Origin of the sequence: Streptomyces sp. NPDC006687 (assembly GCF_040636215.1) — a bacterium.
GTDB lineage: Bacteria > Actinomycetota > Actinomycetes > Streptomycetales > Streptomycetaceae > Streptomyces.
Window position 1 is genome coordinate 111,629 of the sequence record NZ_JBEYJJ010000006.1, and the last position, 57,671, is coordinate 169,299.

General features: G+C 71.0%; 51 protein-coding genes, 4 tRNA genes and 1 pseudogene (2 of these 56 running past the window's edge). 39 read left to right on the forward strand and 17 right to left on the reverse strand.

Going from position 1 to position 57,671, the window contains the following annotated elements:
- The 3 genes from ABZ716_RS09885 to ABZ716_RS09895 form a co-directional block, all read right to left on the reverse strand.
- Positions 1-284: the 5' end (the start) of a response regulator transcription factor gene (locus tag ABZ716_RS09885; RefSeq protein WP_358958127.1), read on the reverse strand. The gene continues 376 nt to the left of window position 1, outside the view; 284 of the gene's 660 nt are visible here — the first part of the coding sequence; it begins with the start codon at positions 282-284; its stop codon lies beyond the left edge, outside the window.
- Between the two features lie 102 nt (positions 285-386).
- Positions 387-1,682, reverse strand: coding sequence for a sensor domain-containing protein (locus ABZ716_RS09890; protein WP_358958129.1), 1,296 nt, complete (start codon positions 1,680-1,682; stop codon positions 387-389).
- 645 nt (positions 1,683-2,327) lie between these two features.
- Positions 2,328-3,503 (reverse strand): sensor domain-containing protein, encoded by a 1,176-nt coding sequence (locus ABZ716_RS09895; RefSeq protein ID WP_358812050.1) that lies wholly within the window; start codon positions 3,501-3,503, stop codon positions 2,328-2,330.
- 192 nt (positions 3,504-3,695) lie between these two features.
- Between ABZ716_RS09895 and ABZ716_RS09900 the strand changes: the two genes are divergently transcribed.
- The 14 genes and pseudogenes from ABZ716_RS09900 (at position 3,696) to ABZ716_RS09965 (ending at position 17,131) form a co-directional block, all read left to right on the forward strand.
- A complete protein-coding gene (locus tag ABZ716_RS09900) occupies positions 3,696-4,121 on the forward strand; it encodes an NADH-quinone oxidoreductase subunit A (RefSeq protein ID WP_358812102.1) in 426 nt (141 codons plus the stop codon).
- Positions 4,112-4,726 (forward strand): NADH-quinone oxidoreductase subunit B family protein, encoded by a 615-nt coding sequence (locus ABZ716_RS09905; RefSeq protein WP_351878507.1) that lies wholly within the window; start codon positions 4,112-4,114, stop codon positions 4,724-4,726. The genes ABZ716_RS09900 and ABZ716_RS09905 overlap by 10 nt, the downstream gene beginning before the upstream one ends.
- Positions 4,723-6,000, forward strand: coding sequence for an NADH-quinone oxidoreductase subunit C (locus ABZ716_RS09910; protein ID WP_358957956.1), 1,278 nt, complete (start codon positions 4,723-4,725; stop codon positions 5,998-6,000). The genes ABZ716_RS09905 and ABZ716_RS09910 overlap by 4 nt, the downstream gene beginning before the upstream one ends.
- Positions 5,997-6,965, forward strand: a complete 969-nt coding sequence (locus ABZ716_RS09915) for a complex I subunit 1 family protein (protein WP_358957959.1) — start codon at positions 5,997-5,999, stop codon at positions 6,963-6,965. The genes ABZ716_RS09910 and ABZ716_RS09915 overlap by 4 nt, the downstream gene beginning before the upstream one ends.
- Positions 6,965-7,495 (forward strand): annotated as a pseudogene (locus ABZ716_RS09920) (NADH-quinone oxidoreductase subunit I); the annotation flags it as partial. The gene ABZ716_RS09915 and the pseudogene ABZ716_RS09920, both read left to right, overlap by 1 nt.
- A 305-nt stretch (positions 7,496-7,800) precedes the next feature.
- Positions 7,801-8,523: an NADH-quinone oxidoreductase subunit J gene (locus ABZ716_RS09925; RefSeq protein ID WP_358957961.1), complete on the forward strand. Its 723-nt coding sequence runs from the start codon at positions 7,801-7,803 to the stop codon at positions 8,521-8,523.
- Positions 8,523-8,882 carry an NADH-quinone oxidoreductase subunit NuoK gene (gene nuoK, locus ABZ716_RS09930; RefSeq protein WP_358812055.1) on the forward strand — a complete coding sequence of 120 codons (360 nt, stop codon included), beginning with the start codon at positions 8,523-8,525 and terminating at the stop codon, positions 8,880-8,882. Before ABZ716_RS09925 ends, nuoK begins: the two co-directional genes overlap by 1 nt.
- Entirely contained in the window at positions 8,879-10,882 is a 2,004-nt protein-coding gene (locus ABZ716_RS09935) for an NADH-quinone oxidoreductase subunit L (protein ID WP_358957963.1), read from the forward strand. The genes nuoK and ABZ716_RS09935 overlap by 4 nt, the downstream gene beginning before the upstream one ends.
- Before the next feature lie 38 nt (positions 10,883-10,920).
- The gene (locus ABZ716_RS09940) at positions 10,921-12,474 is read left to right on the forward strand and encodes an NADH-quinone oxidoreductase subunit M (protein WP_358812103.1); all 1,554 of its coding nucleotides are present in this window, start codon (positions 10,921-10,923) and stop codon (positions 12,472-12,474) included.
- On the forward strand, positions 12,471-14,003 hold the full coding sequence (locus ABZ716_RS09945) for an NADH-quinone oxidoreductase subunit N (protein WP_358957965.1): 1,533 nt from the start codon (positions 12,471-12,473) through the stop codon (positions 14,001-14,003). The genes ABZ716_RS09940 and ABZ716_RS09945 overlap by 4 nt, the downstream gene beginning before the upstream one ends.
- 203 nt (positions 14,004-14,206) lie before the next feature.
- Positions 14,207-15,070 (forward strand): zinc metalloprotease HtpX, encoded by an 864-nt coding sequence (htpX, locus tag ABZ716_RS09950; protein ID WP_358812058.1) that lies wholly within the window; start codon positions 14,207-14,209, stop codon positions 15,068-15,070.
- The gene (locus tag ABZ716_RS09955; RefSeq protein WP_358812059.1) at positions 15,067-15,459 is read left to right on the forward strand and encodes a YccF domain-containing protein; all 393 of its coding nucleotides are present in this window, start codon (positions 15,067-15,069) and stop codon (positions 15,457-15,459) included. The genes htpX and ABZ716_RS09955 overlap by 4 nt, the downstream gene beginning before the upstream one ends.
- Positions 15,456-16,547, forward strand: coding sequence for a hypothetical protein (locus tag ABZ716_RS09960; protein ID WP_358957967.1), 1,092 nt, complete (start codon positions 15,456-15,458; stop codon positions 16,545-16,547). Before ABZ716_RS09955 ends, ABZ716_RS09960 begins: the two co-directional genes overlap by 4 nt.
- Positions 16,548-16,597: 50 nt before the next feature.
- Positions 16,598-17,131: an SMI1/KNR4 family protein gene (locus tag ABZ716_RS09965; RefSeq protein ID WP_358957970.1), complete on the forward strand. Its 534-nt coding sequence runs from the start codon at positions 16,598-16,600 to the stop codon at positions 17,129-17,131.
- Here the strand turns inward: ABZ716_RS09965 and ABZ716_RS09970 are convergent.
- From ABZ716_RS09970 to ABZ716_RS09980, 3 genes are all read right to left on the reverse strand, one after another.
- Positions 17,103-18,341, reverse strand: coding sequence for an APC family permease (locus ABZ716_RS09970; RefSeq protein ID WP_358812062.1), 1,239 nt, complete (start codon positions 18,339-18,341; stop codon positions 17,103-17,105). The two genes, ABZ716_RS09965 and ABZ716_RS09970, sit on opposite strands and share 29 nt — an antisense overlap.
- Before the next feature lie 18 nt (positions 18,342-18,359).
- Positions 18,360-19,787: a SulP family inorganic anion transporter gene (locus ABZ716_RS09975; protein ID WP_358957972.1), complete on the reverse strand. Its 1,428-nt coding sequence runs from the start codon at positions 19,785-19,787 to the stop codon at positions 18,360-18,362.
- Positions 19,788-20,017: 230 nt separating this feature from the next.
- Entirely contained in the window at positions 20,018-20,506 is a 489-nt protein-coding gene (locus tag ABZ716_RS09980; RefSeq protein WP_351878466.1) for a YajQ family cyclic di-GMP-binding protein, read from the reverse strand.
- 205 nt (positions 20,507-20,711) lie between these two features.
- On the opposite strand from ABZ716_RS09980, the gene ABZ716_RS09985 reads away from it, so the two are divergent.
- A tRNA-Tyr gene (locus ABZ716_RS09985) sits at positions 20,712-20,793 on the forward strand.
- A gap of 146 nt (positions 20,794-20,939) precedes the next feature.
- Here ABZ716_RS09985 and ABZ716_RS09990 read toward each other — a convergent pair.
- The 3 genes from ABZ716_RS09990 to ABZ716_RS10000 all read right to left on the reverse strand — a co-directional run bounded on the left by ABZ716_RS09990 (position 20,940) and on the right by ABZ716_RS10000 (position 23,830).
- Complete coding sequence (locus ABZ716_RS09990; protein WP_358957974.1) at positions 20,940-21,344, reverse strand: hypothetical protein; 405 nt, start codon at positions 21,342-21,344, stop codon at positions 20,940-20,942.
- Positions 21,345-21,625: 281 nt separating this feature from the next.
- The gene (locus tag ABZ716_RS09995) at positions 21,626-22,282 is read right to left on the reverse strand and encodes an SDR family oxidoreductase (protein WP_351878460.1); all 657 of its coding nucleotides are present in this window, start codon (positions 22,280-22,282) and stop codon (positions 21,626-21,628) included.
- Positions 22,283-22,336: 54 nt separating this feature from the next.
- Positions 22,337-23,830 (reverse strand): amidohydrolase family protein, encoded by a 1,494-nt coding sequence (locus tag ABZ716_RS10000; RefSeq protein WP_358812065.1) that lies wholly within the window; start codon positions 23,828-23,830, stop codon positions 22,337-22,339.
- 298 nt (positions 23,831-24,128) lie between these two features.
- Here ABZ716_RS10000 and ABZ716_RS10005 point away from each other — a divergent pair.
- The 10 genes from ABZ716_RS10005 (at position 24,129) to ABZ716_RS10050 (ending at position 29,703) form a co-directional block, all read left to right on the forward strand.
- Positions 24,129-24,201 (forward strand) — tRNA-Thr (locus tag ABZ716_RS10005).
- A 48-nt stretch (positions 24,202-24,249) separates the two neighbouring features.
- Positions 24,250-24,325: transfer RNA gene (locus tag ABZ716_RS10010), tRNA-Met, on the forward strand.
- An 89-nt stretch (positions 24,326-24,414) separates the two neighbouring features.
- Entirely contained in the window at positions 24,415-24,579 is a 165-nt protein-coding gene (gene rpmG / locus ABZ716_RS10015; RefSeq protein WP_007265873.1) for a 50S ribosomal protein L33, read from the forward strand.
- Positions 24,580-24,701: 122 nt separating this feature from the next.
- A complete protein-coding gene (locus ABZ716_RS10020; protein WP_358957977.1) occupies positions 24,702-25,154 on the forward strand; it encodes a MaoC family dehydratase N-terminal domain-containing protein in 453 nt (150 codons plus the stop codon).
- Position 25,155: 1 nt separating this feature from the next.
- Positions 25,156-25,584 carry a MaoC family dehydratase gene (locus tag ABZ716_RS10025; protein WP_079429281.1) on the forward strand — a complete coding sequence of 143 codons (429 nt, stop codon included), beginning with the start codon at positions 25,156-25,158 and terminating at the stop codon, positions 25,582-25,584.
- A 76-nt stretch (positions 25,585-25,660) separates the two neighbouring features.
- Positions 25,661-26,239: a helix-turn-helix domain-containing protein gene (locus ABZ716_RS10030; protein ID WP_358957979.1), complete on the forward strand. Its 579-nt coding sequence runs from the start codon at positions 25,661-25,663 to the stop codon at positions 26,237-26,239.
- Positions 26,240-26,328: 89 nt separating this feature from the next.
- A complete protein-coding gene (locus ABZ716_RS10035; RefSeq protein ID WP_358957981.1) occupies positions 26,329-27,762 on the forward strand; it encodes a DHA2 family efflux MFS transporter permease subunit in 1,434 nt (477 codons plus the stop codon).
- A 23-nt stretch (positions 27,763-27,785) separates the two neighbouring features.
- A complete protein-coding gene (locus ABZ716_RS10040; protein WP_358957983.1) occupies positions 27,786-28,184 on the forward strand; it encodes a DUF3291 domain-containing protein in 399 nt (132 codons plus the stop codon).
- On the forward strand, positions 28,185-29,285 hold the full coding sequence (locus ABZ716_RS10045; RefSeq protein ID WP_358812070.1) for a UDP-N-acetylmuramate dehydrogenase: 1,101 nt from the start codon (positions 28,185-28,187) through the stop codon (positions 29,283-29,285).
- A gap of 1 nt (position 29,286) precedes the next feature.
- Positions 29,287-29,703: a hypothetical protein gene (locus tag ABZ716_RS10050; protein WP_351878438.1), complete on the forward strand. Its 417-nt coding sequence runs from the start codon at positions 29,287-29,289 to the stop codon at positions 29,701-29,703.
- On the opposite strand, the gene ABZ716_RS10055 is transcribed toward ABZ716_RS10050, so the two are convergent.
- Positions 29,693-30,712, reverse strand: coding sequence for an adenosine deaminase (locus ABZ716_RS10055; protein ID WP_358957986.1), 1,020 nt, complete (start codon positions 30,710-30,712; stop codon positions 29,693-29,695). The two genes, ABZ716_RS10050 and ABZ716_RS10055, sit on opposite strands and share 11 nt — an antisense overlap.
- A gap of 118 nt (positions 30,713-30,830) precedes the next feature.
- Complete coding sequence (locus ABZ716_RS10060) at positions 30,831-32,057, reverse strand: pyridoxal phosphate-dependent aminotransferase (protein ID WP_351878432.1); 1,227 nt, start codon at positions 32,055-32,057, stop codon at positions 30,831-30,833.
- A gap of 192 nt (positions 32,058-32,249) precedes the next feature.
- Here ABZ716_RS10060 and ABZ716_RS10065 point away from each other — a divergent pair.
- The 10 genes from ABZ716_RS10065 to ABZ716_RS10110 all read left to right on the forward strand — a co-directional run bounded on the left by ABZ716_RS10065 (position 32,250) and on the right by ABZ716_RS10110 (position 45,564).
- Positions 32,250-32,322 (forward strand) — tRNA-Trp (locus tag ABZ716_RS10065).
- A gap of 106 nt (positions 32,323-32,428) precedes the next feature.
- Positions 32,429-32,710 carry a preprotein translocase subunit SecE gene (gene secE, locus ABZ716_RS10070; protein WP_358812072.1) on the forward strand — a complete coding sequence of 94 codons (282 nt, stop codon included), beginning with the start codon at positions 32,429-32,431 and terminating at the stop codon, positions 32,708-32,710.
- Between the two features lie 84 nt (positions 32,711-32,794).
- Complete coding sequence (gene nusG, locus ABZ716_RS10075; protein WP_358957988.1) at positions 32,795-33,733, forward strand: transcription termination/antitermination protein NusG; 939 nt, start codon at positions 32,795-32,797, stop codon at positions 33,731-33,733.
- Positions 33,734-33,904: 171 nt separating this feature from the next.
- Positions 33,905-34,339 (forward strand): 50S ribosomal protein L11, encoded by a 435-nt coding sequence (gene rplK / locus ABZ716_RS10080; protein ID WP_351878424.1) that lies wholly within the window; start codon positions 33,905-33,907, stop codon positions 34,337-34,339.
- Positions 34,340-34,425: 86 nt separating this feature from the next.
- Entirely contained in the window at positions 34,426-35,154 is a 729-nt protein-coding gene (rplA, locus tag ABZ716_RS10085; RefSeq protein ID WP_351878421.1) for a 50S ribosomal protein L1, read from the forward strand.
- A gap of 161 nt (positions 35,155-35,315) precedes the next feature.
- Positions 35,316-36,206 (forward strand): DUF6612 family protein, encoded by an 891-nt coding sequence (locus ABZ716_RS10090; RefSeq protein WP_358957990.1) that lies wholly within the window; start codon positions 35,316-35,318, stop codon positions 36,204-36,206.
- Between the two features lie 261 nt (positions 36,207-36,467).
- On the forward strand, positions 36,468-36,998 hold the full coding sequence (rplJ, locus tag ABZ716_RS10095) for a 50S ribosomal protein L10 (RefSeq protein ID WP_351878415.1): 531 nt from the start codon (positions 36,468-36,470) through the stop codon (positions 36,996-36,998).
- Between the two features lie 110 nt (positions 36,999-37,108).
- A complete protein-coding gene (rplL, locus tag ABZ716_RS10100) occupies positions 37,109-37,495 on the forward strand; it encodes a 50S ribosomal protein L7/L12 (protein WP_351878412.1) in 387 nt (128 codons plus the stop codon).
- A 588-nt stretch (positions 37,496-38,083) separates the two neighbouring features.
- Complete coding sequence (gene rpoB / locus ABZ716_RS10105) at positions 38,084-41,566, forward strand: DNA-directed RNA polymerase subunit beta (RefSeq protein WP_358812074.1); 3,483 nt, start codon at positions 38,084-38,086, stop codon at positions 41,564-41,566.
- A gap of 98 nt (positions 41,567-41,664) precedes the next feature.
- The gene (locus ABZ716_RS10110) at positions 41,665-45,564 is read left to right on the forward strand and encodes a DNA-directed RNA polymerase subunit beta' (protein WP_351878406.1); all 3,900 of its coding nucleotides are present in this window, start codon (positions 41,665-41,667) and stop codon (positions 45,562-45,564) included.
- Between the two features lie 59 nt (positions 45,565-45,623).
- On the opposite strand, the gene ABZ716_RS10115 is transcribed toward ABZ716_RS10110, so the two are convergent.
- The 6 genes from ABZ716_RS10115 to ABZ716_RS10140 form a co-directional block, all read right to left on the reverse strand.
- Positions 45,624-46,664: a M48 family metalloprotease gene (locus ABZ716_RS10115; protein ID WP_358957992.1), complete on the reverse strand. Its 1,041-nt coding sequence runs from the start codon at positions 46,662-46,664 to the stop codon at positions 45,624-45,626.
- Positions 46,661-47,608: a hypothetical protein gene (locus tag ABZ716_RS10120; RefSeq protein ID WP_358957994.1), complete on the reverse strand. Its 948-nt coding sequence runs from the start codon at positions 47,606-47,608 to the stop codon at positions 46,661-46,663. Before ABZ716_RS10120 ends, ABZ716_RS10115 begins: the two co-directional genes overlap by 4 nt.
- A gap of 16 nt (positions 47,609-47,624) precedes the next feature.
- On the reverse strand, positions 47,625-49,757 hold the full coding sequence (locus ABZ716_RS10125) for a hypothetical protein (RefSeq protein WP_358957997.1): 2,133 nt from the start codon (positions 49,755-49,757) through the stop codon (positions 47,625-47,627).
- A complete protein-coding gene (locus ABZ716_RS10130; RefSeq protein ID WP_358957999.1) occupies positions 49,754-50,545 on the reverse strand; it encodes a hypothetical protein in 792 nt (263 codons plus the stop codon). Before ABZ716_RS10130 ends, ABZ716_RS10125 begins: the two co-directional genes overlap by 4 nt.
- A 132-nt stretch (positions 50,546-50,677) precedes the next feature.
- On the reverse strand, positions 50,678-51,391 hold the full coding sequence (locus tag ABZ716_RS10135; protein WP_358958002.1) for a Crp/Fnr family transcriptional regulator: 714 nt from the start codon (positions 51,389-51,391) through the stop codon (positions 50,678-50,680).
- A 61-nt stretch (positions 51,392-51,452) separates the two neighbouring features.
- A complete protein-coding gene (locus ABZ716_RS10140) occupies positions 51,453-53,930 on the reverse strand; it encodes a YfhO family protein (RefSeq protein WP_358958005.1) in 2,478 nt (825 codons plus the stop codon).
- Between the two features lie 423 nt (positions 53,931-54,353).
- On the opposite strand from ABZ716_RS10140, the gene rpsL reads away from it, so the two are divergent.
- The 4 genes from rpsL to tuf form a co-directional block, all read left to right on the forward strand.
- Positions 54,354-54,725, forward strand: coding sequence for a 30S ribosomal protein S12 (rpsL, locus tag ABZ716_RS10145; RefSeq protein WP_007265893.1), 372 nt, complete (start codon positions 54,354-54,356; stop codon positions 54,723-54,725).
- Between the two features lie 2 nt (positions 54,726-54,727).
- Positions 54,728-55,198 (forward strand): 30S ribosomal protein S7, encoded by a 471-nt coding sequence (gene rpsG / locus ABZ716_RS10150; protein ID WP_007265894.1) that lies wholly within the window; start codon positions 54,728-54,730, stop codon positions 55,196-55,198.
- Positions 55,199-55,237: 39 nt separating this feature from the next.
- Complete coding sequence (gene fusA / locus ABZ716_RS10155; RefSeq protein ID WP_351878353.1) at positions 55,238-57,370, forward strand: elongation factor G; 2,133 nt, start codon at positions 55,238-55,240, stop codon at positions 57,368-57,370.
- Between the two features lie 151 nt (positions 57,371-57,521).
- Positions 57,522-57,671 carry the 5' portion of an elongation factor Tu gene (tuf, locus tag ABZ716_RS10160; RefSeq protein WP_042812325.1) on the forward strand. The gene runs 1,044 nt beyond the window's last position, so 150 of the gene's 1,194 nt are visible here — the first part of the coding sequence; the start codon lies at positions 57,522-57,524; its stop codon lies off the right edge, out of view.

A 57,671-nucleotide genomic window follows, 5' to 3' on the forward strand; every position in this document is an offset into this window, starting at 1 on the left:
TACTGCTCCTCCACGTACTGCGACAGCACGAGCACCCCGATCCCCGGGTAGGCGCGGCGCAGCTGGACGGCGGCCCGTACGCCCTCGTCGGTGTGCGTCGGCGGCATCCGTACGTCGGCCACCACCACATCCGGCAGCGCCCCCTCGGCCGCCAGCTCCGCCACCGTCTTGACCAGGGCCTCCGCATCCCCGACGCCCGCCACGACCTCGTGCCCCCGGTCGGTCAGCAGCCGCGTCAGGCCCTCACGGAGCAGCACCGAATCCTCGGCGATGACGACCCGCACCTTGTTGTCCACGTTGTGTAGCTCCCGCCCGTTCGCATACCCGCTGGCATGCCAGCATCCCAGCCGAAGCACCGGTTCCGGTTCGGCTGGGACGGGCGGCGGTCACGCGGGCCGGGCGCGCCAGGGGAGCTCGGCCGTCACCCTCGTGCCACGGCCGTCCACCGAGTCCACGGCCAGGACGCCGTCCACCGCGTCGAGCCGCTCGGCCAGCCCCGCCGGCGCGCCGCTGCCGCAGCCGTCGTCGGCGACCCGGATCCTCAGCCGTCCGCCGGACCGCCATACGTCCACCCGGGCGCTGCGCGCACCGGTGTGGCGGCCGACGTCCTCCAGCAGCTCCGACACCGTGGCGTACGCGATCCCCTCGACGGCCGGCGCGGGCCGGTCCGGCAGGTCCACCTGCACCCGTACGGGGACGGCGCACCGCGCGGCCACCGACGACAGCGCGGCGTCCAGGCCCCGGTCGGTCAGCACCGCGGGATGGATCCCCCGCGCCAGATCCCGCAGCTCCTGGAGGGCGATCTTGACCTCCCCGTGCGCCTCGTCCACCAGGCGGGCGGCGGCCCGCGGGTCCTCGGCCAGCTTCTCCTTCGCCAGGCCCAGGTCCATGGCCAGCGCCGCCAGCCGCGCCTGCGCCCCGTCGTGCAGGTCCCGCTCGATGCGCCGCAGGTCGGCCGCCGCGGTGTCGACGGCGACCCCGCGGCCGGACTCCAGCGCGCTGACCCGCTCGTCCAGCCGGGAGGGGCCGAGCAGCCCGGTGACCATGACCCGGTCGACGGTCACCAGCCCGCGGACGACCCACGGCGTCAGCAGCGTGAACCCGAGCCCGAGCGCACTCGCGGCGCCGATGGCCAGGGGCGAGTCGAGGTAGAAGGTGTAGTCGCCGTTCTGGAACAACTGGAGCCCGGGCCGGTCGGTGAAGGCCGGGAACACCCAGAACCAGAGCGGGTACAGCAACATGCTCCACCCGTAGCTCCACAGCGTGAGGGCGAGGCAGAAGGAGAACACCGCCCAGGGAAAGTGGACCACGGAGTACAACACATGCCGCCAGGCACTCCCGCTCTTCAGCAGGGCCCCGACCACAGCCGCCACGCCGTGCTTCCCCGCCCGTACGGGAGCCGGCTCGCCGGCCGGCAGCGGGCGCTTCGCCGGGCGTACCGGTGCGGGGTCGCCTACCGGAACCCGCAGCAGGCCGCGTACCCGGGCCCGCTCCACGTGCCCGAACCCCCGGCACATCGCGAGCACCCCCGCCAGGACCGGAACCCCGACGAAGGTCAAGAGCAGCCCGGCCCCGGCGGACAGCCCGGCGATAGCGAGCCCGAAGTACAGCGTGCTCAGCGGCAGTCCCACCAGCAGGTACAGCAGCTCCCGCCACACCCGCCCCCGGACGGGCGCCAGCAACACGACCCCAACCCCACGCTTCCCCATGCCCCTGCCCCGCCTTCATCCCGTCCGAGCAACCCCTCCACCCTCCACCGACCCCCCACCCCCGAACCATCCGGCAGGCAGCCGCCGCCGAGGGGGGCTAACCCCACCGAACCCCCTGTGGCGTTCCCACCCGCCCCGGCCACATCAGCCCGGCCGGAGGCGCGGGGGTTCGGGGGCGGAGCCCCCGAGAAACGGAGAAAGGGCGGGGCGGGGAGCAGCTCCGCGCAGCGGCCCACCCGCACCCCACCCCACCCGCACCCCACCCCACCCGCACCCCACCCCACCCGCACCCGCCACCCACCGGCCCCACACCCGGGCACCTCACCCGCGCCCAAAGCCCGGGCCTGCGCCCAAAGCCCGGGCCTGCGCCCAAAGCCCGGGCCTGCGCCCAAAGCCCGGGCCTGCGCCCAAAGCCGGGCCTGCGCCCGAAACGGCTGGGCCTGCGCCCGAAACGGCTGGGCCTGCGCCCGAATGGCCGGGCCTGCGCCCGAATGGCCGGGCCTGCGCCCGAATGGCCGGGCCCCCGCCCCAAAGCCCGGGCCCCAGCCCAACGGACGGCCCCCACCCGGCCAGGGCGCCAAAGCGGCCGGCCCGCCCGGCACCGGGCCGGCCCACCCCCTACGCCCGCCCCCGCCACGGAAGGTCCGCCACCACCACCGTCCCCGCCCCCACGGGCGACTCCACCACGAACCCCCCGTCAACGGCCCGCACCCGCTCCGCAAGCCCCGCGAGGCCACTCCCCCCGCCCCCGGCGGGCCCGGCAACCCGCGCCCCACCCCTCCCGTCATCCGCGACGCGCACCCACAGGCGGGACCCCTCCCGCCACACCCCGACCTCCGCGCCCCGCGCCCCCGCGTGCTTGCTCACGTTCTGCAGCAGCTCCGACACCACGAAGTACGCGATCCCCTCGATCGCCTCCGCCGGCCGCTCCTCCAGCCGCACAGCCACCCGCACCGGCACCACGCACCGCGCCGCCACCGACGACAGCGCCGCGTCCAGCCCCCGGTCGGTCAGCACCGCCGGATGGATCCCCCGCGCCAGATCCCGCAGCTCCTGGAGCGCCAGCTTGACCTCCCCGTGCGCCTCGTCCACCATCGCCGCCGCGCCCTCGGGGTCCTCCGCCAGCTTCTCCTTCGCCAGGCCCAGCCCCATCGCCAGCGCCACCAGCCGCGCCTGCGCCCCGTCGTGCAGGTCCCGCTCGATCCGCCGCAGATCGGCCGCCGCCGTGTCCACGACCACCCCGCGCCCCGACTCCAGCTCGGCGATCCGCCGCTCCAGCCCGTCGGACGGCGACAGCAGACCCCGTACCATCGCCCGGTCGAGGTTCGCCAGCACACGCACGACGTACGGCAGCACCGGCCACAGCACGAACAGCCCCACCAGGGCGATACTGAAGGTCAGCACCCCCCAGGGCAGCCGGACCAGCTCGAACAGCACGGTCCGCCACGCCACCGGGTCCTTGATCCCCGACCACAGCCAGGGCAGGAACCCGCCGGAGCGCCCCGGCCCCGGCAACGGGCTCGGCTCGTCGACCCGCACACCCAGCAGGCCGCGCGCCCGTGCGCGTTCGAGGACCCCCAGCCACCGGGACAGCCGCAGACCGGCCAGCAGCACCGGCAGGCCGACCACCGTCACGGCCAGCCCACCGGCCGTCGCAAGCATGACAACCGTGTAAACAAACCCGATCAGCGCCGCCGGCAGATTGGTCAGCAGATGGGCGATCTCCTTCCACGTGGCCCCGTCGAACGCGGGCCGGACGGGAGGAGGAGCGGAAGCTTGATCGTTCGCGGTCATGCGGCCCAGCCTGCCCGTTCCGCCCCCGCGGGGCCATGGGGTGGCCAGGCGGGAGTGAACGGGGGGTAACCCCACCCCGTGCGGGCCAGGGCCTAGACTCCCGTCCGTACCAGATCATCGAGAACGTCGACAGTGGCCGAGGAGCGAGGAACGGACGTGCCCGAACCAACGGTATCGAGCGTGACCGCGACCGTGACCGGAACCGTGTCTGGGACCGGCGCGGGCACCGGCGCCGGCGGCGTGACCGCCGCGGACTACTTCCAGAGCTATTCGGTGGTCGGCCTGCTCGCGCTCATCGGCGTGCTGTTCGTCGCCGTGGCCTTCGGCGCCGGCCGCCTGCTGCGGCCCGTGGTCCCGACGCCCGAGAAGCTGCTGACGTACGAGTGCGGTGTGGACCCCGTCGGGGAGGGCTGGGCGCACACCCAGGTCCGCTACTACGTCTACGCCTTCCTCTACGTCATCTTCGCCGTCGACTCGATCTTCCTCTTCCCGTGGGCGACGGTGTTCGCCGCCCCTGGCTACGGCGCCACCACCCTCGTGGAGATGTTCGTCTTCCTGGGATTCCTGGCCGTCGGCCTGCTCTACGCGTACAAGAAGGGCGTCCTCGAATGGACGTGACACCGGGCGTGACACCGTCCGCCGTGACACCGGAGCCCGTTTCCCTCCCGGAGCCCAGGCGGCTGGGGGTCCTCTCCCGCCTGGCCCCCGAGCCGATGAAGGTGGTCCTGAACTGGGGCCGCCGCTACAGCCTGTGGGTCTTCAACTTCGGGCTGGCCTGCTGCGCGATCGAGTTCATCGCCGCGTCCATGGCGCGGCACGACTTCATCCGCCTGGGTGTCATCCCCTTCGCCCCCGGACCGCGCCAGGCCGATCTGATGATCGTCTCGGGCACGGTGACGGACAAGATGGCCCCGGCGGTCAAGCGGCTCTACGAGCAGATGCCGGAACCGAAGTACGTCATCTCCTTCGGCGCCTGCTCCAACTGCGGCGGCCCCTACTGGGACTCGTACTCGGTCACGAAGGGCGTCGACCAGATCATCCCCGTCGACGTCTACGTGCCGGGCTGCCCGCCCCGCCCCGAGGCCCTGCTCCAGGGCATCCTCAAGCTCCAGGAGAAGATCGCCCGGGAATCGCTGGCCGAGCGGTACGCGGCCCAGCCGTCCGTCGCGCAGCTCACCAGCGGCCTCGTGACGCCCCCGCCCGCCCCGGGAGCCGGCGCGTGAACCTCTACGACTCCCTCCCCGACGCGGCCGCGACCGTCTTCGGCGCCGAGGCCGTGGCCTCGGTCGCGTATGACGTCCTCACCGTGGACGTCCCGGCCGGCTCCTGGATCCCCTCGCTGGAGATCGCCCGCGACAAGCTGGGCTGCACCTACTTCGACTGGCTGAGCGCGGTCGACGAGCCGGGCACCGGGTTCCGCGTCTGCGCGCACGTCGTCGCCCTGGAGGGCGGCCGCGTACGCCGCCTGCTGCTGCGCACGACCGTCCCGCACAGCGCCCCGACCCTGGCCTCGGCCGTCGCCGTCTACGCGGGGGCGGCCTGGCACGAGCGCGAGACGTACGAGATGTTCGGCGTGGTCTTCACCGACCACCCGCACCTCACGCACCTCCTGCTCCCCGAGAACTTCGAGGGGCACCCGCTGCGCAAGGACTTCGTCCTGGCGGCCCGCGTGGCCAAGGCGTGGCCCGGCGCCAAGGAGCCGGGCGAGGCACACGACCCGGACGCTCCGAAGCGCCGCCAGATGCTCCCGCCCGGCGTACCGGACCCGAACGACTGGGGCCCCCTCAAGGGCCAGCTCCCCCCGGCCCCGGCCCGCCCGGCCCGCACCCCCCGCACCGCCGGCGCGGCCACCCGCGAGGGCGCCCCGCCCCGCCGCCCCCGCCCGACGGCCGCCCCGACCCCGGACGCCGCCACCCCGGCGGAGCCGGCCCCGGACGCCGCCACGCGCCCGGTACGCCGCACCCGCTCGGTGTCGGACGGCTCGGCGAGCCAGTCGGCCCCGACCCCGGACAACGCCACCCCGGCGGCCCCCGCGCCGGAGCCCCCGCGCCCGGTACGCCGTACCCGCTCGGCCTCCGAAGGCTCGGCGAGCCAGTCGGCCCCGGACGCCGCCACTCCGGCGGAGCCGGCCCCGGACGCCGCCACTCCGGCGGAGCCGGCCCCGGACGCCGCCCCGCGGCCGCCGCGCCGTACCCGCTCGGCGGCGGACGGCTCGGCGAGCCAGGCCACCCCGGCGGAGCCGGCCCCGGACGCTGCCCCGCGGCCGCCCCGCCGCACCCGCTCGGCGTCGGACGGCTCGGCCAGCCAGGCCGCCGCGCCGGAGCCGGAGGCCCCCAGGCGCCCGGCCCCGCGCAGCGCGGACGCGCCCTGGCACCACCCGAAGCCGGCCTTCGACGAGGCCGAGCCCGCGCCCAAGGCCGAGCCCGCGCCCGGCCAGGCCCCTGACCCCGACCCCGACCCCGAACCCGACCACGACACCACCGGAGGCGACGCGTGAACGACGTCCTCGACGTCGCCCTGCGACTGATCGTCGTCTTCGCCGTCTTCCTCGTGCTCCCGCTCGTCATCGGGCAGACCGAGCACAAGGTGATGGCCCACATGCAGGGCCGCCTCGGCCCCATGTACGCCGGCGGCTTCCACGGCTGGGCCCAGCTCGTCGCCGACGGCGTGAAGTTCGCGCAGAAGGAGGACATCGTCCCGGCCGACGCCGACCGGCGGATCTTCCAGCTCGCCCCCGCCGTCGCGCTGCTGCCCTACCTCCTCGTCCTCCTCGCCATCCCCATCGGCCCCGGTGAGGGCGCCGTCGGCCAGGTCATCGACGCCGGCCTCTTCTTCGTCCTCGCCGTCATGGGCATCGGCGTCCTCGGCAGCCTGATGGGCGGCTGGGCCTCGGCCAACAAGTTCTCCCTCCTCGGGGGCCTGCGCACCGCCGCCCAGCTGCTCGCGTACGAGCTGCCGATGCTGCTCGCCGCCGCCTCCGTGGCGATGGCCGCCGGGACCGTCTCCCTGCCCGGCATCGTGAACGCCTTCCAGTGGTGGTGGCTGCCCTGGCAGATCATCGGCGCCCTCGTCTTCTTCACCGCCGGCCTCGCCGAGCTCCAGCGGCCCCCGTTCGACATGCCCGTCGCCGACTCCGAGATCATCTTCGGCGCGTACACCGAGTACACCGGCCTCCGCTTCGCCCTGTTCCTCCTCGCCGAGTACGCCGGCATCGTCGTCCTCTGCGCCCTGACCACCGTCCTCTTCCTCGGCGGCTGGCACGGCCCCTTCGGCGGCGACGGCCTCGGCTGGGTGTGGACCCTCCTCAAGACCGCCGTCCTGGCCTTCGTCGTCATCTGGCTGCGCGTGAGCTACCCCCGCCTGCGGGAGGACCAGCTGCAAAAGCTCGCCTGGACCGGCCTCATCCCCCTCGCGCTCGCCCAGATCGCGCTCACCGGCATCGTGAAGGTGGCGATCCAGTAATGCCCCCGATTCCCGGCTCCGGCCTCGCCAAGGGCCTGGCCGTCACCCTGCGCACGATGACCAAGCGCGCGCACACCGCCCAGTACCCCGACGTACAGCCCGAGCTCCCGCCCCGCAGCCGCGGGGTCATCGGCCTGTTCGAGGAGAACTGCACGGTCTGCATGCTGTGCGCCCGCGAGTGCCCCGACTGGTGCATCTACATCGACTCCCACAAGGAGACGGTGCCCGCCGCCACCCCCGGCGGCCGCGAGCGCAGCCGCAACGTCCTCGACCGCTTCGCCATCGACTTCTCCCTCTGCATGTACTGCGGTATCTGCATCGAGGTGTGCCCCTTCGACGCCCTCTTCTGGTCGCCGGAGTTCGAGTACGCGGAGACCGACATCCACGAGCTCACCCACGAGCGCGACAAGCTGCGCGAGTGGATGTGGACCGTCCCGGCCCCGCCCGCCCTGGACCCGGGCGCCGAGGAGCCGAAGGAGGTCGCCGCCGCCCGCAAGGCCGCCGAAAAGGCCGAAGCAGCCGCCGCGGCCACCCCCACCCCGCCCACCCCCGGCACCGCCGGCTCCGGCACCCCGGGGCCGGGCGGTTCCGGCACCCCCACCCCCGGCGCCCCGGCCCCGGGCACGCCCACCCCCGGTGCCCCGGCCCCGGGCACGCCCGCCGCGGGCGGCTCCGGTTCCGGCACCCCCACCCCCGGCGCCCCGGCCCCGGGCACGCCCGCCCCGGGCGGCTCCGGTTCCGGCACCCCGGGGCCGGGCACGCCCGCCCCCGGCGGTGCCACCCCCGGCACGCCCGGAGACGGCACACCCGACACCCCGGCGGGAGGCACCGCCTGATGTACGCCGCCCACCTCGCCTCAGCCGCGGCCCAGGCCACGACCGCCCTCACGACCGCCGCCACGGCGGCCGTGCCCGGCGGCCCCGCGCCCGCGCCCGGACCCGGCTTCCTCTCGCCGGCCGGCGTCGAGATCGCCTTCGTCCTCGTCGGCCTCGCCACCCTCGGCGCGGCCCTCATCACCGTCACCACCAAGCAGCTCGTGCACGCCGCCCTCTGGCTGGTCGTGGCGCTCGGCGGGATCGCCGTCGAGTACCTGCTGCTGACCGCCGAGTTCATCGCCTGGGTCCAGGTCCTGATCTACCTCGGCTCCGTGGTCGTCCTCCTCCTCTTCGGACTCATGCTCACCAAGGCCCCCATCGGCCGCTCCCCGGACGCCGACTCCGGCAACCGGTGGGTCGCCCTCGGCGTCGCCGGAACCGCCGGCGCCGCGCTCGTCTGGGTGGTCGCCGACGCCTTCCGCACGACCTGGATCGACCTCGACGGCCCCGCCCAGGGCTCCACCAAGGTCTCCGGCGAGATCCTCTTCCAGCACTGGGTGCTGCCCTTCGAGGCGCTCTCCGTCCTCCTCCTCGCCGCCCTGATCGGCGCCATCGTGCTCTCCCGCCGCACCACCCCCGCCGAGGACGCCGTCGACGCGGCCGAAGCCGCCGCCCGCATCGAGACCACCGGCACCCAGACCACCGGCACCCGGACCACCGGCGCCGAGAAGGGGCAGAGCTGATGCACCTGGCCTACCCCGCCGTACTCGCGGCCCTCCTCTTCGCCACCGGCCTCTACGGTGTGCTCGCCCGCCGCAACGCCATCCTGGTCCTGATGTCCGTCGAGCTGATGCTCAACGCCGTCAACCTCAACCTGGTGGCCTTCGACGTCTGGCTGCGCGACACCCTGCACGCCGGCCAGGCCCTCACCCTCTTCACCATCGCCATCGCCGCCGCCGAGATCGGCATCGGCCTCGCGATCGTGCTGATGGTCTACCGCAACCGGGGCACCTCGGACGTCGACCGACTGCGCGACACCGCCGAGGGCCGGGCGCCCGGCCGGCCCGACGACACCACTGCCCGGCCGGAGGTCGCCGCGTGAGCACCACGACCCTCGCGGTCCTCGTCCCCCTCCTGCCGTTCCTCGCCGCCGTGGCAGGGCTCCTCCTCGGCCGGACCGCGCCCGGCTTCGTCAGGCCGCTCGCCGTCCTGCCGACGCTGGCCACCGCCGTCCTGGCCGTGCTCGTCGCCGTCCGCCAGGGAGGCGGCCAGGCGATCGACACCGCGACCGAACTCACCCCCACCGGGTCGGTCCCGATCGAGCTCTCACTCCACCTCGACGGCTTCGCCGTCCTGGTCGCCGTCCTGGTCGGGGTGGTCGCCACCTGCGTACAGCTCTACTCGACGGCCTACCTCCGCGAGGACCCGCGCTACCCCTCGTACGCCGCCCTGGTCTCCCTGTTCACCTCCGCCATGCTGCTCGTCGTCTACTCCGGCGACCTGATGGTGCTGCTGGTCGGCTGGGAGATCATGGGCATCTGCTCGTACTTCCTGGTCGGCCACTACTGGGAGACCGAGGCGGCCCGCTCCGCCTCCCTGAAGGCGTTCCTCGTCACCAAGCTCGGCGACGTCCCCTTCCTCATCGGACTGTTCGCGCTCGCCGCCGACGCCGGCTCCTTCCAGATCACCAAGGTCCTCGGCACCGTCGCCGCGGGCGGCCTCGACCACCCGACGCTGATCGCGCTGCTCCTGCTCGCCGGCGTCGCGGGCAAGTCCGCGCAGTTCCCGCTGCACACCTGGCTCCCCGACGCCATGGCGGGCCCCACCCCGGTCTCCGCGCTGATCCACGCCGCGACGATGGTCGCCGCCGGTGTCTACTTCATCGCCCGTCTCCTCCCCGTCTTCACGGCCTCCCGCGCCGCCCTGGTGGTCATGGCCGTCATGGCCGCCGTCACGATGGTCGGCTCGGGCCTGGCCGCCCTCGCCCAGGACGACATCAAGCGCGTCCTCGCCTACTCCACGGTCGGCCAGCTCGGCTACATGACCGGCGCCCTGGCCGTCGGCGACCGCGCGGCCGCCGTCTTCCACCTCCTGTCCCACGGCGTCTTCAAGGCGCTGCTCTTCCTCGGCGCCGGCGTGATCATCCACGCCGCCGGCACCAACTCCCTCGCCGCCATGTCCCGCATGGACGGCCTGGCCCGGCGCATCCCCGACGCCTTCTGGACGATGACGATCGCCCTGCTGGCGCTCGCCGCCATCCCGCCCTTCGCCGGCTTCTTCTCCAAGGAAGCCGTCCTCGTCGCCGCCGAGCAGGCCGCCGGCGGACACTCCGACCTCGCCCCGAGCGCGGCCGGCTGGCTGGTGCTCGTCGCCGGCGTGCTGACCGCCCTGCTCACCGCCGCCTACGCCACCCGGCTGTGGCTGATGGCCTTCCGCGGCCGGGGCGCGGCCGCCCCCGACCACGGCAAGGAGCCCGTCGCCATGACCGGCGTGCTGTGGCTGCTGGCCGCCCCCTCGCTCGCCTTCGGCCTCGCCGCCGGCTCCCTCGCCGACTGGTTCGACGGCAAGGAGCTCACCCCGACCGTGACCACCTCGGTCCTCGGTACCGGCGCCGCGCTCATCGGCGTGCTGCTGACCTACGCCCTGTGGCAGCGCGCCACCGCCAGGGCCGCCGCCGGCATCCCGGGCGGCGGAGCCGTCACCGCGTCCGTCGCCGCCGCCGCGTCCGCCGCCGAGACCCCCGAGGTCGCCGAGGTCAGCCACGAGCACCCCGCCGTACCGGCCGCCCCCGCGGCCGACCCCGGCCGGGCCCTCCTCGGCCCCCTGCACCGGCACGCCGCCGACGGCTTCCACCTCGACGCCGTCTACGACCGGCTCTTCGTCCGCCCCGTCCGGGCGGCCGCGCGCCTGGTGCGCTTCCTCGACCGCGAGGTCGTCGACACCTACGTCCGCGGCGCGGGCGCCGGACCCCGGCTGCTCGGCGGCCTCGTCCGCCGGGCCCAGACCGGCAACGTGCAGAGCTACCTGAGCGCCCTGCTCGCCGGCGCCGTGGTCCTGGCGATCGCCACCGCCGTCCTCGCCAACCTCAACGCCGGATCGTGAGCCGAGAGTCAGCCGTGATCGATATCAGCCCGTCCGTGATGCAGTTCCTTCTGGCGTTCATCGTGGCCGCCCCGCTCCTCGGCGCCGTCGCGGCCCTGCTCCCGGCCCCGCCCGGGCTCAAGGGCAGGAGCCCCGCACAGGCCGTGCTCCGCCACGGCGTCACCGTCACCGGTGTCATCCTCGCCGCGGCCGTCGCCCTCACCCTGGGCTTCGACCACGACGCCCCGTCCCGCTTCCAGGCGACGACGGACATCAGCTGGATCCAGGCGCTGAACATCCGGATCCACCTCGGTGTCGACGGCATCTCGCTCCCCCTCCTCCTGATGACCGCGCTGCTGTTCTTCCTCTGCGCGGTGTACAGCTACTTCAAGTTCCCCGACGGCCCTTCCCCGAGGGCCTTCGTGGCCCTGCTGCTCGTCCTCGAGTCCGGCACCCTCGCGACCTTCGCCGTCCTCGACCTGATGCTGTTCTTCCTCGCCTTCGAGATGGTCCTCATCCCGATGTACTTCCTCATCGCCCGCTGGGGCGGTGCTCAGCGGCAGGCCGCCGCCTGGAAGTTCATCCTCTACACCCTCCTCGGATCCGTGGTCATGCTCCTCGGACTGCTGCTGATCGGACTGAACAGCGGCACTTTCGACATGGTGGCACTCGCCACTGACAACGGCCGCGGACTGAGCCACACCACCCAGCTCACGGCCGTCCTCGCCATCGGCGCCGGCCTCGCCGTCAAGACCCCGATGTGGCCGCTGCACAGCTGGCTGCCCGACGCCCACACCGCAGCCCCCACCGTCGGCTCCGTGCTCCTCGCGGGCGTCCTGCTGAAGATGGGCACGTACGGTTTCGTCCGCATCCTGCTGCCCGTCACCCCCGACGGGATGCACACCGTCGCCCCCTACCTCGGGGCCTTCGCCGCCGTCGGCATCGTCTACGGGTCCCTGGCCTGCCTGGCGCTGACCCGCAAGGGCGTCAAGGGCGACCTCAAGCGCCTCATCGCCTACTCCTCCGTCGGCCACATGGGCTTCGTCCTGCTCGGCATCGCGACCCTGACCCCCACCGGCGTCAACGGCGCGCTCTTCGCCAACATCGCCCACGGCCTCATCACCGGCCTGCTCTTCTTCCTGGTCGGCGCCCTCAAGGACCGCTACGGCAGCAGCGACCTCGACACCCTCGCCGGAGCCACCGGCGCCGCCCTCTACGGCCGCGCCCCCCGCCTGGGCGCGCTCCTGGCCTTCGCCGCCGTCGCCTCCCTCGGCCTGCCCGGCCTGGCCGGCTTCTGGGGCGAGATGCTGGCCCTCTTCGGCGCGTTCGACCCGGCCGCGGGCCTGTCCCGCCCGGCCTTCCTCACGTACATGGCCGTCGGCGCGTTCGGCACCCTGCTCACCGCCGCCTACCTGCTGATCGTCGTACGGCGGGTCTGCATGGGCGACCCGAAGGCCGGCCCCGAGCTCACCCTCGCGGACGTCCACCGCTACGAGTTCGCCGCCTGGACCCCCCTCGTCGCGCTCACCGTCCTCGCCGGCCTGTGGCCCGCCACCCTCCTCGGCCTGACCGACCCGGCCGTCCAGAAGCTCCTCGCAGGAGGCAACGCATGACGGCCCTGACGGCCCTGGCCGCCGACACCCCCAGCCTCGTGCAGTCCGTCGACTGGCTCGCGATCACGCCCGTGGTCGTGCCCGCCGCCGTCGCCCTGCTCGTCCTGGTCGCCGACCTCTTCCTGCCCGAGGCCCGCAAGCCGGTCCTCGGCTGGATCTCCGTCGCCGGTCTGGCCGCCGCGACCGCCGCCCTGCTGCCGCTGCGCGCCGGCGACCGCGCCACCTTCTGCCTCACCGCCGACCCCGCCGCGTGCAGCTACACCGCCGACCACTTCGCGCTCGTCGTCCAGTTCCTGGTCCTGGCCGGCGCCCTGGTCACCGCCCTGCTGTCGGTCACCGTCGTCCGCGAGAGCCGCATCCCGGCCGGCGAGTACTGGTTCCTGCTGCTGTCCTCCGCCGCCGGCGCGGCCCTGCTGCCCGCCTCCCGCGACCTCGCCACCCTGATCGTCGCCCTCGAAGTCGCCTCACTGCCCGCCTTCGCCCTCGTCGGCATGCGCCGCGGCGACCGGATGTCCTCCGAGGCCGCCCTCAAGTTCTTCCTCTCCTCGGTCACCGCCACCGCGGTCTCCCTGATGGGCGTCAGCCTCGTCTACGCCGCCACCGGCACCCTGCACCTGACCCGGGTCGCCGACCGGCTGGAGGACGTCCCCGGCCGGCTCGACACCCTCGCCATGGCGGGCGTTGCCCTGACCCTCGTCGGCTTCGCCTTCAAGACCGCCGCCGTCCCCTTCCACTTCTGGGTCCCCGACACGTACGTGGGGGCCCCGCTGCCCGTCGCGGGCTACCTGTCGGTGATCGGCAAGGCCGTCGGCTTCACCGGGCTGATCCTCGTCACGGTGATCGCCTTCCCCGCGTACTCCGACGTCTGGGGCCCCGCCCTGGCCGTGCTCGCCGCGCTCACCATGACGCTCGGCAACACCGCCGCCCTGCGCCAGTCCGCGGACCGCCCGCACAGCGCCGTACGGCTGCTCGCCTGGTCCTCCGTCGGCCAGGCCGGCTACCTGCTGGTCCCGATCGCCGCGGCCGCGTACTCCGGTCGCGACCAGATCGGCTCCACCATCGCCTACGCCCTCATGTACGCCGCCGTGAACCTCGGCGCCTTCGCCGTCGCCGCACTGGTCGCCCGTACGAAGCCGCTGCACCGGATCAGCGACTACCGCGGCCTGTACGCCGAGCGGCCCGCCGCCGCCCTGTCGCTGGCCTTCTTCCTGCTCTGCCTGGCCGGTCTGCCGCCGGGCATCATCGGCCTCTTCGCGAAGGTCACCGTCTTCGGGTCCGCCGTCGACGCCGGACTCGGCTGGCTGGCCGTGGTCATGGCCGTCAACGTCGTCATCGCCCTGTACTACTACCTGCGCTGGACGGCCCTGCTCTTCCGCACCCCGCAGACCGACGGAGAGAGCCCCGCCCGTACGAAGGCCCCCTGGCCCGTCGCGGCCGCCATCGCCCTCACCGCCGCGGCGGCCCTGATCCTGTCCGCCGCCCCCCAGCTGGTGCTGCGCTTCGCCGCGGGCAGCCTCTTCCCGCAGTAGCCCCCGGCGCTCCGCGCGCTCACCCGTACGGAGCAGCGCCTCCCGCCGCCCCCGGCCCCCGCCACCGGGGCGGCGGCGCCCCGCCGTGCCCCGGGAACCAGACGCCCCCACCTCGCGTTGACCACACAGGGAGGGTCCACTGGACCGAAGACCCTCAGATCCACGACGGGGCTCCCCTGAGGCACCACATTGGAGGGCGAACCGTGCACCGCCGGCACAACGGGCTGAAGACCGCCGTACTCCTCGGCGGGATGTCCGCACTCATCATCGTCATCGGCAGCTTCTTCGGCCGGGGCGGCCTGATCGTCGCGGTCCTCGTGGCCCTCGGGACGAACGCGTACGCGTACTGGAACAGCGACAAGCTGGCCCTGCGCGCGATGCGCGCCCGGCCCGTCAGCGAGTTCGAGGCGCCCGCGCTCTACCGCATGGTCCGAGAGCTCTCCACCTCCGCCCGCCAGCCCATGCCGCGCCTGTACATCTCGCCGACCGAGGCCCCCAACGCCTTCGCCACCGGCCGGAACCCACGCAACGCCGCCGTCTGCTGCACCGAGGGCATCCTGCGCATCCTCGACGAGCGGGAGCTGCGCGGGGTCATCGGGCATGAGCTGAGCCATGTCTACAACCGGGACATCCTCATCTCGTCGGTGGCCGGAGCCCTGGCCTCCGTGATCATGTTCCTGGTGAACTTCGCCTGGCTGATCCCGGTCGGCCGCTCCGACGACGACGAGGGCCCCGGCATCGTCGGCATGCTGCTGGTCATGCTCCTCGGGCCGCTGGCGGCGTCCGTGATCCAGCTGGCCATCAGCCGCTCGCGCGAATACGAGGCGGACGCCTCCGGAGCCCAGCTCACCGGCGACCCGCTCGCCCTGGCCAGCGCCCTGCGCAAGCTGGAGACGGGCACCCAGCAGCTACCGCTGCCCCCCGAGCCCCGCCTGGAGACGGCGAGCCACATGATGATCGCCAACCCCTTCCGGCCGGGTCAGGGGCTCTCCAAGCTGTTCTCGACACACCCTCCGATGGCCGAGCGCATCGCCCGGCTCGAACAGATGGCAGGCGGCAACCGGTGAAGACCCTTCTGAATGTCATCTGGCTCGTACTCAGCGGGATCTGGCTGTTCCTCGGCTACTGCGTGGCCGGCCTGATCCTCTGCGTCACCGTCATCGGCATCCCCTTCGGCATCGCGGCCTTCCGCATCGCCGTCTACGCCCTCTGGCCCTTCGGCTACACCACCGTCGAGCGCCATGACGCGGGCGCCCCGTCCTGCGTCGGCAACGTCCTGTGGCTGGTCCTGGCCGGCTGGTGGCTGGCCCTCGGCCACATCGCCACGGGCCTGGCCCTCTGCCTCACGGTCATCGGCATCCCCTTCGGCATCGCCAACTTCAAGATGGTGCCGCTCTCCCTGCTTCCCCTGGGCCGCGAGATCGTCCCGACGGACGCCCCTTTCGCCTCCCGGTGACGGCGGACGCGCGCTACGCGCTGCGGGGCGAGGACGAGGACCACGAGGAGGAGCAGCTGTGGGCCCTGTGCGAGGAGGCGGAGAACCTCTTCGCCGACCCGCCGGAGCCCCTGAAGCGCCGCTACGAGCTGCTGGGCTGCGCCGTTGACGGAGAGCTGCCGGCGGCGCTGGGCTTCCTGGTCGTCAAGCCGCTCGACAAGGACGGCGAAGCCCTGTGGGAGTGGTACCTGGAGGACGCCCGTGTCCTCACCACCCGGCCGTGCGCGCGTGATCTGTCCCGGCTGGACGTGACCATCGAGGCCGTGCGGTCCGAGCAGCAGCCGGACTACCCGCAGCGGGTCCCCCTGTCGGTGGGCTTCAGCCTCTCCGACATCGACGACCGCCTCCTGGGCCACTTCCGGGACCTCGCCGAGGTGCTGCCCGTGGAGGAGCCGGAACCCCACGCCGTGCGCCTCCTCGGATGCTCCCTCCACGGGCCGCTGAGGGACGTGGTGGAGGGCCGCGGGGAACGCCGGCTCGCCTACCGGCACCTCGACGTCCTGGACGCGGCCGGCGGGCTCCTCACCGAGGCGGGCAACCCGCCTATCGTCGACTGGCAGCCGTCCCCGCGCGGTCCTGGTCTCTACGACCTGACCGTGCACATGGACCCGCAGCCGCCGGTCGTCGCCGACATCTGGCCGCTGTGGCGCGGGGGCCGCCCGTCCGTCCCCAACCTGTGGGCGCGGTTCTGCCCCACCGGCCGGGCCCTGTGGCTGGAGCCGGCCCTGTACCACCGCCGGGGCCCGGACCGTCCGCCCGGCGGCACCTACCACCTCGACGGCCGCCACGTCACCGACTACGAGGGCTTCTTCTGCGCCCTCGGGGAGGCCGTCAACGGCCCCGGCGGATACTTCGGCCGCTGCCTCAACGGGGTGTCGGACGCCCTGGGCGGAGGGTTCGGAGCCGACGGGCCGTTCACCCTGGTCTGGCACCACCACGAGACGGCCCGCCGCTGCCTGGGCGTACAGCCGCTGACCCTGCGCCCGGACAGCTTCTCCGAACTGCTCACCTTCCTGCGCGAGAAGCGCATCGAGGTCGTCCTGGCCTGAGTTTTCCACAGGCTTGAGCGACTGTCAGAGGTCCGCGTCACCATGAACACATGAACGAGACCGAGCAGTTGCTGGAGCAAGTCACCACATGCGTACGAGACTCCGCGCGCGAGCACGGGAAACCGCTGCCCGCGCCCTTGGCGGACGGGGAGACCGACCGGGCCGCGCGCATACTGGGCTTCGCCCTGCCGCCTCTGCTCGCCGCGCTCTACCGCCGCGTCGGCGACGGCGGATTCGGGCCCGAGTACGGGCTGCTGCCGCTGCGCGAGGCCATAGGTGCGTACGAGGCGGGCCGCGCCTGCGACTGGGGCTGGCCGGAGGGCGTCCTGCCGATAGCGGACCTGGGCTGCGCCATGTACGCCTGCGTGGACTGCCGCTCCGAGACCGCCCAGGTCCTGCTCTTCGAGCCGAACCCGGGGGATCCCGGCCTCGCCTGGTACCACCACGCCCCGAGCCTGGAGGGCTGGCTGCGCGACTGGCTCGCCGGAGCCGGCTGGTTCGGCGAGGAGGGGGAGTGGGACGAGGACGAGACGCGGCAGGGCCTCTGGGCGGAGTTCAGGTCCCGGATCGCAGTCGGCTCCTGATGCCGTAGACCAGCGCCCCCAGCGCCAGGACCGCCGCCCCCGCGAGGGTCGACGCCAGGGGCAGGGCGCAGGCGAGCAGTACACAGCCGGACAGCCCCATCGCTGCCACGGCACGGCCTTTGACATCTGAACCGAGAGTCCATGCGGAGGCGTTCGCGATCGCGTAGTAGGCCAGCACTCCGAAGGAGGAGAAGCCGATCGCGCCCCGCAGATCGGCGGTGGCCGCGAGCACCGCCACCACCGCACCCACCGCCAGCTCCGCGTGGTGCGGCACCTGATGCCGGGGATGTACGGCGGCCAGCGCGCGCGGCAGATGGCCGTCCCGGGCCATCGCCAGAGTGGTCCGCGACACCCCGAGCACGAGGGCCAGCAGAGAGCCCAGCGCGGCCAGCGCCGCGCCCACCCGGACGACCGGGACCAGCCCGGGCCTGCCCGCCGCCCGGACCGCGTCGGCCAGCGGCGCCGACGACCCCGCCAGAGCCCCGGCACCGAGCACCGACAGGGCCGCCACCGCCACGGCGGCGTACACCAGCAGGGCGATCCCCAGCGCGAGGGGCACCGCGCGCGGGATCGTGCGCCCCGGATCGCGCACCTCCTCACCCAGGGTGGTGATCCGGGCGTAGCCCGCGAAGGCGAAGAACAGCAGGCCCGCCCCCTGCAACAGCCCGGCGGCACCGCCCCACGCCCCGCCGTCCAGCCGGCCCGCCCCGGCCGCACCGGAGGCCAGGCAGGCCACGACGACCGCGGCCAGCACCCCCAGCACCGCCGCCACGATCAGCCGCGCGACCCGCGCGGACTTCTGCACCCCGCCACAGCCCGCGGCGGTCAGCGCCACCACCGCCGCCACCGCCACCTCGTGCTCCCGCCCCGGCCACACGTACGCCCCGGCGGTCAGCGCCATCGCCGCGCAGGAGGCCGTCTTGCCGACGACGAAGCCCCAGCCCGCCAGGTACCCCCAGAAGGGGCCGAGCCGCTCACGGCCGTACACATAGGTGCCGCCCGAGGACGGGTAGCGGGCGGCGAGCCGCGCCGAGGAGTGCGCGTTGCAGTAGGCGACGACCGCCGCCAGGGCCAGCGCGGCCAGAAGCCCGCCGCCCGCCGCGCCCGCCGCCGGGGCCAGGGCGGCGAAGATACCGGCGCCGACCATGGCGCCGAGGCCGACCACCACGGCGTCGGACACGCCCAGGGTGCGCTTCAGCTCGTTGTCCACGCGCGGAGGGTAACGGGCTCAGATGACGCCCTCCCGGCCGGGAAGCGGCATCCGCCTGCGCTCCCACCCCTCCAGGGCGGTCAGGCAGGCATGGTCGAGGTGCCGCAGCCCGCTCAGGTCGAGCCGCACCGACACGTCGTGCGGCAGGGCCTCCAGGCAGTCCAGGAGCTTCGGAAGCCGCAGGAAGCTGGCATTGCCCACGACCCGTACGCACAGCTCCTCACCCTCCCAGACCTCCTCGACGTGCACATGGGAGGTCTCCCAGGCGGCCTTGGCCACCGCCAGGGCCAGCCCCGCCAGCACCCCCTCGAAGAGACTGGTGGCCACGATCGCGACGGCCGTCACCACCAGCACCACCGCCTCGCCCCGGTGCGTCCGCCACAGGGCGGCCACCGTCCGCGCCGGCAGCAGCTTCCAGCCCGCGTGCAGCAGCACCCCGGCGAGCGCCGCGAGCGGCACCGCCTCCAGCACCCCCGGCAGCGCCACCGCGAACAGCAGCAGCCAGCCGCCGTGCAGGATCCGCGACGCCCGGGTACGGGCCCCGGCCTCCACGTTGGCGGAGCTGCGCACGATGACGGCGGTCATCGGCAGTGCCCCCAGCAGCCCGCACACCGCGTTGCCGACGCCCTGGGCGAGCAGTTCGCGGTCGTAGTCGGTGCCCGGCCCGTCGTGCATCCGGTCGACGGCGGCGGCGCTGAAGAGGGTCTCGGCGGAGGCGATCAGCGCGAGCGCGACCACGGTCCCGACGGCCCCCACGGAGCCCAGCGCGCCGAAGTCCGACCACCCCGGAGGCGACACGGCTGCCAGGACCCCGCTCACCCGGACGGTCTCTACGGGCAGCCGCAGCAGCGCGGCCACGGCGGTGGCGGCCGCCACCCCGACGAGCGCGCCCGGCACCACGCGCAGCCGCGTCGGCAGCCGCCGCCACAGCACCAGCACGGCGATGGTCGCCGCCCCCAGCGCCACGGCGGCCCAGTCGGCCCGCGCCCCGAGCTCGTGCACCCCGCCCAGCTTGGCGAGGGTCTCCCCGGGGGCCCGCACCCCGCTGAGGGCGTAGAGCTGACCGGCGATCAGCACCAGGCCGATCCCCGCCAGCATCCCGTGCACCACGGCCAGGGAGATCGCCCGGAACCACCGCCCGAGCCGCAGCGCCCCCAGCCCCAGCTGGACCATGCCGGCGGCCAGCACCAAGGCCCCCAGCGCGGGCAGGCCGTAGGCGCCCACGGCCTCGTAGACGAGCACGGTCAGCCCGGCGGCGGGCCCGCTGACCTGGAGCGTGCTGCCCCGGAACCAGCCCGTCACCAGGCCGCCCACCACCCCGGTGACGATCCCCAGCTCGGCGGGCACACCGGAGGCGACGGCGACCCCGACACACAGGGGGAGCGCCACCAGCGCGACGACGACGGACGCCCCGAGGTCCGCTCGGAAACTGCCGGACCCAGGCATGCGGGAACCCCCTTGTGCGCACGGTGACGTGTGTCACCCAGCCTTCCGGGGCAGAACCCGCCGCGCCCAGTGGTCACCGGGGGGCCGGGCGGGGGCGTGCGCCGCTCACGCCGGGCACACGCCCCGGGCGCCGCAACGGCGAAGGGCACAACGCGGGCGCCCGCCGGGAAGGCCCCGGCGATCCGCCCCCGTTGTGCCCCACGGGGTCCGTGCGGTGACGTACGCGCAGGTCAGCGGTAGTTCACGAACTGGATGGCGAAGTCCAGGTCCTTGCCCTTGAGGAGGGCCTGGACGGCCTGGAGGTCGTCGCGGCTCTTGGAGCTGACGCGGAGCTCCTCGCCCTGCACCTGGGCCTTGACGCCCTTGGGACCCTCGTCCCGGATGATCTTCGCGATCTTCTTGGCGTTCTCCTGGGAGATGCCCTCCTGGATCGTCGCGAAGATCTTGTACTCCTTGCCGGACAGCTGCGGCTCGCCGGCGTCCAGCGCCTTCAGCGAGATCCCGCGCTTGACCAGCTTGCTCTGGAAGGCGTCGAGGATGGCCTTGACGCGCTCCTCGCCGTTCGCCTCCATCAGGATCTTCTCGCCGGACCAGGAGATCGAGGCGCCGGTGCCCTTGAAGTCGTAGCGCTGCGAGATTTCCTTGGCGGCCTGGTTGAGGGCGTTGTCGACCTCCTGCCGCTCGACCTTCGAGACGATGTCGAAACTGGAGTCGGCCATGTGCTGTGGCTCCTTGAAGTCGGCTGTGGTGGGCCCCGGAGGGCCGCGGCCGGTCGTCCCCGGCCCGCTCCGCAAAGCCTAGCCACCGCACCCGGGTGCAGGGCTGATCAATCCGGTGGCGAAGCACCCCCGCACATCAGGTATCGTTTACGTCGTTGCCAGGGAGCGACGCCGAAAGGCGGAGGAACCCCCGGCGGCATCCCATGGCGGTGTGCCCGAGTGGCCAATGGGAGCGGACTGTAAATCCGTCGGCTTAGCCTACCCAGGTTCGAATCCTGGCGCCGCCACGCGAGTGGAACCCCCGTTCATCTGCGGAAAACGCAGCGGACGGGGGTTTCTTCGCATGACCCCGGCTCGTGACCCCGGCTCATGGCCCTGGCTCGTGGCTCGTGGCTCGTGGCTCCAGCTTGTGGCCCCGGCCGGCGCCCCCCCGCTAGGGAGAGGCCACCGTCAGGTGGTAGGTCGTGTCGATCCAGAGACCGTTCGCGGCCGCCGCGTCGATCTCCAGGACGAACTGGCCCGGCGGCAGCGGTTCGAGGGCGCACCACAGCCCCCACGCCACCTGTGGCATCCCCAGGACGGGGAAGGGCTTCGAGGTGAACTCGTGCAGGGGCAGCGGCGAACTGTTCAGCGCGGCCGAGGCCCGCGTCGCCTCCAGCCGCCACGGCTTCGTCAGGAACGGCACCGCCCGGCGCGTGGTGTTCAGCACCGGGAAGAACAGCGGCCGCCCCGTCGGGACGGCGCACCGGCGCACCACCCGGCCGCCGTGGGAGCCCGCCAGGAACCACACGTCCTCCGGCTGCCGCCGGCCGGCGTACGCGCCGGTGGTGTCCGCCACCGGGCTCTCCCCCTCCGGAGCCGACAGCGCCCACCTCCACCACCGGGCCGCGAGACGGCCCCCCTCAGCCGCGCTGACCTGCCAGTTCCCGTCGCCCATGCCGCATCCCGGTCCCCCGTACGGCCGCCCCCTGCGGCCGGATTCCGGGTGACCCTATCGGCCCCCACCGCGCACCGGACCCCCGAGGGGCCGTACCCGGAGAAGGGCGAGGCCGGCCGCCGACCGCCCCGCGAACCGCTGTTGAGCGGCCGTCAGGTACCGGCCCGGCCGGTCCGGCCGCCTCAGTTGCCGGCGACGGCCTTCACGGCGACCTGGACCGGCGTCGAGCCCGACAGCAGCTCCAGCGTCAGACCGGCCGTCGCGGGCGTCTCGACCAGTTCGGCGAGGACCGCCGCCACGTCGTCCCGCGTCACACTGCCCGGCCCGGTGTGCGCCTCCAGCCGGACCAGCCCGGTCCCCGGGTCGTCGGTCAGCACACCCGGGCGCACGATCGTCCACTCCAGCCCGAGCCGGGTCCGCAGATGGTCGTCGGCCTCGCCCTTCGCCCGCAGATAGGCGTCGAAGACCTCGTCCCCCTCGTGCCGGGCGTCCGCACCCATCGTGGAGACCATCAGGAAGCGACGCACACGGGCCCGTTCGGCGGCGTCGGCGAACAGCACCGCCGCGCCCCGGTCCACGGTCTCCTTGCGTGCCGCACCGCTGCCCGGACCGGCCCCGGCGGCGAACACCGCCACGTCCGCCCCCTGCAGGATCCCCGCCACATGCTCCACGGAGGCCGACTCCAGATCGCACAGCACCGGTTCCGCGTCGGCCGCGCGCAGATCCGCGCCCTGTTCGTGGTCCCGGATGATCCCGGCGACCTCGTACCCGCGCGCGGAGAGCAGGCGCTCCAGCCGCCGCGCGATCCGACCGTGTCCACCCGCGATGACGATGCGCATGTCCCGACCGTACGACGACCCGGGCTCGCCCGCCCGCGAACGCACGGCGGACCCTCAGGGGCCCGGCTCCGCACGGCCCTGCCGGGGCAGGTCCAGGGCCACCGCGACCGCCGAGTCGCAGTACTCCCGTACCGCACTCGTCCGGGCTACGACGCGGCCCCGGTGGATCACGATCCGGCTGTAGGCCAGCGACAGCACCCCGGCGATCCGCTCCCCGCGCACCGCGAGCAGCTCCGCCGGGAAACCGGCCTCCACCCGCACCTCCGGCAGCGCCATCGCCTCGCGGGCGGCGGTGCTCACCGCCTCGTACGCCTCCGCGGCGCGCAGCCCGCCCTGGGAGGCCAGCAGGTACGCCGCTTCGAGGGGGTCGCCCCGCCCGACCGGGTTGCCCGCGTCCCGCAGCGCCCCGCTCCCGGCGGCGACCCGGACCCCGGCCGCGCGCAGCAGCCGTACGGGGGCGGTGCGCAGGCCGCGGCGCTCCAGGGCGGCGCAGTCGCCCTGCGGCAGACAGGTGACCCGTACGCCGGCCGCCGCGAGCTGGTCGGCGGCGCGGGAGGCGGCGTCGAGCGGCAGCCGCGACAGACCGCCGCAGGGCCCGATGGTCACCCCGGGCCGCAGCCCCCCGGCCATCACCGCCAGCCGGGCCAGCCGGCCGGGGTCGTCCGCGTCCGTGTGCAGGTCCACGGGGCAGCCGTGCTCGGCGGCCAGCTCCAGGACCGCCTCGACGAAGCCCGTCGGATCGGGGTCCAGGTCGGGGCAGCCGCCGATCACCGAGGCGCCCATCTTGACGGCGTCGCGCAGCATCGCGAGCCCGTCCGCGCCGGCCACCCCGGTCAGCAGCCGGGGCACGGCCACCGTGGTCAGGTCGGTGAGCCCGCGCAGCGAGCGGCGGGCCTGGAGGGCGGCCTCCAGCGGCCCCAGCCCGTGCACGTCGCCGATCCGGACGTGCGAGCGCACGGCGGTGGCCCCGTGCCCGAGCTGGAGCAGCGCCGCCTCCGTGGCCCGGCGCTGCACCTCGTCGCGGGCGTACGAGACGGGCCCCTCGCCGTCGGCGGTCAGGGCGGTGTCGCCGTGGGCGTGCGGCTCGGCCGGGGCCGGCAGGAGCAGGTAGCCGCGCAGGTCGACCCGGGCCATGGCGGGCGCGGGGAGGCTGCCCGCGGTGCCGACCGCCTGGATGCGGCCGCCGCCGAGCCGGACGTCGACGGTGCGGCCGTCGGTGAGCCGGGCGCCGGTGAGCAGGAGCCCCGTCGGCGGCCCCGTCTCGGGGGCGGCGCCGCCGGAGGGGGTACGGGCGGGGGTGCGTCCCGGGCCGTCGGCCGGGGTGCGCGCGGGGCCGTCGGCCGGACCGCGTCCCGGCCCGCCGCCAGGACCCCGGCCCGGCCCGCCGGTGGCCCGGGAAGGACCGCCTGCACCGCGGGAGGGGCCCGCGCCCCGGGCGGGACCGCCCGTGCCCGGACCCCCGGCGGAGCCCCCGGAGGGGCTGCCGGACGGGCCTCCCGCCGGGTTGCGGGGCGAGGGGGAGGGCTGCTGCGGCTGGCTGTCGGACATCGCGCTCCTGCGGGGGCTCGGGCGGTTCCTGTGCCGTGGCCGCAGCCCTCGGCCCAAGATCACGCAGCGTGCTCAGAGCCTAGGGCGCGGGGCTGCCGGGTTCGCGGAGGAGCGCAATAGTCGTACCGGTGTGGTGCCCCGGCCGGGCGGCCACCCAGGAGGGGTGTGACCCCGGACACAAAAGCCGCCGTATGCGCCCCGCCGGCCGATCAAGAAAGAGGCGCGGAGCCTGCCCGAGCCCAGTGCTCCCAAAGGATTTGGGCGAACGGCGCGCAACCGTGTAATGTCTTCCTCGCTCGCCCCAATAGCTCAGTCGGTAGAGCGTCTCCATGGTAAGGAGAAGGTCTGCGGTTCGATTCCGCATTGGGGCTCTGGTGAGAGAGGTTCCCCGCCCTCGGGCGGGGAACGGATCTCATCAAAGCGGCGTAGCTCAGTCGGTAGAGCAAGCGGCTCATAATCGCTGTGTCACCGGTTCAAGTCCGGTCGCCGCTACCACACCCAGTAGCCGATTGCGGGGTCGGTCTCCCGATCGGCTACTCTTTTATGCGTTCATCCGTCCCATAGTCCGTCCAAGGAGCACTCACGTGGCTGCCACCGACGTCCGCCCGAAGATCACGCTGGCCTGCGTGGAGTGCAAGGAGCGGAACTACATCACCAAGAAGAACCGGCGTAACAACCCGGACCGCATGGAGATGAAGAAGCACTGCCCGCGCTGCAACTCGCACACCGCGCACCGCGAGACCCGCTAATCACTGGCGAAGTCTCCGCATAGGCACCTTCACGAGGTCGTCCCCTTCCAGGGGGGCGGCCTCGTGTCGTTTCCGCACCGGTTTCCTTGATCCGGAACCCCCTCAACAGGAGGTAGTGAGCCATGGCACTCGACCAGTCCTTCGTGGGGCGGACCTACCCGCCCACCGAGCCGTACGAGGTCGGCCGGGAGAAGATCCGCGAATTCGCGGTCGCGGTGGGTGACGCGAATCCCGTCTACACGGACCCCGAGGCCGCCAAGGCGCTCGGTCACCAGGACGTGATCGCCCCGCCGACTTTCGTGTTCGCCATCACCTTCGCGGCGGCCGGCCGGGTCGTCGAGGACCCGCAGCTGGGCCTGGACTACAGCCGCGTCGTGCACGGCGACCAGAAGTTCGCCTACGTCCGCCCCGTGCGCGCGGGCGACCGGCTCACCGTGACCTCCACCATCGAGGCCGTGAAGTCGCTCGCCGGCAACGACATCATCGACATCCGCGGCGAAGTCCACGACGAGTCCGGTGAGCACGTGGTGACCGCGTGGACCAAGCTCGTCTCCCGCGCCCCCGAGGAGGCATGAGATGACCGCGCAGATCCACTACGCCGATGTCGAGGTCGGCACCGAGCTCCCGGCGGCGTCCTTCCCCGTGACCCGCGCCACGCTCGTCCGCTACGCCGGCGCCTCGGGCGACTTCAACCCGATCCACTGGAACGAGAAGTTCGCCAAGGAGGTCGGGCTGCCGGACGTCATCGCGCACGGCATGTTCACGATGGCCGAGGCGATCCGCGTCGTGACCGACTGGGTCGGCGACCCGGGCGCGGTGGTCGAGTACGGCGTCCGCTTCACCAAGCCGGTCGTGGTCCCGAACGACGACCAGGGCGCGCTGATCGAGGTCACCGCCAAGGTCGCGCAGAAGCTGGACGACAACCGCGTACGGGTGGACCTCACGGCCATGAGCGCCGGCCAGAAGGTCCTGGGCATGTCCCGCGCGGTGGTCCGCCTGGCCTGAGCCCCGGGGGCCGGCCTCCAGGGCCGGCCACAGGGCCCCTTGACCTAGTTAGTGATTGAGTACTAACTTCAAGGCCATGGCAAGGATGAGTGCGGACGAGCGGCGCGAGAGCGTCATCCGCGCCGCGATCCACGAGTTCGCGCGCGGCGGCTACTACGGAACCTCCACCGAGGCGATCGCCCAGCGGGTCGGGGTCTCGCAGCCGTACCTCTTCCGCCTCTTCCCGGGCAAGAAGGCCATCTTCCTCGCCGCCGCCGGGCGGTGCCTGGAGGGCACCCGCAGGATGTTCGCCGAGGCCGCCGACGGGCTGCACGGCGAGGAGGCCCGCGCCGCCATGGGCCAGGCGTACATCCGGCTGATCGCCGAGGAACCCGAGATGCTCCAGATGCAGCTCCAGATGTACGTCACCGTGGCCGCCGCCGAGGCCGCCGGCGACCGCGAGCTCGGCGAGCTCGTGCGGGCCGGCTGGCTGGAGCTGTGGGATACCGTCCGCATCCCGCTCGGGGACGCCCAGCAGGCCACCGCCTTCATGGGGCAGGGGATGCTCATCAACACCCTGTCCGCCATGGGCTTCCCTTCCGGGCACCGGATCTGGGACGGCTTCCCGGGCGGGGTGGACAAGGCGGCCGGCTCGGCCGGGGGCTGCCCGGCATGAGGTACCGGGATGCGCGGGCGCATCCTTCTGCCCGAGAAAGTTAGTCAGCAATAACTAACAAACCGACAAAAGCCAGCTCAGGGGGATGCATGACCCAGCAGAAACTCGGGCCGTCCGCGGTCTGGGCCCTCGTCCTCACGGGCGCCGCCAGCTTCATGGCGGCCCTCGACAACCTCGTCGTCACCACCGCCCTCCCCGCGATCCGCGCCGACCTCGGCGGCAGGCTGGAGGACCTGGAATGGACGGTGAACGCCTACACCCTCACCTTCGCCGTCCTGCTGATGTTCGGCTCCGCCCTCGGCGACCGCTTCGGCCGCCGCCGGCTCTTCACCGCCGGCCTCGCCCTCTTCACCGCCGCCTCCGCCGCGGCCGCCCTCTCGCCCGGCATAGGCCAGCTCATCGCCGCCCGCGCCGTCCAGGGCGCCGGAGCCGCCGTCATGATGCCGCTCAGCCTCACCCTGCTCACCGCCGCCGTCCCCGCCGCCCGGCGCGGCATGGCCCTCGGCATCTACGGGGCCGTCACCGGACTGGCCGTCGCCAGCGGGCCCCTCATCGGCGGCAGCCTCACCGAGCACATCTCCTGGCAGTGGATCTTCTGGCTGAACGTGCCCGTCGGTCTCGTCCTGATCCCGCTGGCCCACCTGCGCCTCGCCGAGTCCACCGCCGCGGGCGCCCGCCTCGACGTCCCCGGCACCCTCCTCGTCAGCGGCGGCCTCTTCGGCATCGTCTACGGCCTGGTCAACGCCAACGCCCACGGCTGGACCAGCGCCCCCGTCCTCACCGGGCTCCTCGCCGGCAGCGCCCTCGTCGGCGGCTTCATCCGCCACGGCTTCCGCAACGCCAACCCCATCCTCCCCATGCGTCTCTTCCGTAACCGGGGCTTCTTCGGGATCAACCTCGCCAGCCTCCTGATGTACCTCGGCATGTTCGGGTCGATCTTCCTGCTCAGCCAGTTCCTCCAGGGGGTCGCCGGCTACTCGCCCACCGAGGCCGGCCTGCGGATGCTGCCCTGGACCGGCATGGGCATGATCGTCGCCCCGCTCGCCGGAATCCTCTCCGACCGGATCGGCGGCCGCCCCGTCGTCGTCGCCGGCCTGGCACTCCAGGCGCTCGGCCTCGGCTGGTTCGCCCTCGTCCTGAGCCCCGGCGTCTCCTACGCCGCCCAGCTGCCGGCCCTCGTCCTCAGCGGGATCGGCATGTCCCTGTACTTCGCCCCGGCCAACCACGTGCTCATGTCCACCGTGGGCCCCGCCGACCAGGGCAAGGCGTCCGGCACCAACAACGCCCTCCGCGAGGTCGGCGGCGCCCTCGGGGTGGCCGTGCTCGCCTCCGTCTTCTCCGCCCACGGCGGCTACCGGACCCCGCAGACCTTCACCGACGGCACCGTCCCCGCCCTGTGGATCGGCGCCGCCGCGGTCGCCCTGGCCTCCGCCCTGGCCCTGCTGGTCCCGGGCCGGAAGAAGACCGCCCCCGCGCCGACGGCGGACCAGGCCCCGGCCCCCGCCCCCGTCCACGCCACCTGAGCCACCCGAAGGAGACCGCAGCCATGCCCGACATCCCCTGGATGACCCCCACCGCGCCCGCCCCCGACGCCGAGGTCTACGTCATGGCCTCCCGCTTCGAGACCACCACCCTCACCGGCGCCCTCCGCTTCTTCCTCAAGGCCCCCGGCATCATCCGCCAGATCCGCAAGGCTCCCGGCGCCCACGGAGCGGCCCTGCGCGCCCGCGTCACGCGCCGCACCTTCCTCACCCTCTCCGCGTGGGAGGACCAGGGCGCCCTCCACCGCTTCGCCCGCAGCGAACCCCACCGCTCCAGCGCCCGCGCCGCCAGCGCGTACATGAAGGAATCCGCCTTCACCTACTGGACCGTCCCCGCCACCGAACTCCCCCTCGGCTGGGACGAGGCCGAACGCCGTCTGGCCGAGCAGAAGCACGGCGACTGAGTGCCCCGCCGGGATGCGAGGGGGACGGACCGTACTCTTGTCCACGTGCAGGAACTCCACGACGCCCCCCTCGCCCCGCTGACCACCTTCCGCCTCGGCGGCCCCGCGACCCGGCTGGTCACCGCGACCACCGACGCAGAGGTCGTCGAAACGGTCCGCGCCGCGGACGCCGAAGGTACCCCGCTGCTGATCATCGGCGGCGGCAGCAACCTCGTCATCGGCGACAAGGGCTTCGACGGCACCGCCCTGCGCATCGCCACCACCGGCTTCACCCTCGACGGCACCACCCTGGAACTCGCCGCCGGCGAGAACTGGAGCGACGCCGTCGCCCGCACCGTCGAAGCCGGCCTCGCGGGCATCGAATGCCTCGCCGGGATCCCCGGCTCCGCCGGCGCCACCCCGATCCAGAACGTCGGGGCGTACGGCCAGGAGGTCTGCGACACCATCACCGAGGTCGTCGCCTACGACCGCACCACCGGCGAGACGGTCACCCTCACCGCCGCCGAATGCGCCTTCCGCTACCGCCACAGCCTCTTCAAGGACCAGCCCGACCGCTACGTGGTCCTGCGCGTGCGCTTCGCCCTGGAGGACGCGGGCGGTCTCTCCGCGCCCGTGAAGTACCCCGAGACGGCCCGCGCCCTCGGCGTCGAGGCCGGCGACCGCGTCCCGGCCGCCGTCGCCCGCGAGACCGTCCTGCGCCTGCGCGCCGGCAAGGGAATGGTCCTCGACCCCGAGGACCACGACACCTGGTCCGCCGGCTCCTTCTTCCACAACCCGATCCTCACCGACGAGGACTACGCCGCCTTCCTCGCCCGCGTCCAGGACCGCCTCGGCCCCGACACCGCCCCGCCCGCCTACCCGGCCGGCGAAGGCCGCACCAAGACCAGCGCGGCCTGGCTGATCGACAAGGCCGGCTTCACCAAGGGCTACGGCACCGGCCCCGCCCGCATCTCCACCAAGCACACCCTCGCCCTCACCAACCGCGGCGGGGCCACCACCGAGGACCTGCTGTCCCTGGCCCGCGAGGTCGTCGCCGGGGTCCACACGGCCTTCGGCGTGACCCTCGTCAACGAGCCGGTGACGGTCGGCGTCCGCCTCTGAGATGAACTGCCCCCTGCACGGGGCCGGTACGGACCCCACACGCCTGGTGGGCCGCCAGATCAGCCGGGTCGTCGCCTCCTGGCACATCTGCGACGGGGAACGCTCCGAGGCCCCGCTCGACGTCTGGCTCCTCGACAGCGCGGGCGAGTCCACCCGTATCACCACCGGCTCCGACCAGTGCCTCATCGTCGAGTCCGCCCCGCCCCACGGGCCGTACGACCTGGGGGAGTGGGGCCGGATCGAGGTCGGCGAGGACCTCGGCGAGCACCCGTTCCTGCGCCATCTCGGCCAGACCGTCGAGTCCGTCGCCGAGTTCGCCCTGCCCGAGCAGGGCCGCACCCACCTGGAGATCGGCTTCCCCGACGGTCACCGGGTACGGGCCGACTGCCACGACGGGGACCTGCGGCTCACCCGGTGAGCCAGTGGTCGATCCCGTCCAGCAGCTTCGCCTTGACCTCCTCGGGCGCCGCCGAGCCCCGCACCGACTGCCGGGCCAGCTCCGCGAGCTCCGCGTCCGTGAAGGCGTGGTGGCGGCGGGCGATCTCGTACTGGGCCGCCAGCCGCGACCCGAAGAGCAGCGGGTCGTCCGCACCCAGCGCCATCGGCACCCCGGCCTCGAACAGCGTGCGCAGCGGGACGTCCTGCGGCCGCTCGTAGACACCCAGCGCCACATTGGACGCCGGGCACACCTCGCAGGTGATCTGCCGGTCGGCGAGGCGCTGGAGCAGCCGGGGGTCCTCGGCGGCCCGGACCCCGTGCCCGATACGGGAGGCGTGCAGGTCGTCGAGGCAGTCGCGGACGGAGGCGGGGCCGGTGAGCTCGCCGCCGTGCGGGGCCGCCAGCAGGCCTCCCTCGCGGGCGATGGCGAAGGCCCGGTCGAAGTCACGGGCCATGCCGCGGCGCTCGTCGTTGGACAGGCCGAAGCCGACGATCCCCCGGTCGGCGTAACGCACGGCCAGCCGGGCGAGGGTGCGGGCGTCGAGGGGGTGCTTCATACGGTTCGCGGCGATCAGCACCCGCATCCCCAGGCCCGTCTCGCGGGAGGCCGCGTCGACGGCGTCGAGGATGATCTCCACCGCCGGGATCATGCCGCCCAGCAGCGGGGCGTAGGAGGTGGGATCCACCTGGATCTCCAGCCAGCCGCTGCCGTCCCGGACGTCCTCCTCGGCGGCCTCGCGGACCAGCCGCTGGATGTCCTCGGGCTCGCGCAGACAGGAGCGGGCGGCGTCGTAGAGGCGCTGGAAGCGGAACCAGCCGCGTTCGTCGGTGGCCCGGAGCTTGGGTGGCTCCCCGGCGGTCAGGGCGTCCGGCAGCCGGACGCCGTACTTGTCGGCCAGCTCCAGCAGGGTCGACGGGCGCATCGAGCCGGTGAAGTGCAGGTGCAGGTGGGCCTTCGGCAGAAGCGTGAGATCGCGTGCGTGCTCCATCTGGTGATCCTGCCGTACCGCCGCCCCCGGCGGGAGGGGTTTTTCCCGATCGTGGCCTTGCTCGAACGCGAAAGCGGCGCCGCCCCGGCCGGGACGGCGCCGCTCAAGGGGTACAGCGTTACGCCTTGGCCTCGGCCAGGAGGTTCTGGATCCGGGTCACGCCCTCGACCAGGTCCTCGTCGCCCAGGGCGTACGACAGGCGCAGGTAGCCCGGGGTGCCGAACGCCTCACCCGGGACGACGGCGACCTCGGCCTCGTCCAGGATCAGCGCGGCCAGCTCCACGGAGGTCTGCGGGCGCTTGCCGCGGATCTCCTTGCCCAGCAGCTCCTTGACCGACGGGTACGCGTAGAACGCGCCCTCGGGGGTCGGGCAGAAGACGCCGTCGATCTCGTTGAGCATCTTGACCATCGTCTGGCGGCGGCGGTCGAACGCCTTGCGCATCTCGGCGACGGCGTCGAGGTCGCCGGAGACGGCGGCCAGCGCGGCGACCTGGGCCACGTTGGAGACGTTGGAGGTGGCGTGCGACTGGAGGTTGGTCGCGGCCTTGATGACGTCCTGCGGGGCGATGACCCAGCCCACGCGCCAGCCCGTCATGGCGTACGTCTTGGCGACGCCGTTGACCACGATGCACTTGTCGCGCAGCGCCGGGACCAGCACGGGCAGCGAGGTGAACGTCGCGTCGCCGTAGACCAGGTGCTCGTAGATCTCGTCGGTCAGCACCCACAGGCCGTGCTCGGCGGCCCACTCGCCGATCGCCTTCGCCTCGGCCTCGCCGTAGACCGCGCCCGTCGGGTTGGACGGGGAGACGAACAGGACGACCTTGGTGCGCTCGGTGCGCGCCGCCTCCAGCTGCTCGACGGAGACCCGGTAGCCGGTGGTCTCGTCGGCGACGACCTCGACGGGGACACCGCCGGCGAGCCGGATCGACTCGGGGTAGGTGGTCCAGTACGGGGCCGGGACGATGACCTCGTCGCCCGGGTCGAGGATCGCCGCGAAGGCTTCGTAGATGGCCTGCTTGCCGCCGTTGGTCACCAGGACCTGGGAGGCGTCCACCTCGTAGCCGGAGTCGCGCAGCGTCTTGGCGGCGATGGCCTTCTTGAGCTCGGGCAGGCCGCCCGCCGGCGTGTAGCGGTGGAACTTCGGGTCGCGGCAGGCCGCGACCGCCGCCTCGACGATGTAGTCCGGGGTGGGGAAGTCGGGCTCGCCCGCGCCGAAGCCGATCACCGGGCGCCCGGCGGCCTTGAGGGCCTTGGCCTTGGCGTCCACGGCGAGGGTCGCGGACTCGGAAATGGCGCCGATACGGGCGGACACCCGGCGCTCGGAGGAAGGCGTTGCAGAGGTCATGCGGCCAATCGTCCCAGACGGCCGGAAGGCCCCGCACACCGTTTCAGTCACCGGACGGAGCAGGTCCGGATGTTCTCCGTTCGACGTCGGGCCCATGACCACGTATGCTCTGCTGTCGTTGGTCCTCACCGAACGCCCCAGGGCGCGAGCACTCCGTGCACTCGTCCGGATGCGGTAGGTTGGGGAACGCAAAGGGTCGTAGCTCAATTGGTAGAGCACTGGTCTCCAAAACCAGCGGTTGGGGGTTCGAGTCCCTCCGGCCCTGCTCCACACTCCTCTCGGATGTGTGTGCGCAGGTACGTATTTCGATGCAACGCCGTGCGGCGCAACCGGGCGCGGCTACGGCCACGACCCGGATTCAGGTGAGAGACGTGACGGACGCCCTGGGCTCCATCGACATGCCTGACGCCGACAACGACACGCGCGAGAAGAAGTCCCGCAAGGGTGGCAAGCGCGGGAAGAAGGGCCCTCTGGGCCGCCTCGCGCTGTTCTACCGTCAGATCATCGCGGAACTCCGCAAGGTCGTCTGGCCCACTCGCAACCAGCTCACGACGTACACCACCGTGGTGATTGTCTTCGTCGTCATCATGATCGGTCTGGTGACCGTGATTGACTATGGGTTCCAGGAAGCCATCAAGTTCGTCTTCGGCTGATCCCCGCGGAGGGCGGCGCCTTGATGGGTGCCGCCCGTTTTCGCATGTTCCACCACCTTTTGTATCCAGGAAGAAGCAGCCACCGTGTCTGACCCGAACCTGAACGCGAGCCACGACTCCGTCGAGTCCGTCGAGGACGAGCTCGACATCGTCGAGGCGGCAGACGCTGTGGACCCCGACGAGGCCGAGCTCGCCGACGCCGAGGCCGGCGCCGCCGCCGAAGAAGCCGCCCTGCACGTCGAGGATGCCGACGCCGAGACCGACGCCGACGACGAGGACAGCGACCTCGAAGGCGCCGCCGACGCCGAGGAAGCCGACGAGGACGCCGAGGACGAGGGCGCCGCCCCGGCCGAAGCCGCCGACGAGGACGCGGAGGAGGCCGAGGAGGCCGCTCCCGCCGAGCCCGCCGACCCCATCGAGGCCCTCCGCGAAGAGCTCCGCCTGCTCCCGGGCGAGTGGTACGTGATCCACACCTACGCGGGCTACGAGAAGCGCGTGAAGGCGAACCTGGAGCAGCGTGCCGTCTCGCTGAACGTCGAGGAGTTCATCTACCAGGCCGAGGTGCCCGAGGAAGAGATCGTCCAGATCAAGAACGGCGAGCGCAAGAACGTCCGGCAGAACAAGCTGCCCGGCTACGTGCTCGTCCGCATGGACCTGACGAACGAGTCCTGGGGCGTCGTCCGCAACACCCCCGGTGTCACCGGCTTCGTCGGCAACGCGTACGACCCGTACCCGCTGACCCTGGACGAGATCGTCAAGATGCTCGCCCCGGAGGCGCAGGAGAAGGCCGCCAAGCAGGCTGCCGAGGAGGCCGGCCTGCCGGCGCCCTCCGTCAAGCGCACCATCGAGGTCCTGGACTTCGAGGTCGGCGACTCGGTCACCGTCACCGACGGCCCGTTCGCCACGCTCCAGGCGACGATCAACGAGATCAACCCGGACTCGAAGAAGGTCAAGGGCCTCGTCGAGATCTTCGGCCGCGAGACCCCGGTCGAGCTGAGCTTCGACCAGATCCAGAAGAACTGATCCAGATCTTCTGAGCGACGCTTCCGAAGCAGGTCAGACCGACCCGAAAAAGGCGGTCTGACCTGCTCGGTTTTTAGCCCCGCACCCATACCCGTTATCGTGGTGCGGTATGCCTCCATCCGGATGACCGGATGGGCGGCGAAAAACTCTCACTAGGACCCGGAGAGAGCAATGCCTCCCAAGAAGAAGAAGGTCACGGGGCTTATCAAGCTCCAGATCAAGGCCGGTGCGGCCAACCCGGCTCCGCCGGTCGGCCCCGCGCTCGGTCAGCACGGCGTCAACATCATGGAGTTCTGCAAGGCCTACAACGCCGCGACCGAGTCGCAGCGTGGCATGGTCGTGCCGGTGGAGATCACGGTCTACGAGGACCGCTCCTTCACCTTCATCACCAAGACGCCGCCGGCCGCGCGCCTCATCCTGAAGCACGCCGGCATCGAGAAGGGCTCCGGCGAGCCGCACAAGACCAAGGTCGCGAAGCTCACGCGTGACCAGGTCCGCGAGATCGCCACGATCAAGATGCCCGACCTCAACGCGAACGACCTGGACGCCGCGGAGAAGATCATCGCCGGCACCGCCCGTTCGATGGGTGTCACGGTCGAGGGCTGATCAGCCCCTCGCAGTTCCCCAGTGGTAGGGCCAAGCGCTGGTCCGTACCACGACTCCATGCCTGAAGCACTTACACAGGAGCAGAAGTGAAGCGCAGCAAGACTCTCCGCGCTGCGGACGCCAAGGTCGACCGGGAGAAGCTCTACGCTCCCCTCGAGGCCGTCCGTCTCGCCAAGGAGACCAGCACCACCAAGTTCGACGCCACCGTCGAGGTTGCCTTCCGCCTGGGTGTCGACCCGCGCAAGGCCGACCAGATGGTCCGCGGCACCGTGAACCTCCCGCACGGCACCGGTAAGACCGCCCGGGTCCTGGTCTTCGCGACCGGTGACCGTGCTGCGGCCGCGGAAGCCGCCGGCGCCGACATCGTCGGCGACGACGAGCTGATCAACGAGATCGCCAAGGGCAACCGCCTGAACGAGTTCGACGCCGTCGTGGCGACCCCGGACCTCATGGGCAAGGTCGGCCGCCTCGGCCGCGTGCTCGGTCCGCGTGGTCTCATGCCGAACCCGAAGACCGGCACCGTCACCATGGACGTGGCCAAGGCTGTCACCGAGATCAAGGGTGGCAAGATCGAGTTCCGCGTCGACAAGCACTCGAACCTGCACTTCATCATCGGCAAGGTCTCCTTCTCCGATGAGCAGCTGGTCGAGAACTACGGCGCCGCGCTGGACGAGATCATCCGTCTGAAGCCGTCCGCCGCCAAGGGCCGCTACATCAAGAAGGCCGCCCTGAGCACCACGATGGGCCCCGGCATCCAGCTGGACTCCAACCGCACCCGGAACCTCCTCGTCGAGGAAGACCCGGCTGCTGTCTGAGCCTCACAGGCTCGCCTGAGTGGCTGAACCGGCCCCCGCGTCCCGCAAGGGAAGCGGGGGCCGGTTTCTTCTGCCCCGCGCCCGGAAATCCCGTGCGACTTTCCCGCCCCTTTACCGTACGGTCGGACGGTTGACCGATTCACACCAGGGGTGGGGACTCCATGCACGTGTACCGCAAGAAGACCGCCATGGCCGCGCTGGCCGCCGTACTGCTCGTCGGCGGGGCCACGACCGCCTGTGAGGGCGGCAAGAAGGACGACGGGGGCAAGGCGGGGGCCGCGCGGTCCACGGCGCCGTCCACCGGGGCTCCGGCGGCCGGCAAGCCCGCGGACGGGGCCGCAGAGGCCGCGCCGGCGGCGTACCTGGAGAAGGTGAAGAAGAAGTCCGAGGAGATCACCTCCCTCCGCTACACCATGACCGGGACCTCCGAGGGGCAGCAGGTCAACGCGGAGGCGTCCATGCGCCTCAAGCCGTCCGTGGCCATGTCCATGAAAATGACCGCGCCGGGCGAGGACCAGGCGGTGGAGATCCGCCTGCTCGACGGGACCATGTACATGGGCTCCGACAGCCAGTGGCTCAAGTTCGACCTGAAGAGCGCCGACCCGGCCGCGGCCAAGCAGCTGGACAGCCTCTCCGCCGGCGGCTCCGGTGAGAACCCCGGCGACCGCGCCGGTGAGCTGAAGGACGCCAAGGACCTCAAGGTCGTCGGCGACGAGACCATCGACGGCGTGCAGACCCGGCACGTCTCCGGGACGGTCACCGTCGAGCAGATGCGGGCCTCCCTCGCGACGGCCACGCCCGAGGCCAAGGAGCGCCAGGAGAAGTCCCTCCAGAAGCTGGAGGCCGCGGGCATCAAGAGCATGAACCTCGACATGTGGATCGACGGCAGCGACCACACCAAGCAGGTCCGCACCCGCGCCGAGGCGACCAAGGGCCCCCTGGACATGACGTTCAGGTTCCTGGACCTCAACAAGCCGGTCGACATCGCCGCCCCGCCGGCCGACCAGGTCATGGACCTGGCCCAGCTGGGCAAGGACTCCGGCCAGGGCTGACCCCGCCAGACGGGGGATTTGCAACAGCACGCATGCTTCGCGTACGCTTCCACAGAAGCCAAAGACCGCTGGTCGTTGCCGCGCCCGTCGAGGGTGTGGTGGCCGAAGGATCCGCTACTGCGGACGACCCGCGCAGGTGACTGTGGAATCGTTCCTGGAAGTTTTTTCCGGTTGAGCTACGCCCTGACGCCTGCGTCGGGGCGTTTTGTATGTCAGCCCCTTCTGAGCGGTCCTCATCACCCGGAAGGAGGCCGACGCTCTATGGCAAGGCCCGACAAGGCTGCCGACGTAGCCGAGCTTGAGGACAAGTTCCGCAGCTCGAACGCCGTTGTGCTGACCGAGTACCGGGGTCTCACCGTGAAGCAGCTCAAGACGCTGCGTCGTTCGCTCGGTGAGAACGCCCAGTACGCCGTGGTGAAGAACACGCTGACCAAGATTGCGGCTAACAACGCCGGGATCACCTCGCTCGACGACCAGTTCACTGGTCCGACGGGTGCCGCCTTCATCACCGGTGACCCGGTGGAGTCGGCCAAGGGTCTTCGTGACTTCGCCAAGGAGAACCCGAACCTCATCATCAAGGGCGGTGTCCTTGACGGTAAGGCGCTGTCCGCCGATGAGATCAAGAAGCTTGCGGACCTCGAGTCCCGCGAGGTTCTGCTCAGCAAGCTGGCCGGCGCGTTCAAGGGCAAGCAGTCCCAGGCTGCCTCGCTCTTCCAGGCGCTGCCGTCGAAGTTCGTCCGCACCGCGGACGCCCTTCGCGCCAAGCTCGCCGAGCAGGGCGGTGCCGAGTAATTCGGCTCGCGCACTGATCTACGCCGCCTAGTGCGTGGGTCGTAGCGGGCCGTTACGCCCGCCTCTCTATACATCCGGCACCTGCCGAATAAGTGGAAGGATCGCCCATCATGGCGAAGCTCTCTCAGGAAGACCTCCTCGCCCAGTTCGAGGAGATGACCCTCATCGAGCTCTCCGAGTTCGTGAAGGCGTTCGAGGAGAAGTTCGACGTCACCGCCGCCGCGGCCGTCGCCGTTGCCGCCCCGGGTGCCCCGGGCGCCGGTGCCGCTGAGGCCGTCGAGGAGAAGGACGAGTTCGACGTCATCCTCACCGGCGCCGGCGACAAGAAGATCCAGGTCATCAAGGTCGTGCGTGAGCTGACCTCCCTGGGCCTGAAGGAGGCCAAGGACCTCGTCGACGGCACCCCGAAGCCGGTCCTCGAGAAGGCCAACAAGGAAGCCGCTGACAAGGCCGCTGAGGCCCTCAAGGCCGCTGGCGCCTCGGTCGAGGTCAAGTAACACCTCTGAGGCCGTCTGACGGCCTCAGCAAGGGGCGATCACCCGTAAGGGTGGTCGCCCTTTGGCGTATCCGCAGTGCCTGACTTGCCCTGGTCTCGTTGGGGAGTAGGGTGATCTTCGTTGCCCCGACGCAGGGTCCGGAGATGATCCGCTCGGAGCACGGGGCCTTGACGAACGGCCAGCGGCGCGCAATTCTCAGACCCGTCGTGAGGTCGCCCGGGGTCGATCCTGGATCCGAGGCATGGATCGACTACGAAGAGGGCAGTACTCATACGCGCTCTGTGTGCGGGCGCCGCGGCATCGGCCGCGGTGTTGGTAGGACGTGGTGTTGGTTGAGGACGTGGGGAAGGGCCTGTTGCCGGTTGCCGGAAACGCGGTCTGGACATCAGTGAGCCAAGTGGCTACACTGACCCTTTGCGCTGCCTGTTAGCTGCCCCCTGCCCGTCGCCAGGGGCATGCCCACGCTTGAGCACACCGGATTGATACGCCCTGACCTGGTCTTTTAGTCCAGCCGGGGAGGCTCTGTCTTCTGTGTCGGCTGGGACCGGTACGCGCGTAGTGAGTCCGAGCCCTCGGAAGGACCCCCTCTTGGCCGCCTCGCGCAACGCCTCGACCAATACGAACACCGGTGCCAGCACCGCCCCGCTGCGCATCTCCTTTGCAAAGATCAAGGAGCCCCTCGAGGTTCCGAACCTCCTGGCGCTGCAGACCGAAAGCTTTGACTGGCTGCTCGGCAACGCCGCGTGGAAGTCTCGCGTCGAGTCGGCGCTTGAGAGTGGACAGGACGTTCCCACCAAGTCCGGTCTGGAAGAGATCTTCGAGGAGATCTCGCCGATCGAGGACTTCTCCGGGTCGATGTCGCTGACGTTCCGCGACCACCGGTTCGAGCCGGCGAAGAACTCCGTCGACGAGTGCAAGGAGCGCGACTTCACGTACGCGGCGCCGCTCTTCGTCACGGCCGAGTTCACGAACAACGAGACCGGTGAGATCAAGTCTCAGACGGTCTTCATGGGCGACTTCCCGCTCATGACCAACAAGGGCACCTTCGTCATCAACGGCACCGAGCGCGTCGTCGTGTCGCAGCTCGTCCGTTCCCCGGGTGTCTACTTCGACTCCTCCATCGACAAGACGTCCGACAAGGACATCTTCTCCGCCAAGATCATCCCTTCCCGGGGTGCCTGGCTGGAGATGGAGGTCGACAAGCGCGACATGGTCGGCGTCCGCATCGACCGCAAGCGCAAGCAGTCCGTGACCGTCCTCCTCAAGGCCCTCGGCTGGACCACCGAGCAGATCCTGGAGGAGTTCGGCGAGTACGAGTCCATGCGCGCCACCCTGGAGAAGGACCACACCCAGGGCCAGGACGACGCGCTGCTCGACATCTACCGCAAGCTGCGCCCGGGCGAGCCGCCGACCCGTGAGGCCGCTCAGACGCTGCTGGAGAACCTCTACTTCAACCCGAAGCGCTACGACCTCGCGAAGGTCGGCCGCTACAAGGTGAACAAGAAGCTCGGCGCCGACGAGCCGCTCGACGCCGGTGTGCTCACCACCGACGACATCATCGCCACGATCAAGTACCTCGTGAAGCTCCACGCGGGCGAGACCGAGACCGTCGGCGAGTCGGGCCGGGAGATCGTCGTCGAGACCGACGACATCGACCACTTCGGCAACCGTCGTATCCGCAACGTCGGCGAGCTCATCCAGAACCAGGTCCGTACGGGTCTCGCCCGTATGGAGCGCGTCGTGCGCGAGCGCATGACCACCCAGGACGTCGAGGCGATCACGCCGCAGACCCTGATCAACATCCGGCCGGTCGTCGCCTCCATCAAGGAGTTCTTCGGCACCAGCCAGCTGTCGCAGTTCATGGACCAGAACAACCCGCTGTCGGGCCTGACGCACAAGCGTCGTCTCAACGCCCTCGGCCCGGGTGGTCTGTCCCGTGAGCGGGCCGGCTTCGAGGTCCGTGACGTCCACCCGTCGCACTACGGCCGCATGTGCCCCATCGAGACGCCCGAAGGCCCGAACATCGGTCTGATCGGCTCGCTGGCCTCCTACGGCCGCATCAACCCGTTCGGTTTCATCGAGACCCCGTACCGCAAGGTCATCGAGGGTGTCGTCTCCGACGAGGTCGACTACCTGACCGCCGACGAGGAAGACCGCTTCGTCATCGCCCAGGCCAACGCGCGCCTGAACGACGAGATGCGCTTCTCCGAGAACCGCGTCCTGGTCCGCCGTCGTGGCGGCGAGATCGACTACATCGCCGGCGACGACGTCGACTACATGGACGTCTCCCCGCGCCAGATGGTGTCCGTCGCGACCGCGATGATCCCCTTCCTGGAGCACGACGACGCCAACCGTGCCCTCATGGGCGCGAACATGATGCGCCAGGCCGTTCCGCTCATCAAGGCGGAGGCCCCGCTCGTCGGCACCGGCATGGAGTACCGCTGTGCGGTCGACGCCGGTGACTCGATCAAGGCGGAGAAGGACGGTGTCGTCCAGGAGGTCTCGGCCGACTACGTCACCGTCGCCAACGACGACGGCACGTACACCACGTACCGCGTCGCGAAGTTCTCCCGCTCGAACCAGGGCACCTCGGTCAACCAGAAGGTGATCGTCAACGAGGGCGACCGGATCGTCGAATCCCAGGTCCTCGCCGACGGCCCGGCGACCGAAGAGGGCGAGATGGCCCTCGGCAAGAACCTGCTCGTGGCGTTCATGCCGTGGGAGGGTCACAACTACGAGGACGCGATCATCCTGTCGCAGCGCCTCGTGCAGGACGACGTCCTCTCCTCGATCCACATCGAGGAGCACGAGGTCGACGCCCGTGACACCAAGCTGGGCCCGGAGGAGATCACCCGGGACATCCCGAACGTCTCCGAGGAGGTCCTCGCCGACCTCGACGAGCGCGGCATCATCCGCATCGGTGCGGACGTCGTCGCCGGCGACATCCTCGTCGGCAAGGTCACGCCCAAGGGTGAGACCGAGCTGACCCCCGAGGAGCGCCTGCTCCGCGCGATCTTCGGTGAGAAGGCCCGCGAGGTGCGTGACACCTCGCTCAAGGTGCCTCACGGTGAGATCGGCAAGGTCATCGGTGTCCGCGTCTTCGACCGCGAGGAGGGCGACGAGCTTCCTCCGGGCGTGAACCAGCTGGTCCGCGTCTACGTCGCCCAGAAGCGCAAGATCACCGACGGTGACAAGCTCGCCGGCCGTCACGGCAACAAGGGCGTCATCTCCAAGATCCTTCCGATCGAGGACATGCCGTTCATGGAGGACGGCACCCCGGTCGACATCATCCTCAACCCGCTGGGTGTCCCGTCCCGAATGAACCCGGGACAGGTCCTGGAGATCCACCTCGGCTGGCTCGCCAGCCGCGGCTGGGACGTCTCCGGCCTCGCGGAGGAGTGGGCGCAGCGCCTCCAGGCGATCGGCGCCGACAAGGTCGAGCCCGGTACCAACGTCGCCACCCCCGTCTTCGACGGTGCGCGTGAGGACGAGCTGGCCGGCCTGCTCCAGCACACCATCCCGAACCGCGACGGCGAGCGCATGGTGCTCCCGACCGGTAAGGCGCGCCTGTTCGACGGCCGCTCCGGCGAGCCGTTCCCGGACCCGATCTCGGTCGGGTACATGTACATCCTCAAGCTGCACCACCTGGTCGACGACAAGCTCCACGCCCGTTCGACCGGTCCGTACTCGATGATCACGCAGCAGCCGCTGGGTGGTAAGGCGCAGTTCGGTGGTCAGCGCTTCGGTGAGATGGAGGTGTGGGCGCTTGAGGCATACGGCGCCGCTTACGCGCTCCAGGAACTCCTGACGATCAAGTCCGACGACGTGACCGGCCGCGTGAAGGTCTACGAGGCGATCGTCAAGGGCGAGAACATCCCCGAGCCGGGCATTCCCGAGTCCTTCAAGGTGCTCATCAAGGAAATGCAGTCGCTCTGCCTCAACGTGGAGGTGCTGTCCTCGGACGGCATGTCCATCGAGATGCGCGACACCGACGAGGACGTCTTCCGCGCGGCGGAGGAGCTCGGTATCGACCTGTCCCGGCGCGAGCCGAGCAGCGTCGAAGAGGTCTGACGGGCCTGGCCGGGGGATCGCACCACGATCCCCCGGCCGCCCCCGGGACCGTTCAGACCATGATTGAGACTCGACCCCGAAAGAGGGATTGACGCACAGTGCTCGACGTCAACTTCTTCGACGAGCTGCGGATCGGCCTTGCCACCGCGGACGACATCCGAACCTGGTCGCACGGCGAGGTCAAGAAGCCGGAGACCATCAACTACCGCACCCTCAAGCCCGAGAAGGACGGACTCTTCTGCGAGAAGATCTTCGGTCCTACCCGGGACTGGGAGTGCTACTGCGGCAAGTACAAGCGTGTCCGCTTCAAGGGCATCATCTGTGAGCGCTGTGGCGTCGAGGTCACGCGTGCCAAGGTGCGCCGTGAGCGGATGGGCCACATCGAGCTTGCCGCTCCCGTCACCCACATCTGGTACTTCAAGGGCGTCCCGTCGCGCCTGGGCTACCTGCTGGACCTCGCGCCGAAGGACCTCGAGAAGGTCATCTACTTCGCCGCGTACATGATCACGTTCGTGGACGACGAGCGCCGCCAGCGCGACCTGCCGTCGCTGGAGGCCCACGTCTCCGTCGAGCGCCAGCAGATCGAGAACCGCCGCGACTCGGACCTCGAAGGCCGCGCCAAGAAGCTCGAGAGCGACCTGGCCGAGCTGGAGGCCGAGGGCGCCAAGGCCGACGTGCGCCGCAAGGTGCGCGAAGGCGCCGAGCGCGAGATGAAGCAGCTCCGTGACCGCGCCCAGCGCGAGATCGACCGCCTCGACGAGGTGTGGAACCGCTTCAAGAACCTCAAGGTCCAGGACCTGGAGGGCGACGAGCTCCTCTACCGCGAGCTGCGTGACCGCTTCGGCACGTACTTCGACGGTTCGATGGGCGCCGCGGCGCTGCAGAAGCGCCTGGAGTCCTTCGACCTGGAGGAGGAGGCCGAGCGCCTCCGCGAGATCATCCGTACCGGCAAGGGCCAGAAGAAGACCCGTGCGCTCAAGCGCCTCAAGGTCGTCTCCGCGTTCCTGCAGACCAGCAACAGCCCCAAGGGCATGGTGCTCGACTGCGTGCCGGTCATCCCGCCGGACCTGCGTCCGATGGTGCAGCTCGACGGTGGCCGCTTCGCGACCTCCGACCTCAACGACCTGTACCGCCGCGTCATCAACCGCAACAACCGCCTGAAGCGCCTTCTCGACCTCGGTGCGCCCGAGATCATCGTGAACAACGAGAAGCGCATGCTCCAGGAGGCCGTGGACGCGCTCTTCGACAACGGTCGTCGTGGCCGCCCGGTGACGGGCCCCGGCAACCGCCCGCTGAAGTCCCTCAGCGACATGCTGAAGGGCAAGCAGGGTCGATTCCGTCAGAACCTTCTCGGTAAGCGTGTGGACTACTCCGCGCGTTCCGTGATCGTCGTCGGCCCGCAGCTGAAGCTGCACCAGTGCGGTCTGCCCAAGGCCATGGCGCTGGAGCTCTTCAAGCCGTTCGTGATGAAGCGCCTGGTCGACCTGAACCACGCGCAGAACATCAAGTCGGCCAAGCGCATGGTCGAGCGCGGCCGCACGGTCGTGTACGACGTGCTCGAAGAGGTCATCGCCGAGCACCCGGTGCTGCTGAACCGTGCGCCCACGCTGCACCGTCTCGGCATCCAGGCATTCGAGCCGCAGCTGGTCGAAGGCAAGGCCATCCAGATCCACCCGCTCGTCTGCACCGCGTTCAACGCGGACTTCGACGGTGACCAGATGGCCGTGCACCTGCCGCTCTCCGCGGAGGCGCAGGCCGAGGCCCGCATCCTGATGCTGTCCTCGAACAACATCCTCAAGCCGGCCGACGGCCGTCCGGTCACGATGCCGACGCAGGACATGGTCCTGGGTCTGTTCTTCCTGACCACCGACGGTGAGCTCCGTGACACCAAGGGCGAGGGCCGCGCGTTCGGCTCGACCGCCGAGGCGATCATGGCGTTCGACAACGGCGAGCTCGCGCTGCAGTCGTCCGTCGACATCCGCTTCCCGGTGGGCACCATCCCGCCGCGCGGCTGGGTGCCGCCGGTCGCCGAGGAGGGTGAGCAGGAGTTCCAGCCGGGCGACAGCTTCCGTCTGAAGACGACCCTGGGCCGTGCGCTCTTCAACGAGCTGCTGCCCGAGGACTACCCGTTCGTCGACTACTCGGTGGGCAAGAAGCAGCTCTCCGAGATCGTCAACGACCTGGCGGAGCGCTACCCCAAGGTCATCGTGGCGGCGACGCTCGACAACCTGAAGGCGGCCGGCTTCCACTGGGCGACCCGTTCGGGCGTCACCGTGGCCATCTCCGACGTCGTCGTGCCCGAGGCCAAGAAGGCCATCGTCGCGGGCTACGAGGCGATGGACGAGAAGGTCCAGAAGCAGTACGAGCGCGGTCTGATCACCAAGGACGAGCGCACGCAGGAGCTCATCGCGATCTGGACCAAGGCGACCAACGAGGTCGCCGAGGCGATGAACGCGAACTTCCCCAAGACGAACCCCATCTTCATGATGGTTGACTCGGGTGCCCGAGGAAACATGATGCAGATGAGGCAGATCGCCGGTATGCGTGGTCTGGTGTCGAACGCGAAGAACGAGACCATCCCGCGTCCGATCAAGGCGTCCTTCCGTGAGGGCCTGTCGGTGCTGGAGTACTTCATCTCCACCCACGGTGCCCGTAAGGGTCTCGCGGACACCGCCCTGCGTACCGCCGACTCGGGTTACCTCACCCGTCGTCTGGTGGACGTCTCGCAGGACGTCATCATCCGCGAGGAGGACTGCGGCACCGAGCGCGGCCTCAAGCTCAAGATCGGTGTCAAGGACGAGGCGGGTGTCCTGCGCAAGGCGGACGACGTCGAGACCTCCGTGTACGCCCGCATGCTGGCCGAGGACGTCGTCATCGACGGCAAGGTCATCGCGCCGGCCAACGTGGACCTCGGTGACGTGCTCATCGACGCCCTCATCGCGAACGGCGTCGAGGAGGTCAAGACCCGCTCGGTCCTGACCTGCGAGTCCGCGGTCGGCACCTGTGCCTTCTGCTACGGCCGCTCCCTGGCCACCGGCAAGCTGGTCGACATCGGTGAGGCGGTCGGCATCATCGCCGCCCAATCCATCGGTGAGCCCGGTACCCAGCTGACGATGCGTACCTTCCACACCGGTGGTGTGGCCGGTGACGACATCACGCAGGGTCTGCCGCGTGTCGTCGAGCTCTTCGAGGCCCGTACCCCGAAGGGTGTCGCCCCGATCTCCGAGGCCGCCGGCCGCGTGCGGATCGAGGAGACCGAGAAGACGAAGAAGATCGTCATCACGCCCGACGACGGCAGCGAGGAGACGGCGTTCCCGATCTCCAAGCGCGCCAAGGTCATCGTGCACGAGGGCGACCACGTCGAGGTGGGCCAGAAGCTCACCATGGGTGCCACCAACCCGCACGACGTGCTGCGCATCCTCGGCCAGCGTGCCGTCCAGGTCCACCTGGTCGGCGAGGTCCAGAAGGTCTACAACTCGCAGGGCGTGTCGATCCACGACAAGCACATCGAGATCATCATCCGGCAGATGCTGCGCCGCGTGACGATCATCGAGTCCGGCGACGCGGAGCTCCTGCCGGGCGAGCTCGTCGAGCGCTCCCGCTTCGAGACCGAGAACCGTCGTGTGGTCACCGAGGGCGGTCACCCCGCCTCCGGCCGTCCGCAGCTGATGGGTATCACCAAGGCATCGCTGGCGACGGAGTCCTGGCTGTCGGCCGCCTCCTTCCAGGAGACGACCCGAGTCCTGACGGATGCGGCGATCAACGCCAAGTCCGACAGCCTCATCGGCCTCAAGGAGAACGTCATCATCGGTAAGCTCATCCCGGCCGGTACGGGTCTGTCCCGCTACCGCAACATCCGGGTCGAGCCGACCGAGGAAGCCAAGGCCGCGATGTACTCGGCCGTCGGCTACGACGACATCGACTACTCCCCCTTCGGCACCGGCTCCGGCCAGGCTGTCCCGCTGGAGGACTACGACTACGGCCCGTACAACGGCTGAGGTCTGAAGCAGTAAGACACAGGGCGCGCACCCGAAGGGGTGCGCGCCCTGTGGCGTTCCTAGCGCTGGTCGGCCAGGTACCGCTGGAGGTGGTGGAGGCGGGTGCGGTAGTCGGGATGGGCGGAGAGGAGCCGTGCCAGTAGGCCGTCGTCCTCGCATGCCCGACTCTCTTCGGCCAGGACGTCGTGCAGCGTTCGGGAGAGCATCGGAGCGAAGCCCAGTGCGGCAGCGTGCTCATCGGCGCGGAGCTCGGCGCGGCGTCCGACGGCGGCGGCCAGGTAGGGCAGCGGAAGCAGCAGCAGTGGCAGGCCATAGGTCAGCGCCAGGGTGGCGGTGGCGATCCCCCCGAACAGCACGATCAGGACGCCGGCGGCCACGTACGAGAACGCACTCGCGACCCGGACCAGTCCCGCGACGGCCGCGGCCAGGGCACGCCAGGCCAGCCGGCCCGGGAGGGCATACCACCAGATGAGCAGCCCTGTCCAAGCATGCCCGGCGGTGTGGTGGCCCAGCTCGTGGGCGAGTACGCCGGCCAGCTGCGCTTCCGGCAACCGCTCCAGGGCGCGTCGGGTGACCGCGACGATGTGGCCGGCGGCGGCGAGGGCGTTCAGGCCGTCGCTGTCCTCGATCCATAGCTCGTAGCGGTTGCCGTCCACCCCGGCGCGCGCGGTGACCTCGCGCCACACCGGGGTGAGCACGGCCAGCTCGGAAGGGAGCGGGTGGTGCAGCCGGAGCAGGTGACGGGCGAGGAACCGCTCGCTGGGGCGGTGGAACGTGAGCCCACCGGAAACGAGCCACAGCGCGGTCGGTACCCAGGCCGGCAGTCCGAGCCAGACTTCCCCCACCATGGCCGTTCCCAGCACGACGAGCAGGCTCGTCAGGAATCCGGGCAGGTGAAGGGCGAGGCGGCCGAGTGCGGCGGCGTCAGCGGTGCGTTGCCGGGCTCGGTAGTGGACGCGGACCCCCATGGGGTGGCGGTAGTCGAGGTCGTCGTGCTCGGGCCGGCCCTGTGGCGGGACGCGCGTGGGCGGGGCCGGTGGAGCTTGCGGGTACTGGGGGTACTCGGGCGGGGGACCGGGCGATTCTGAGGGCTTGGTCACTGTTCCGGCTCCGGGTCAGCGGGCGGACGGGGGCGGCGTCCGTAGCCGGGAGGAAGCTCCGGGAGTTCCGGGGTGGGCAGCGGGGCACGAGGGGTGGGCCCGAGCGCTTCGTTGATCTGCTCGATCATGAGCTGCCGGGTGCGGTCCAGCTCGTGGGCCTCACCGCCTTCCGATCCCAGCAGCGCCTTGACCTGGTCGAGCTGCGAGCGGAGGAGTGCGAGCTGGTGCTCCTCCATACTGTCCAGCGCGAGCCGGGTGTCTTCGGGATGCCGGGCCAGGTGCAGGGCCCAGGCGTGGATACCGCCCCGGGCGAAATGCTGTTGGTAGAAGGCGATCTTCTGGGCCTCGTACCGCTGCAGCTCCAGCTCGTGGCGGGCCGCCTGGAGACGCCGCTCGTGTTCGATGTTGTCGGCGTCACGCCGCAGACGGATCATGCAGTCGGCGCGCAGTCCGAAGCCCTCGCCGAGCGGTTTGCCCGCGCGCACCGAGGTGAGTAGCTCTTCTTCGGCAGCCGCGCTGCCCGTGATGTGAAAGCCGCGCGTCACCGGCCTGCAGGACTGCTCCAGCTCGCCGAGCAGCATCCGGGGGACGTTACGACAGCTGCTCTGGACGTATGCAGCAGGGTCGGTGACCTGCCAGGTGAGTTCTACCGTCGCCACGAACTCGTGGGCGTCGTTGTCGCTGGGCAGTGAGATCTCGGCTCGGACAGGGTGCGATCCCATGTCCACCTCGTACACGGCCGTGTAGAGACGTGTGGTCCTGGGACGCGGCCGGTTCGGTGGCAGGTACGTCATGTACGCGCCCTTCGGCGTCGTGTACACCAAGGCGTGGTCGATGTGCGTCGTCGCCCGGCCGCCGAAGTCGAAGCGGCCGATCTGGCGGACCGTGACGACGGGGTCGGTCAGCGTGGTGTGACGTCGGGCGTGCTGGTTGAAGTCGTACATCGTGCGGGCCTTCCCTTCAAGCGGGCGCGGGGTGGGTGAGTGCGACGCGAAGACGGGTGGCGACCTCCGGATACGGGCCGCCGTCCATGCCCTGGGGGTTGCGCAGCAGATAGGCCAGGCGGGACGTTTCGCGAGGGGTCACCGCCAGCTTGGCCAGCAGCGAGGCCAGCGCCCATTCCGTGTTCTCGTCCTGCTCGGCGGCCAGGACCCAGCCGCGCAGCACGTGTTCGGCCTCCTCCGTGGTGGCGCGGTCATCGAGGGCCTCACGCAGGAGCCGCACGATCGCCGGCCCCGAGGGGGTGTCGTCGTGGTCGGCGCGCGCGTACCAGTCGAGGACCAGCGGGCGCCCGTGTCCGGCCTCCTCGTCACGCCGGCCGCACGCGGTGAGGAAGCCGCGAACGGCGAGTTCGTGGGCTGAACGATGGTCGTGGAGGGTCCGGAGCAGTTCGGCGAGGACGGTGTCCGCTTCGGGCGACAGCAGGAGGAGGGCGACCGACTTCGGCAGTTCGTCGCGCACCTGCTGGTCCGGCTTCTCCTTGCCGTGCTGCCGTTGTGCCTGCGCGCGCAGGGCGGCGAGGGCGGCCTGCGGGCGCTCGGGCCCGATCAGGCCCTGGGCCCGCACCGCGACCCAACAGGGGCGGGGATCGTCCGCGTCCGCACTCCAGCCGTCGATGATGCGGGGAATGTTCGGCGCATCGATCTGATGGGCGAGAGTGAGCGCACTGACCGCCGTCGTCCGCTTCCGCGCCTTGTCCGAGCGGGCCCAGGGCTCGATGATCAGAGCCATCGTGGATGGCAGGTCCGTGCGCGCGAGCACTGCGGCGGTGGCGGCGGCGCGGGTGCGCACCAGTGGGCGGCCGTCGTCCGCGAGCCCGTCCATCCACTTCACCAGGGCAGGGCGGGCGGCGGGGTGGCCGGTCCATACCTCGGGCAGTAGGACCAGTGCCGTCCGGTCGTCGCGGAAGGCAGCCTTCAGCTGGGTGACCTCCCCCCACTCGGTGTCCTCCGGCTCCGCGTATGTTTTCGCCCGGGCGAGCTCGAGCCGCTTGCCGATATGGGTGCTGAAGACAGGGATGGCCTCGTACCGTTTGGGGTCGCCGACCCGTTGGAGCTCGGAGTACAGCAGGTCGCTGAGTTCTGCCGTCAGCGCGTACGGGCCGCCGTCGAAGGCGGCTAGGGCGATGAGGAACGCCTTTTCCCGGAGGTGGACGATCTCTTCGGGTTCCGCGAACCACTCGCGCACCTGGTTCTTCAGCGCGCGCAGGGAGTATTCGGCCAGCTCGCCCTCGTCGCACTGGCCCACGGCGTACTGGCGTAACTCGGTCGCGTATCCGACAACCTCACGGAGCTGATGATCGCGGGAGAGGAAGTCGTCGACCGCCGGCAGGCCGAGCAGGCGGGAAGTGGCTGCGGCTCCGACGTCCGCAGTCAGCCGGGCGGCCAGGACAGCCTTTGGGCCAGGGGGTTTCCACCCCTCCGGGCGGATGGCGTCCTCCAGGTACGCCCCGATGCCGACGGTGATCACCAGATGGGTCTTCCGTTCGCGCATGAGGTCGCGGAGGGCGTTGAACTGAGCTTCACGCAGGGGCTCGTCGCGGCTGGTGGCCAGGTCGCACAGCACGTAGCCGGCTGCCTTGCCGGGTGTGGCGAACATGCCTGTGAGCTTCCCCGGTGCCGTGGTTCCGTCCAGGGCGTGTATCGGGATGGCCCCCACGGAACGCAGGAGCATCAGCGCAGCGGTCCGCCGTCCGGTGAAAGGCGTACCCATGAGGACGAGGATCCGCTCCTTCAGGAGGCGGTCGCGCAACTGCGCGAAGCGGGTGCCCTCCTCCACGAAGACGTCGGACAGCCGGTCCAGGTACGGAGGCGGGATCTCCCCCGACGCGGGGGCGCCGCTGCCGAGCCCTCCGAAGCTGTAGTGGATCTCGGTGGTGACATTGCCGATGATCCGGTCCGCCACGACGCCGTGGTTGGTGCCGTCGAACGCCATCGACCTCGGTGCGTGAGCGCGCAGCTCACGGCGGGTGGCCCACGGCTGCTGGGCCACTTCCTCAGGCTTCTTCTCCTTCCCGTCCGGAGTGCCGTCCTCAGTCGCTGCCTGTTCGGACTCGTCGTCGGGGCCTGCCGGCTGGTCCGGCTGATCGCTCACCGACGATCACCGAAGATGATGTCGCCGTGGACCACGCCGGCACGAACGGCGTTGCCCTCGATGTGGCCGGCGATGATCCCGTCGTTGACGCCCTGGACCTGGATGCCGGCGGCAGACGGCCGGCTTCGGGCGGAGGCATCCTTCCCTTCCCCCGCTCCTCCAGGTCCTCGTGGTCCCTCCGACGTGGGGGCTGTCGGCGGCTCGGCGGCCGTTCCCGTCGGCAGAGGTCCGTGCAGCCAGGCATGGAGTGGACCGTTTTTGGTGGGCACGATGACCTCGTGGAACTCCTCCGCGGGGATCCCCGGGTGGTTATGCCGCACGATCCCGTTGTGAACGGAAGCGGAGACACAGAGGACGTGGGGGTCCGTCCGCTCGCGCAGCGCCGCCCGCAGCGGTTCGCCGTCCAGGAGCCGACAGGCTTCGTTGAGGTCGGTGCCCACCCAGCCCTCGTGTTCGTCGATCATCACCATTCCGCTCGCGAGCACGACCCGGAGCCGGAGCTGCGCCGAGTTGGCGGCCAACCGGTTGATCGCACGGAGTTGGGCCGGGATCTCCGTCAACAGGGTGCGGAGCAGAACGTTCAGTGGAACGTGCGGGTCGATCAGTTCCATGACTGCGTCACCCCGGTCGGCGCGCAGCCGTAACGTCTGCTCGACCCCGGCGGCGAGCAGGGTCCGGTCGACGACGTCGTACAGCATCCGGCGCAGATATGCCTGCTGGACGTCGTCGCGATCGCTGTAGCGCTCCGTGTCGACGAGCAGGAAGGTGCGGGGAAGCGGGTTGGCCATGATCGCCTCTCGTGACGGGTTTCCGCGGTGGACGGGAAGGGTGATGTGACAAGAGAGTGGCGCAGGCGGGCGCACCCCCGTGAGGGTGGATGGCACATGGGGAATGTGACGGCCTGCACTGAAGGGAAGGGATCAGCCCTCGTGCTGTGACTGCGCGATCCGCCGCAGCACGTCCGGCCGGAGGATCACCAGCGCGCGGCGCCCCGTGATGACGATGCCGCGGTCGCGCAGCTCTTTGAGGTGGCGCTGAACCATCTCGCGGGACGCCCCGACGGCTCCGGCGAGTTCCTGTTTGGTCAGGGGGACGGCGACTTCCACACCCTCCTCGGTGCGCCGCCCGTGGGTTCGCGCCAGGTCCTGGAGCAGGACGGCGAGCCGCTCCCGCACACTCAGCGAGGCGAACTCCAGCCGTCGCCGGTCGCCCGCGCGCGTGCGGTCGGAGGTGAGGGCGAGGAGCTGGAAGGCAGCGGCGGGGACGCGTGCGAGGAAGGCACGGAAACGCTCGGCATCGACGGCCACGGCCCGTACCGGTTCGAGTGCGGTCACATCGGCGGAGCGGGCGCGACCGGTGAGGGCGGCGGATTCACCGACGATGTCGCCCGGGCCGCGCAACGCGAGCAGGGCCTCCTTGCCGTTGGCGGCGGAGGCCGTGACCTTCGTCCAGCCGTGGAGGATCAGCAGGACATGGGAGGCCGGTTCGTCCTGGTGGATGAGCCGGGCCCGGGGCGCGAAGGTCAGCTCCCGGCCGAGTTCCCGTAACGCGGTGCCGTCCTCCGCTTCCAGGCGGGCCAGGAAGGGGACCCGGTCGTCCAGCCCTCCGTCGCCCGCCACCTGCTCCGCTGCCATGTGCGCCCCTAGGTCGTCAGGGCGGTCAATGTACTGGCCACTGCGGGTGCGCGGCGGCGGATTAGCCGATCTCGCGGCGGCGGCGGTTGTTGAGGTGGGTGGTGGTGGTGACCGAGGCCAGGGTGAGGAGGGAGAGGGCCGCGGCTGCCAGGCCCGGGGTGAGGCCCTTGGGGGTGTAGGTGCAGGAGAGGTGGCGGGTGCCCTGGGGGAGGGGGACGGCCAGGAGGCCGTGGAAGGGGGTGGTGGGGGAGGAGCACTGCCAGCCCGGGATGTCCGTCAGGGCGAAGACGGCCGTGCCGGTGGAGCCGGCGGGGAGGGTGGCCTCGATGGTGTGGCCGCCGACGTGGACCGAGGTGGCGCCCGTGGTGGTGAGGTTCCGGACCCGGGTGTCGAGGGCCGCGCGGTCCAGGCAGCCGATCGGGTTCGGGCCGGCCGTGGCGTTCTCGGTGCGGGTGTCGACCGTCGCGGTGACCGTGCCCGACGCGGGGACCGGGCCCAGGGGCAGGACCCCGCTCATGCGGTCCTCCAGGGGCAGGGAGCGGTCGCCGGTGCGGAGGGTGCCGTGGAGGTCGGGGGAGTACCAGTACGCCTCGGAGCCGGGGGTGCAGGCGGCCGTGTACGTCTGGGAGGCGGGGGTGCCGGTGCGGGTGACCGGGGGGACGGCGTAGACGGTCGCGCCCAGGACGTTCTCCTGGCGGGCGTAGACCGAGCCGGCGGGGTTCGGGGAGGTGTACGGGCCGGGGCGGACCGTGACCAGGGGCGGGGCGGGCTGCCTCGTCGCCGTCCAGGTGCCGGGGGCCGCGCCCGGGCGGACGCGGGCGCCGATCGAGAAAATGGCGTCCAGGACCGGGTTGTCGGCGCCGAAGAAGGTCCGGCCGTCGTTCTTGTAGCCGTACCCCAGGGGCTCCAGGGCCCGGTACGTGGCCTCCGGGAGGTAGCTGCTGTAGTACTGCGGGCCCTCCGCCCCCAGGGCCAGGGCGTCGTTGTACGAGGTCTGCGGCGCGCCCGAGTCCGTCCGGTAGGCCGGCCAGCCGTCCACCGCGCGGACGGCCTCGTAGTGGTTCGTGATCGAGCGGCTGGAGGTGGCGGCCGGCTTGGCCCAGCGCTCGCGGGAGCGGCGGGCGTCCGCGCTCGCCGCCGCCGCGGTGGACTCCACGAAGACCACCCCGATCATCAGCACGGCCGCCAGGGGGAGGAGGAGGCGGTGCTTCCCGGAGAGGTGCAGCAGGGTCAGGGCCACCAGGGACACGGCCCCGCCGCCCAGGACGGCCGGCCAGGTCCAGCCGCCGAAGTCGTCGGTGTGCCGCAGCACGAACGCCGCCACGACCAGCAGGCCGGCGGACAGCGCCAGGTGCAGCGGACGCGGGCGGTGGGCCAGGGCCAGCCAGGCCAGCACCACCACCATCCCGCTGAACACGAACGTCTCGCGGTACGGGTTGCCGTTCGGCACCGCCAGGCCGTGCCACACGTACTGGGTCGGCGGGAACTGGAAGGAGACCAGGACCAGCAGCGTGGCCGCCGCCCAGACCAGCCGGGTACGGCCCGCGATCCGCGTGCTGAGCAGGAAGCTCCCCGCCAGGATCAGGCCCAGCGAGGCCACGTACAGGCGCGGCCGGCCGCCCCACAGGTGGGTGGCCGGGAGCAGGCCGGCCAGGAAGACGTCCAGGCGCACCGGGTCGAAGGCCGCGGCCTTCGTCGGCTGCGAGGCGCCGCTGGACAGGAACGACGGCAGCAGGAGGGGCAGGGTGAGCAGGATGCCCGTGACGGCCGCCGTGGCCGCGCGCACGAGCGCCCGCAGACGCTGCCGCCCGGTCAGGTCCAGGGTGAGCAGACGGACGCCCAGCAGCACGCAGGCGGCCATCGTGGCCATCATCGCCGTGTAGAAGTTCCCGTACCAGGCGAGGGCCACCAGCAGGGCCGCGCCCGTCCAGCGCCGGCCCTCCAGGCACCACTCCACCGCGATGCCGAGCAGCGGCAGGGCCACCAGGCCCCACAGCCACATGGGGATGTACGAGGCGTCGCTGAGCGCCCACCCGCACAGCCCGTAGCAGGCGCCGAGGACTCCGCGCTGCCACCACGGGCCGCGTTGCAGCTTCCCCAGGTAGACGGTCATCAGCGCGGCCGCCGCGCCCATCGTGACCGGGGTGACCAGGAAGACGGCCAGGTCCACATGGGCCCGCGGGACCAGGACGGCCAGCCAGGAGAACGGGTTGCCGAGGTAGGTGTAGTAGTCGGACAGGAACTGCTGTCCGAAGCCGCCGCGCCAGCTGAACAGCACGTCACCGGCGGCCTGGCCGTGGACCAGGTCCCACAGGGCGCGGTGGAAGGGCACGTACTGGTTGGCCTGGTCGTTGACGGCCCGGCCGGTGTGGCCGAAGGGGAAGCTGCCGCGGGCCGCCCAGGAGGCGCAGAAGGCGCCCGAGGTGAGGAGGAAGGCCAGCAGGGGGCCGTAGAGGCGGGAGAGGGCGGCGCGGCGCCGCGGCGCGGGGCCGGGGGGCGGGACTGCGGCCGTCTTCGGCTCCGAGGTGACCGTCCCCAATGTCCTGCTCCTGGCGCTCGTACGGTTTTGAACTGACTCGCGGGATTCGCAGGCAGTGTAGTTCGGGCGGCCCCGCCCCCGTGGTCCGCGAGCCCTACCACGCCCGTCCGGCTCGCGCGCGGCCGACCCGGCATCCGGGGGTCCTGGCCAAGGGGCGCCTGAGCTGCGGGGCCGGGCGGAGGGTAGCGCCGCGGCCTATGTTTTGACCGGAGTGGATGCGGTGGGTACGCTCAGACCTTGTGCCTGGGGTGTGCCTGGGCTCTCGTGCGTGTCCATCAACCGCACGGCGAGCCGTATCGGCCACCGCGATTCATGCGTCTCCACGCTTGCGTGGAGCTCCGCCGGATCCGACACACCCGACCGCGTGGGTCGGGAAAGTTCCAGGTTAGCTTCACTACACGGCACACAGAAACCGGAGAAGTAGTGCCTACGATCCAGCAGCTGGTCCGGAAGGGCCGGCAGGACAAGGTCGAGAAGACGAAGACCCCCGCGCTTGAGGCTTCGCCTCAGCGTCGTGGCGTCTGCACGCGAGTGTTCACGACCACCCCGAAGAAGCCGAACTCGGCGCTCCGTAAGGTCGCGCGTGTGCGTCTGACCTCCGGCATCGAGGTCACCGCTTACATTCCGGGTGAGGGTCACAACCTGCAGGAGCACTCGATCGTGCTCGTGCGTGGTGGCCGTGTGAAGGACCTGCCGGGTGTTCGTTACAAGATCATCCGCGGTGCGCTTGACACGCAGGCAGTCAAGAACCGCAAGCAGGCCCGCAGCCGCTACGGCGCCAAGAAGGAGAAGTAAGAATGCCTCGTAAGGGCCCCGCCCCGAAGCGCCCGGTCATCATCGACCCGGTCTACGCCTCTCCTCTGGTGACCTCGCTCATCAACAAGATCCTCCTGAACGGCAAGCGCTCCACCGCCGAGCGCATCGTTTACGGCGCCATGGAGGGCCTCCGCGAGAAGACCGGCAACGACCCGGTCATCACGCTGAAGCGCGCGCTGGAGAACGTCAAGCCGTCGCTCGAGGTCAAGTCCCGCCGTGTCGGTGGCGCGACCTACCAGGTTCCCGTCGAGGTCAAGCCGGGTCGTCAGTCGACCCTGGCGCTCCGCTGGCTCGTGGGTTACTCCCGCGCCCGCCGCGAGAAGACCATGACCGAGCGCCTGATGAACGAGCTGCTCGACGCCTCGAACGGCCTCGGTGCGGCCGTCAAGAAGCGCGAGGACACGCACAAGATGGCCGAGTCCAACAAGGCCTTCGCGCACTACCGCTGGTAGTCGCAACCCACATCGAGACCGAGAGAAGACCGAAGCCTTATGGCTACCACTTCGCTTGACCTGGCCAAGGTGCGCAACATCGGCATCATGGCCCACATCGACGCGGGCAAGACGACCACCACCGAGCGCATCCTGTTCTACACCGGTGTGTCTTACAAGATCGGTGAGGTCCACGACGGCGCCGCCACGATGGACTGGATGGAGCAGGAGCAGGAGCGCGGCATCACCATCACGTCCGCCGCGACGACCTGCCACTGGCCGCTCGAGGACGTCGACCACACCATCAACATCATCGACACCCCGGGTCACGTGGACTTCACGGTCGAGGTGGAGCGTTCGCTCCGCGTCCTCGACGGTGCCGTCACCGTGTTCGACGGTGTCGCCGGTGTGGAGCCGCAGTCCGAGACCGTTTGGCGTCAGGCGGACCGCTACGGCGTCCCGCGTATCTGCTTCGTCAACAAGCTCGACCGTACCGGCGCCGAGTTCATGCGCTGCGTCGACATGATCAAGGACCGCCTCGGTGCGGTTCCGATCGTGATGCAGCTGCCGATCGGTGCCGAGGCGGACTTCAAGGGCGTCGTCGACCTGGTCCGTATGAAGGCCCTCGTGTGGTCCGCCGAGGCCACCAAGGGCGAGATGTACGACATCGTCGACATCCCGGCCTCGCACACCGAGCTGGCCGAGGAGTGGCGCGCCACCCTCGTCGAGCAGGTCGCCGAGAACGACGAAGAGATGATGGAGCTGTTCCTGGAGGGCACCGAGCCCACCGAGGAGCAGCTGCACGCGGCCGTGCGCCGTATCATCCTCGGCTCCGGCAAGGGCAAGGGCGAGCCCACGATCACCGCGGTCTTCTGCGGTACGGCGTTCAAGAACAAGGGCGTCCAGCCCCTGCTCGACGCCGTCGTGCGCTACCTCCCGTCGCCGCTCGACATCGAGGCCATCGAGGGCCACGACGTCAAGGACCCCGAGGTCGTCGTCAAGCGCAAGCCGTCGGACGAGGAGCCCCTCGCCGCGCTCGCGTTCAAGATCATGAGCGACCCGCACCTCGGCAAGCTCACCTTCGTCCGGGTTTACTCGGGCCGCCTGGAGGCCGGCACCGCGGTGCTGAACTCCGTCAAGGGCAAGAAGGAGCGCATCGGCAAGATCTACCGCATGCACGCGAACAAGCGTGAGGAGATCGACTCGGTGGGCGCCGGCGACATCGTCGCGGTCATGGGCCTGAAGCAGACCACCACCGGTGAGACGCTGTGTGACGACAAGAACCAGGTGATCCTGGAGTCCATGGACTTCCCGGCCCCGGTCATCCAGGTCGCCATCGAGCCCAAGTCCAAGGGTGACCAGGAGAAGCTGGGTGTCGCCATCCAGCGTCTCGCGGAGGAGGACCCCTCCTTCCACGTTCACTCGGACGAGGAGACGGGCCAGACCATCCTCGGCGGTATGGGCGAGCTGCACCTCGAGGTGCTGGTCGACCGTATGAAGCGCGAGTTCAAGGTCGAGGCCAACGTCGGCAAGCCGCAGGTCGCGTACCGCGAGACGATCCGCAAGGCCGTCGAGCGTCACGACTACACCCACAAGAAGCAGACCGGTGGTACCGGTCAGTTCGCCAAGGTGCAGATCGCGATCGAGCCCATCACCGAGGCCGACGGCCCGGCGTACGAGTTCGTGAACAAGGTCACCGGTGGCCGCGTGCCGAAGGAGTACATCCCTTCGGTCGACGCCGGTGCGCAGGAGGCCATGCAGTTCGGCATCCTCGCCGGCTACGAGATGACGGGCGTCCGCGTCACGCTTCTCGACGGTGGCTACCACGAGGTCGACTCCTCCGAGCTCGCCTTCAAGATCGCCGGTTCGCAGGCTTTCAAGGAAGCCGCGCGCAAGGCTTCTCCCGTGCTCCTCGAGCCGATGATGGCCGTCGAGGTCACCACGCCGGAGGAGTCCATGGGTGACGTCATCGGTGACATCAACTCCCGCCGTGGCCAGATCCAGGCCATGGAGGACCGTCACGGAGCCAAGATCGTCAAGGGCCTCGTGCCGCTTTCGGAGATGTTCGGCTACGTCGGAGACCTCCGCAGCAAGACCTCGGGTCGCGCCAGCTACTCGATGCAGTTCGACTCCTACGCCGAGGTTCCCCGGAACGTCGCTGAGGAGATCATCGCGAAGGCCAAGGGCGAGTAACTCTTCCGAGTACACGCTTTAGGCTTGCCACCGGAGCCCCAGGGGCAACAGGAGCAACCCTCCCGTTGCCCCGGGGGACCGGCTATCCAGCAAAGATCACCTGGCGCCGACGATCATCAAGGCGTACAGAACCACTCTCAGGAGGACCCCCGTGGCGAAGGCGAAGTTCGAGCGGACTAAGCCGCACGTCAACATCGGCACCATCGGTCACATTGACCACGGTAAGACGACCCTCACGGCCGCCATTACCAAGGTGCTGCACGACAAGTACCCGGACCTGAACGCGGCCTCGGCGTTCGAC

Coding starts and splice junctions, on each gene's coding strand:
- ABZ716_RS10130 (WP_358957999.1), bottom strand. CDS start 50,545: ATGGCCAACCCGCTTCCCCGCACCTTCCTGCTCGTCGACACGGAGCGC.
- rpsG (WP_007265894.1), top strand. CDS start 54,728: ATGCCTCGTAAGGGCCCCGCCCCGAAGCGCCCGGTCATCATCGACCCG.
- ABZ716_RS09895 (WP_358812050.1), bottom strand. CDS start 3,503: ATGACCGCGAACGATCAAGCTTCCGCTCCTCCTCCCGTCCGGCCCGCG.
- ABZ716_RS10120 (WP_358957994.1), bottom strand. CDS start 47,608: ATGTACGACTTCAACCAGCACGCCCGACGTCACACCACGCTGACCGAC.
- ABZ716_RS09975 (WP_358957972.1), bottom strand. CDS start 19,787: ATGCCTGGGTCCGGCAGTTTCCGAGCGGACCTCGGGGCGTCCGTCGTC.
- nuoK (WP_358812055.1), top strand. CDS start 8,523: ATGCACCTGGCCTACCCCGCCGTACTCGCGGCCCTCCTCTTCGCCACC.
- rplK (WP_351878424.1), top strand. CDS start 33,905: ATGCCTCCCAAGAAGAAGAAGGTCACGGGGCTTATCAAGCTCCAGATC.
- ABZ716_RS10025 (WP_079429281.1), top strand. CDS start 25,156: ATGACCGCGCAGATCCACTACGCCGATGTCGAGGTCGGCACCGAGCTC.
- ABZ716_RS09945 (WP_358957965.1), top strand. CDS start 12,471: ATGACGGCCCTGACGGCCCTGGCCGCCGACACCCCCAGCCTCGTGCAG.
- ABZ716_RS10055 (WP_358957986.1), bottom strand. CDS start 30,712: ATGGAGCACGCACGCGATCTCACGCTTCTGCCGAAGGCCCACCTGCAC.
- ABZ716_RS10135 (WP_358958002.1), bottom strand. CDS start 51,391: ATGGCAGCGGAGCAGGTGGCGGGCGACGGAGGGCTGGACGACCGGGTC.
- ABZ716_RS10090 (WP_358957990.1), top strand. CDS start 35,316: ATGCACGTGTACCGCAAGAAGACCGCCATGGCCGCGCTGGCCGCCGTA.
- ABZ716_RS10020 (WP_358957977.1), top strand. CDS start 24,702: ATGGCACTCGACCAGTCCTTCGTGGGGCGGACCTACCCGCCCACCGAG.
- ABZ716_RS10060 (WP_351878432.1), bottom strand. CDS start 32,057: ATGACCTCTGCAACGCCTTCCTCCGAGCGCCGGGTGTCCGCCCGTATC.
- ABZ716_RS09980 (WP_351878466.1), bottom strand. CDS start 20,506: ATGGCCGACTCCAGTTTCGACATCGTCTCGAAGGTCGAGCGGCAGGAG.
- ABZ716_RS09925 (WP_358957961.1), top strand. CDS start 7,801: ATGTACGCCGCCCACCTCGCCTCAGCCGCGGCCCAGGCCACGACCGCC.
- ABZ716_RS10035 (WP_358957981.1), top strand. CDS start 26,329: ATGACCCAGCAGAAACTCGGGCCGTCCGCGGTCTGGGCCCTCGTCCTC.
- rplJ (WP_351878415.1), top strand. CDS start 36,468: ATGGCAAGGCCCGACAAGGCTGCCGACGTAGCCGAGCTTGAGGACAAG.
- ABZ716_RS09905 (WP_351878507.1), top strand. CDS start 4,112: ATGGACGTGACACCGGGCGTGACACCGTCCGCCGTGACACCGGAGCCC.
- rplL (WP_351878412.1), top strand. CDS start 37,109: ATGGCGAAGCTCTCTCAGGAAGACCTCCTCGCCCAGTTCGAGGAGATG.
- ABZ716_RS10030 (WP_358957979.1), top strand. CDS start 25,661: ATGGCAAGGATGAGTGCGGACGAGCGGCGCGAGAGCGTCATCCGCGCC.
- ABZ716_RS10000 (WP_358812065.1), bottom strand. CDS start 23,830: ATGTCCGACAGCCAGCCGCAGCAGCCCTCCCCCTCGCCCCGCAACCCG.
- fusA (WP_351878353.1), top strand. CDS start 55,238: ATGGCTACCACTTCGCTTGACCTGGCCAAGGTGCGCAACATCGGCATC.
- ABZ716_RS09940 (WP_358812103.1), top strand. CDS start 10,921: ATGCAGTTCCTTCTGGCGTTCATCGTGGCCGCCCCGCTCCTCGGCGCC.
- ABZ716_RS09995 (WP_351878460.1), bottom strand. CDS start 22,282: ATGCGCATCGTCATCGCGGGTGGACACGGTCGGATCGCGCGGCGGCTG.
- ABZ716_RS10040 (WP_358957983.1), top strand. CDS start 27,786: ATGCCCGACATCCCCTGGATGACCCCCACCGCGCCCGCCCCCGACGCC.
- ABZ716_RS09965 (WP_358957970.1), top strand. CDS start 16,598: ATGAACGAGACCGAGCAGTTGCTGGAGCAAGTCACCACATGCGTACGA.
- ABZ716_RS10050 (WP_351878438.1), top strand. CDS start 29,287: ATGAACTGCCCCCTGCACGGGGCCGGTACGGACCCCACACGCCTGGTG.